58 protein-coding genes and 2 tRNA genes are annotated in these 55,825 nt (G+C 60.2%); 38 read left to right on the plus strand and 22 right to left on the minus strand.

Annotation, left to right across the window (positions count from 1 at the left end; all coding sequences use genetic code 11):
- Window positions 1-188: 188 nt before the first annotated feature.
- Both hemH and BFP93_RS01700 read right to left on the minus strand, forming a co-directional pair.
- Window positions 189-1,214: a ferrochelatase gene (gene hemH / locus BFP93_RS01695; RefSeq protein WP_065891703.1), complete on the minus strand. Its 1,026-nt coding sequence runs from the start codon at window positions 1,212-1,214 to the stop codon at window positions 189-191.
- A 14-nt stretch (window positions 1,215-1,228) separates the two neighbouring features.
- A complete protein-coding gene (locus BFP93_RS01700) occupies window positions 1,229-2,128 on the minus strand; it encodes a TIGR01777 family oxidoreductase (RefSeq protein ID WP_065891704.1) in 900 nt (299 codons plus the stop codon).
- 212 nt (window positions 2,129-2,340) lie between these two features.
- Between BFP93_RS01700 and BFP93_RS01705 the strand changes: the two genes are divergently transcribed.
- The 12 genes from BFP93_RS01705 to BFP93_RS01760 all read left to right on the plus strand — a co-directional run bounded on the left by BFP93_RS01705 (window position 2,341) and on the right by BFP93_RS01760 (window position 12,353).
- Window positions 2,341-3,327: an NAD(P)/FAD-dependent oxidoreductase gene (locus BFP93_RS01705; RefSeq protein ID WP_065891705.1), complete on the plus strand. Its 987-nt coding sequence runs from the start codon at window positions 2,341-2,343 to the stop codon at window positions 3,325-3,327.
- Entirely contained in the window at window positions 3,324-3,539 is a 216-nt protein-coding gene (locus BFP93_RS01710; protein WP_065891706.1) for a TIGR02450 family Trp-rich protein, read from the plus strand. The genes BFP93_RS01705 and BFP93_RS01710 overlap by 4 nt, the downstream gene beginning before the upstream one ends.
- Before the next feature lie 114 nt (window positions 3,540-3,653).
- Entirely contained in the window at window positions 3,654-4,613 is a 960-nt protein-coding gene (locus BFP93_RS01715) for a YbgA family protein (RefSeq protein WP_065891707.1), read from the plus strand.
- 3 nt (window positions 4,614-4,616) lie between these two features.
- Window positions 4,617-5,546, plus strand: a complete 930-nt coding sequence (locus tag BFP93_RS01720) for a MerR family transcriptional regulator (RefSeq protein ID WP_065891708.1) — start codon at window positions 4,617-4,619, stop codon at window positions 5,544-5,546.
- Window positions 5,547-6,989 (plus strand): deoxyribodipyrimidine photo-lyase, encoded by a 1,443-nt coding sequence (gene phrB, locus BFP93_RS01725; RefSeq protein ID WP_065891709.1) that lies wholly within the window; start codon window positions 5,547-5,549, stop codon window positions 6,987-6,989.
- A complete protein-coding gene (locus BFP93_RS01730) occupies window positions 6,982-7,404 on the plus strand; it encodes a nuclear transport factor 2 family protein (RefSeq protein ID WP_065891710.1) in 423 nt (140 codons plus the stop codon). The genes phrB and BFP93_RS01730 overlap by 8 nt, the downstream gene beginning before the upstream one ends.
- Window positions 7,401-8,183 (plus strand): SDR family NAD(P)-dependent oxidoreductase, encoded by a 783-nt coding sequence (locus tag BFP93_RS01735; RefSeq protein ID WP_065891711.1) that lies wholly within the window; start codon window positions 7,401-7,403, stop codon window positions 8,181-8,183. Before BFP93_RS01730 ends, BFP93_RS01735 begins: the two co-directional genes overlap by 4 nt.
- Window positions 8,180-9,427: an NAD(P)/FAD-dependent oxidoreductase gene (locus BFP93_RS01740; RefSeq protein WP_065891712.1), complete on the plus strand. Its 1,248-nt coding sequence runs from the start codon at window positions 8,180-8,182 to the stop codon at window positions 9,425-9,427. The genes BFP93_RS01735 and BFP93_RS01740 overlap by 4 nt, the downstream gene beginning before the upstream one ends.
- Complete coding sequence (locus BFP93_RS01745; RefSeq protein ID WP_065891713.1) at window positions 9,424-10,233, plus strand: DUF1365 domain-containing protein; 810 nt, start codon at window positions 9,424-9,426, stop codon at window positions 10,231-10,233. Before BFP93_RS01740 ends, BFP93_RS01745 begins: the two co-directional genes overlap by 4 nt.
- Entirely contained in the window at window positions 10,220-11,491 is a 1,272-nt protein-coding gene (locus BFP93_RS01750) for an SAM-dependent methyltransferase (RefSeq protein WP_065891714.1), read from the plus strand. The genes BFP93_RS01745 and BFP93_RS01750 overlap by 14 nt, the downstream gene beginning before the upstream one ends.
- Window positions 11,484-11,993: a DUF2878 domain-containing protein gene (locus BFP93_RS01755; protein WP_065891715.1), complete on the plus strand. Its 510-nt coding sequence runs from the start codon at window positions 11,484-11,486 to the stop codon at window positions 11,991-11,993. Before BFP93_RS01750 ends, BFP93_RS01755 begins: the two co-directional genes overlap by 8 nt.
- Window positions 11,994-12,047: 54 nt before the next feature.
- Window positions 12,048-12,353: a YkgJ family cysteine cluster protein gene (locus BFP93_RS01760; RefSeq protein ID WP_065891716.1), complete on the plus strand. Its 306-nt coding sequence runs from the start codon at window positions 12,048-12,050 to the stop codon at window positions 12,351-12,353.
- A gap of 153 nt (window positions 12,354-12,506) precedes the next feature.
- Here BFP93_RS01760 and BFP93_RS01765 read toward each other — a convergent pair whose 3' ends face one another.
- The 6 genes from BFP93_RS01765 to hemA form a co-directional block, all read right to left on the minus strand.
- Complete coding sequence (locus BFP93_RS01765; RefSeq protein WP_065891717.1) at window positions 12,507-13,025, minus strand: acyloxyacyl hydrolase; 519 nt, start codon at window positions 13,023-13,025, stop codon at window positions 12,507-12,509.
- A 99-nt stretch (window positions 13,026-13,124) separates the two neighbouring features.
- Window positions 13,125-13,919, minus strand: coding sequence for a glutamate racemase (murI, locus tag BFP93_RS01770; protein WP_065891718.1), 795 nt, complete (start codon window positions 13,917-13,919; stop codon window positions 13,125-13,127).
- On the minus strand, window positions 13,912-14,667 hold the full coding sequence (locus tag BFP93_RS01775; RefSeq protein ID WP_065891719.1) for a molybdopterin-synthase adenylyltransferase MoeB: 756 nt from the start codon (window positions 14,665-14,667) through the stop codon (window positions 13,912-13,914). The genes murI and BFP93_RS01775 overlap by 8 nt, the downstream gene beginning before the upstream one ends.
- Window positions 14,661-15,491: a peptide chain release factor N(5)-glutamine methyltransferase gene (gene prmC / locus BFP93_RS01780; protein WP_065891720.1), complete on the minus strand. Its 831-nt coding sequence runs from the start codon at window positions 15,489-15,491 to the stop codon at window positions 14,661-14,663. The genes BFP93_RS01775 and prmC overlap by 7 nt, the downstream gene beginning before the upstream one ends.
- Window positions 15,492-16,574, minus strand: coding sequence for a peptide chain release factor 1 (gene prfA, locus BFP93_RS01785; protein WP_065891721.1), 1,083 nt, complete (start codon window positions 16,572-16,574; stop codon window positions 15,492-15,494).
- Window positions 16,571-17,860: a glutamyl-tRNA reductase gene (hemA, locus tag BFP93_RS01790; RefSeq protein WP_065888037.1), complete on the minus strand. Its 1,290-nt coding sequence runs from the start codon at window positions 17,858-17,860 to the stop codon at window positions 16,571-16,573. Before hemA ends, prfA begins: the two co-directional genes overlap by 4 nt.
- Window positions 17,861-18,176: 316 nt before the next feature.
- Here hemA and BFP93_RS01795 point away from each other — a divergent pair, with 316 nt between their 5' ends.
- The 19 genes from BFP93_RS01795 to BFP93_RS01880 all read left to right on the plus strand — a co-directional run bounded on the left by BFP93_RS01795 (window position 18,177) and on the right by BFP93_RS01880 (window position 32,632).
- Window positions 18,177-19,901: a tetratricopeptide repeat protein gene (locus BFP93_RS01795; RefSeq protein ID WP_065891722.1), complete on the plus strand. Its 1,725-nt coding sequence runs from the start codon at window positions 18,177-18,179 to the stop codon at window positions 19,899-19,901.
- A gap of 4 nt (window positions 19,902-19,905) precedes the next feature.
- The gene (lolB, locus tag BFP93_RS01800) at window positions 19,906-20,523 is read left to right on the plus strand and encodes a lipoprotein insertase outer membrane protein LolB (RefSeq protein WP_065891723.1); all 618 of its coding nucleotides are present in this window, start codon (window positions 19,906-19,908) and stop codon (window positions 20,521-20,523) included.
- Window positions 20,524-20,572: 49 nt separating this feature from the next.
- Window positions 20,573-21,376 carry a 4-(cytidine 5'-diphospho)-2-C-methyl-D-erythritol kinase gene (gene ispE / locus BFP93_RS01805; RefSeq protein WP_240997008.1) on the plus strand — a complete coding sequence of 268 codons (804 nt, stop codon included), beginning with the start codon at window positions 20,573-20,575 and terminating at the stop codon, window positions 21,374-21,376.
- A gap of 37 nt (window positions 21,377-21,413) precedes the next feature.
- A tRNA-Gln gene (locus tag BFP93_RS01810) sits at window positions 21,414-21,488 on the plus strand.
- A 46-nt stretch (window positions 21,489-21,534) separates the two neighbouring features.
- Complete coding sequence (locus BFP93_RS01815) at window positions 21,535-22,476, plus strand: ribose-phosphate pyrophosphokinase (protein ID WP_003208392.1); 942 nt, start codon at window positions 21,535-21,537, stop codon at window positions 22,474-22,476.
- Window positions 22,477-22,612: 136 nt separating this feature from the next.
- On the plus strand, window positions 22,613-23,215 hold the full coding sequence (locus tag BFP93_RS01820) for a 50S ribosomal protein L25/general stress protein Ctc (RefSeq protein WP_065888041.1): 603 nt from the start codon (window positions 22,613-22,615) through the stop codon (window positions 23,213-23,215).
- A gap of 167 nt (window positions 23,216-23,382) precedes the next feature.
- Window positions 23,383-23,967 (plus strand): aminoacyl-tRNA hydrolase, encoded by a 585-nt coding sequence (gene pth / locus BFP93_RS01825; RefSeq protein ID WP_003188350.1) that lies wholly within the window; start codon window positions 23,383-23,385, stop codon window positions 23,965-23,967.
- Window positions 23,968-23,988: 21 nt separating this feature from the next.
- Window positions 23,989-25,089 carry a redox-regulated ATPase YchF gene (ychF, locus tag BFP93_RS01830; RefSeq protein WP_065891725.1) on the plus strand — a complete coding sequence of 367 codons (1,101 nt, stop codon included), beginning with the start codon at window positions 23,989-23,991 and terminating at the stop codon, window positions 25,087-25,089.
- 391 nt (window positions 25,090-25,480) lie between these two features.
- Window positions 25,481-26,407 (plus strand): sigma 54-interacting transcriptional regulator, encoded by a 927-nt coding sequence (locus BFP93_RS01835; RefSeq protein ID WP_065891726.1) that lies wholly within the window; start codon window positions 25,481-25,483, stop codon window positions 26,405-26,407.
- A 176-nt stretch (window positions 26,408-26,583) separates the two neighbouring features.
- Window positions 26,584-26,784: a hypothetical protein gene (locus tag BFP93_RS01840; protein WP_065891727.1), complete on the plus strand. Its 201-nt coding sequence runs from the start codon at window positions 26,584-26,586 to the stop codon at window positions 26,782-26,784.
- A gap of 114 nt (window positions 26,785-26,898) precedes the next feature.
- Window positions 26,899-27,252 (plus strand): EscI/YscI/HrpB family type III secretion system inner rod protein, encoded by a 354-nt coding sequence (locus tag BFP93_RS29520; protein ID WP_122462764.1) that lies wholly within the window; start codon window positions 26,899-26,901, stop codon window positions 27,250-27,252.
- Between the two features lie 6 nt (window positions 27,253-27,258).
- Window positions 27,259-28,065 carry a type III secretion system inner membrane ring lipoprotein SctJ gene (gene sctJ / locus BFP93_RS01850; RefSeq protein ID WP_065891728.1) on the plus strand — a complete coding sequence of 269 codons (807 nt, stop codon included), beginning with the start codon at window positions 27,259-27,261 and terminating at the stop codon, window positions 28,063-28,065.
- Window positions 28,034-28,615 carry a type III secretion protein gene (locus tag BFP93_RS01855; protein ID WP_240997007.1) on the plus strand — a complete coding sequence of 194 codons (582 nt, stop codon included), beginning with the start codon at window positions 28,034-28,036 and terminating at the stop codon, window positions 28,613-28,615. The genes sctJ and BFP93_RS01855 overlap by 32 nt, the downstream gene beginning before the upstream one ends.
- A 2-nt stretch (window positions 28,616-28,617) precedes the next feature.
- Complete coding sequence (gene sctL, locus BFP93_RS01860) at window positions 28,618-29,265, plus strand: type III secretion system stator protein SctL (protein ID WP_065891730.1); 648 nt, start codon at window positions 28,618-28,620, stop codon at window positions 29,263-29,265.
- A 38-nt stretch (window positions 29,266-29,303) separates the two neighbouring features.
- Window positions 29,304-29,522: a hypothetical protein gene (locus BFP93_RS01865; RefSeq protein ID WP_065891731.1), complete on the plus strand. Its 219-nt coding sequence runs from the start codon at window positions 29,304-29,306 to the stop codon at window positions 29,520-29,522.
- Window positions 29,523-29,936 (plus strand): hypothetical protein, encoded by a 414-nt coding sequence (locus BFP93_RS26940; protein WP_083205585.1) that lies wholly within the window; start codon window positions 29,523-29,525, stop codon window positions 29,934-29,936.
- Window positions 29,929-32,070 carry a type III secretion system outer membrane ring subunit SctC gene (sctC, locus tag BFP93_RS01870; protein ID WP_065891732.1) on the plus strand — a complete coding sequence of 714 codons (2,142 nt, stop codon included), beginning with the start codon at window positions 29,929-29,931 and terminating at the stop codon, window positions 32,068-32,070. The genes BFP93_RS26940 and sctC overlap by 8 nt, the downstream gene beginning before the upstream one ends.
- Window positions 32,067-32,270 (plus strand): HrpT family type III secretion system protein, encoded by a 204-nt coding sequence (hrpT, locus tag BFP93_RS01875; RefSeq protein ID WP_065888051.1) that lies wholly within the window; start codon window positions 32,067-32,069, stop codon window positions 32,268-32,270. Before sctC ends, hrpT begins: the two co-directional genes overlap by 4 nt.
- A gap of 11 nt (window positions 32,271-32,281) precedes the next feature.
- Window positions 32,282-32,632 carry a transcriptional regulator gene (locus tag BFP93_RS01880; protein WP_065891733.1) on the plus strand — a complete coding sequence of 117 codons (351 nt, stop codon included), beginning with the start codon at window positions 32,282-32,284 and terminating at the stop codon, window positions 32,630-32,632.
- Here the strand turns inward: BFP93_RS01880 and sctU are convergent, their stop codons facing one another.
- Genes sctU through BFP93_RS01935 form a run of 11 tightly spaced genes read right to left on the minus strand, consistent with a single transcriptional unit; the run spans window position 32,633 to window position 42,779 of the window.
- Window positions 32,633-33,730 (minus strand): type III secretion system export apparatus subunit SctU, encoded by a 1,098-nt coding sequence (gene sctU / locus BFP93_RS01885; RefSeq protein ID WP_065891734.1) that lies wholly within the window; start codon window positions 33,728-33,730, stop codon window positions 32,633-32,635.
- Window positions 33,727-34,515 (minus strand): type III secretion system export apparatus subunit SctT, encoded by a 789-nt coding sequence (gene sctT, locus BFP93_RS01890; RefSeq protein WP_065891735.1) that lies wholly within the window; start codon window positions 34,513-34,515, stop codon window positions 33,727-33,729. Before sctT ends, sctU begins: the two co-directional genes overlap by 4 nt.
- A 10-nt stretch (window positions 34,516-34,525) precedes the next feature.
- Complete coding sequence (sctS, locus tag BFP93_RS01895) at window positions 34,526-34,789, minus strand: type III secretion system export apparatus subunit SctS (RefSeq protein WP_065891736.1); 264 nt, start codon at window positions 34,787-34,789, stop codon at window positions 34,526-34,528.
- 7 nt (window positions 34,790-34,796) lie between these two features.
- A complete protein-coding gene (sctR, locus tag BFP93_RS01900) occupies window positions 34,797-35,450 on the minus strand; it encodes a type III secretion system export apparatus subunit SctR (protein ID WP_065891737.1) in 654 nt (217 codons plus the stop codon).
- On the minus strand, window positions 35,447-36,460 hold the full coding sequence (locus BFP93_RS01905) for a FliM/FliN family flagellar motor switch protein (protein ID WP_065891738.1): 1,014 nt from the start codon (window positions 36,458-36,460) through the stop codon (window positions 35,447-35,449). The genes sctR and BFP93_RS01905 overlap by 4 nt, the downstream gene beginning before the upstream one ends.
- Window positions 36,457-36,921, minus strand: a complete 465-nt coding sequence (locus BFP93_RS01910; protein ID WP_065891739.1) for a type III secretion system HrpP C-terminal domain-containing protein — start codon at window positions 36,919-36,921, stop codon at window positions 36,457-36,459. Before BFP93_RS01910 ends, BFP93_RS01905 begins: the two co-directional genes overlap by 4 nt.
- A complete protein-coding gene (locus tag BFP93_RS01915; protein ID WP_065891740.1) occupies window positions 36,918-37,346 on the minus strand; it encodes a type III secretion system stalk subunit SctO in 429 nt (142 codons plus the stop codon). Before BFP93_RS01915 ends, BFP93_RS01910 begins: the two co-directional genes overlap by 4 nt.
- Window positions 37,333-38,691: a FliI/YscN family ATPase gene (locus BFP93_RS01920; RefSeq protein ID WP_065891741.1), complete on the minus strand. Its 1,359-nt coding sequence runs from the start codon at window positions 38,689-38,691 to the stop codon at window positions 37,333-37,335. The genes BFP93_RS01915 and BFP93_RS01920 overlap by 14 nt, the downstream gene beginning before the upstream one ends.
- Window positions 38,688-39,587, minus strand: coding sequence for an FHA domain-containing protein (locus BFP93_RS01925; RefSeq protein ID WP_176717542.1), 900 nt, complete (start codon window positions 39,585-39,587; stop codon window positions 38,688-38,690). The genes BFP93_RS01920 and BFP93_RS01925 overlap by 4 nt, the downstream gene beginning before the upstream one ends.
- Window positions 39,588-39,624: 37 nt before the next feature.
- Window positions 39,625-41,718, minus strand: a complete 2,094-nt coding sequence (gene sctV, locus BFP93_RS01930; RefSeq protein ID WP_065891743.1) for a type III secretion system export apparatus subunit SctV — start codon at window positions 41,716-41,718, stop codon at window positions 39,625-39,627.
- Window positions 41,715-42,779 carry an HrpJ domain-containing protein gene (locus BFP93_RS01935; protein ID WP_065891744.1) on the minus strand — a complete coding sequence of 355 codons (1,065 nt, stop codon included), beginning with the start codon at window positions 42,777-42,779 and terminating at the stop codon, window positions 41,715-41,717. The genes sctV and BFP93_RS01935 overlap by 4 nt, the downstream gene beginning before the upstream one ends.
- A 265-nt stretch (window positions 42,780-43,044) precedes the next feature.
- Here BFP93_RS01935 and BFP93_RS01940 point away from each other — a divergent pair, with 265 nt between their 5' ends.
- The 3 genes from BFP93_RS01940 (at window position 43,045) to BFP93_RS01950 (ending at window position 44,834) form a co-directional block, all read left to right on the plus strand.
- Window positions 43,045-43,596 carry an RNA polymerase sigma factor gene (locus tag BFP93_RS01940; protein ID WP_065891745.1) on the plus strand — a complete coding sequence of 184 codons (552 nt, stop codon included), beginning with the start codon at window positions 43,045-43,047 and terminating at the stop codon, window positions 43,594-43,596.
- A gap of 224 nt (window positions 43,597-43,820) precedes the next feature.
- A tRNA-Met gene (locus BFP93_RS01945) sits at window positions 43,821-43,897 on the plus strand.
- A 157-nt stretch (window positions 43,898-44,054) separates the two neighbouring features.
- Entirely contained in the window at window positions 44,055-44,834 is a 780-nt protein-coding gene (locus BFP93_RS01950; RefSeq protein ID WP_065891746.1) for a PhzF family phenazine biosynthesis protein, read from the plus strand.
- Window positions 44,835-44,879: 45 nt separating this feature from the next.
- Here the strand turns inward: BFP93_RS01950 and BFP93_RS01955 are convergent, their stop codons facing one another.
- A complete protein-coding gene (locus BFP93_RS01955; protein WP_065891747.1) occupies window positions 44,880-49,193 on the minus strand; it encodes an AvrE-family type 3 secretion system effector in 4,314 nt (1,437 codons plus the stop codon).
- 143 nt (window positions 49,194-49,336) lie between these two features.
- Between BFP93_RS01955 and ggt the strand changes: the two genes are divergently transcribed.
- A complete protein-coding gene (gene ggt, locus BFP93_RS01960; protein WP_065891748.1) occupies window positions 49,337-51,166 on the plus strand; it encodes a gamma-glutamyltransferase in 1,830 nt (609 codons plus the stop codon).
- Between the two features lie 62 nt (window positions 51,167-51,228).
- On the opposite strand, the gene BFP93_RS01965 is transcribed toward ggt, so the two are convergent.
- Window positions 51,229-51,867: a LysE family translocator gene (locus tag BFP93_RS01965; protein ID WP_065891749.1), complete on the minus strand. Its 639-nt coding sequence runs from the start codon at window positions 51,865-51,867 to the stop codon at window positions 51,229-51,231.
- A gap of 137 nt (window positions 51,868-52,004) precedes the next feature.
- On the opposite strand from BFP93_RS01965, the gene BFP93_RS01970 reads away from it, so the two are divergent.
- The 3 genes from BFP93_RS01970 (at window position 52,005) to BFP93_RS01980 (ending at window position 54,221) form a co-directional block, all read left to right on the plus strand.
- On the plus strand, window positions 52,005-52,814 hold the full coding sequence (locus BFP93_RS01970) for an AraC family transcriptional regulator (protein ID WP_065891750.1): 810 nt from the start codon (window positions 52,005-52,007) through the stop codon (window positions 52,812-52,814).
- Between the two features lie 483 nt (window positions 52,815-53,297).
- Window positions 53,298-53,534: a hypothetical protein gene (locus BFP93_RS01975; protein ID WP_083205586.1), complete on the plus strand. Its 237-nt coding sequence runs from the start codon at window positions 53,298-53,300 to the stop codon at window positions 53,532-53,534.
- Window positions 53,535-53,984: 450 nt separating this feature from the next.
- Window positions 53,985-54,221: a hypothetical protein gene (locus tag BFP93_RS01980; RefSeq protein ID WP_065888068.1), complete on the plus strand. Its 237-nt coding sequence runs from the start codon at window positions 53,985-53,987 to the stop codon at window positions 54,219-54,221.
- 136 nt (window positions 54,222-54,357) lie between these two features.
- Here BFP93_RS01980 and BFP93_RS01985 read toward each other — a convergent pair whose 3' ends face one another.
- A complete protein-coding gene (locus BFP93_RS01985) occupies window positions 54,358-55,647 on the minus strand; it encodes an MFS transporter (protein ID WP_065891752.1) in 1,290 nt (429 codons plus the stop codon).
- Between the last annotated feature and the right edge of the window lie 178 nt (window positions 55,648-55,825).

The raw sequence follows: 55,825 nt of genomic DNA on the forward strand, positions 1-55,825 counted from the left end.
GCGTTTTGCTTACTTTTGCGCTTTTCAAAAGTGAGCCGCCGTCAGGGCGGAACCCTAAGTGGCCGTTACCGCAGAAACGGATATGTACTCGATCAGATCCAACATCCTGGTCGGCCCAGAGGCCGCCATCGGGGGCAAGTCGAATCGTCGCACCGCCCCTCCCACAATTGGATCACCGCAAGGCGTGATTACAGCGTAACCGGCGCTCTTTCGCAGAGGGTATTGAGCGCCGCCGCCCACTGCGGGTCATCGTTCAAGCACGGCACCAATATCAACTCCTCGCCTCCCGCCTCACGGAACTGTTCCAGCCCGCGATCACCGATTTCTTCCAGGGTCTCGATGCAATCGGCGACAAACGCGGGGCACATCACCAGCAGTTTTTTCACGCCTTGCTGCGCCAATGCCTCAAGACACGCCTCGGTGTAGGGTTCGATCCACTTGGCGCGGCCCAGGCGCGACTGGAACGCCACCGACCACTTGCCATCCGGCAGCCCCAACCGCTCGGCCACATCGCGGGCAACGCTGAAGCATTGCGCGCGATAACAGGTGGCAAGCACCTCAGGCGAGGCATTTTTGCAGCAATCGGCATCCTTGAAACAATGCTGGCCGGTCGGGTCGAGTTTGGTCAGGTGACGCTCGGGCAAGCCGTGGAAACTCAACAGCAGGTGATCGTAAGCCTGTTCCACATGCGGCCGTACACTGGCGGCCAGGGCATCGAGGTACTCAGGCTGGTCGTAGAACGGCTGCAGGATGGAGAATTGCACCTTCAGTTTCTTGTCGCGCACCACGCGCCTGGCTTCTTCTATCACCGTGGTCACGGTGCTGTCGGCAAACTGCGGGTACAGCGGCGCCAACGTCACTTTCTGAATGCCCTGGGCGGCCAGGCGCGTCAGCACCGTTTCAAGGGATGGCTCGCCATAACGCATCGCCAGTTCTACCGGGCCCTGGGTCCATTGCGCGGTCATCTGCTGCTGCAGGCGACGGCTGAGGACCACCAGCGGCGAGCCTTCGTCCCACCAGATGGACGCATAGGCATGCGCCGACTGCTCGGGGCGTTTGATCAGGATCAGCGACACCAGCAAGCGACGCACCGGCCACGGCAGGTCGATGACATAAGGGTCCATCAGGAACTGATTGAGGTAGCTGCGCACATCGGCCACCGAAGTGGACTTTGGCGAGCCCAGGTTGACCAGTAACAACGCGTGATCGGTCATGCAACATCCTATCTTTAGAGGCGGCTGGACAAGTCGTCCAGGGCCGCACGCAATTCAGTGAACTGGAAAGTGAAACCTGCGGCCAGCAGCCGCTCAGGCAGTGCCTTTTGCCCGCCAAGCAGTAAACCCGACAACTCGCCCAACCCGACCTTCAGCGCAAAGGCCGGCATCGGCATGAACGCGGGACGGTGCAGCACCTGGCCCAGCGTCTTGGCAAACTCGCGGTTGCGCACCGGGTGTGGCGCGCAGGCATTATAAGGACCACGGGCGTCAGCCTTGTGCAGAAGAAAATCAATCAGGGCGATTTGATCGCGGATATGCACCCATGGCATCCACTGGCGGCCATTGCCGATCGGCCCGCCCAGCGCCAGTTTGAACGGCAGCAACAGGCGCGACAAAAAGCCGCCCTCGGCCGCCAGCACCAGGCCGGTACGCACCAGCACCACGCGAATGCCCAAGGCCTCGGCACGCGCGGCGGTTTCTTCCCAGGCGATACACAACTGACTGGGAAAATCATCCTGCACCGGGCCGCTGTCTTCAGTCAGTTCGCGCTCGCCGCCGTCGCCATACCAGCCCACGGCGGAACCCGAGATCAGCACCGCCGGTTTCTGCTCCAGGCGTTCCAGCCACGCCAGCAGACTTTCGGTCAGGCTGATGCGACTGCTCCACAGCAATGCCTTGCGCTTGTGAGTCCAGGGACGGTCGGCAATCGGCGCACCGGCCAGGTTGACCACCGCGTCCACCGCGCCGATCACGTCCTGCAGGCGCCCAACGCCCAGCACCTGCGCGCCGCAAATACGCGCCACGGATTCAGGGGTACGGCTCAACACGGTCAAGCGATGGCCCTGGGCAAGCCAGTGCCGGCACAGTTGACGGCCGATCAAGCCGGTACCGCCGGTCAGCAAAATATGCATGGGACTCTCCTCATGTAACGTTCGCCGCCGCTCACTGGTCTATTTTATAAGCAGGGATCGATTTGATATTCGAGCGTGACGATCGTTTAGCCTGTTGGCTTAACCATAGGTCACGCTACACAATCAGGCACGCCAAAACTTATACCAAAAAACAATATTGTACAGCTATTGGTGACGGCGTAGTCTGTACCCAAAGGTAAACGAGGCCTCCCATGACTGTCCCCATCGCGATCATAGGTGCCGGCATTGCCGGTCTCTCCGCCGCCCGAGCGTTACGAGACGCGGGGCACGTTGTACACCTCTTCGATAAAAGCCGCGGCAGCGGCGGCCGTATGTCCAGCAAGCGCAGCGACGCCGGCGCGCTGGACATGGGCGCTCAATATTTCACCGCCCGCGACCGGCGCTTCGTCAACGAGGTGCAGCGCTGGCAAAGCCACGGCTGGGCCGAACAGTGGAAACCCCAGCTGTACAACTTCAAGGCCGGCCAGCTGACGCCCTCCCCCGATGAACAGATCCGCTGGGTGGGTACCCCGCGCATGAGCGCCATTACCCGCGCCCTGCTCGATGACCTGCCGGTGGAGTTCGGTTGCCGCATTACCGAAGTATTCCAGGGTACCCAGCACTGGAACCTGCTCGATGCCGATGGCGGCAGTCACGGCCCGTTCAGCCATGTGATCATCGCCACGCCGGCGCCCCAGGCCACCACCCTGCTGGCCGCCGCACCGAAGCTGGCGAGCGCCGTGGCCGGGGTGAAAATGGAGCCGACCTGGGCCATCGCCCTGGCCTTCGACACGCCTCTGGATACGCCGATGGAAGGCTGCTTCGTGCAAGACAGCGCCCTCGACTGGCTGGCGCGCAACCGCAGCAAACCCGGGCGTGACGTCAGCCTCGACACCTGGGTGCTGCATGCCACCAGCACCTGGAGCAAGGCGCACCTGGACCTGCCCAGGGAAGCCGTGATCGAACACCTGCACGGCGCCTTCGCCGAATTGCTGCACTGCGCCATGCCCGCGCCGTCATTCAGCCTGGCCCACCGCTGGCTCTACGCCAGGCCGTCCAGCAGTCATGAGTTCGGGGTGCTGGCCGATGCCGACCTGGGCCTGTTCGTCTGCGGCGACTGGTGCCTGTCCGGGCGCGTCGAAGGCGCCTGGCTCAGCGGCCAGGAGGCGGCGCGACGGTTGATCGAGCACCTGCAATGAACCGCTTGAATCCGGCCAAACTGCTGCTGTCGAAATGGACCGCGACCGCCCCGAAAAACAAGGAAAAACACTTCCTCGTCACCGAGCTGTTCCGTGACGAGGAAGGCACCGTGCTGGAAATCGAACTGCAAGCGGTGATGACCCGGCGCAGCGAACGCCTCCCATGGCAGGCCCTGCAGAACCCTGAACGCTGGAAAATGGGCTGGACGTAAATCCGGGCGAAAAATACCTATACAAAATTATTGACTTGTACAAGATCAAATCTATGATGAGATTTAGTTGTACAGGGATAAAAAACTGTACAGGAATTTCGCAGAGGTTTACCCATGCCCCATTCCGTGAAACCCAAAATCGGCATCAGCGCCTGCCTGCTGGGCGAAAACGTGCGTTTCAACGGCGGGCATAAGCAATCCCTCCTGTGCACCCAGACCCTGGCCGACTACTTCGACTACGTGCCGCTGTGCCCCGAAGTCGCCATCGGCCTGGGCATTCCCCGTGAAACCATTCGCCTGGTCGGCGACCCGGCCAACCCCCAGGCGGTCGGCACCGTGCACCGCGAACTCAACGTGACCCAGCCGCTGGATGAATACGGCCAGCAGATGGCGGCCGAGCACACCGACCTGTGCGGCTACATCTTTATGCAGAAGTCGCCCTCCTGTGGCCTGGAGCGGGTCAAGGTGTACCGTGAGAACGGCGCACCGGTGGATGGCGGCGGGCGCGGTATCTACGCCCAGGCGTTCTGCGCGCGCCACCCCAACCTGCCGGTGGAAGAGGACGGTCGCCTGAATGATCCGGTATTGCGTGAAAACTTCCTCACCCGCGTATTCGTCTACGCCAGCTGGCAACAATTGCTCGCCGAAGGCCTGACGCGTCACCGCCTGCTGGCCTTCCATTCGCGCTACAAATACTTGTTGATGGCCCACAGCCCGGCGCATTACAAAAGCCTCGGCCACCTGCTGGGCAGCATGACCAAGGACACCCACCTGGACGAATTGGCCAGTTGCTACTTCAGCGAACTGATGACCGGCCTGACCAAGTGCGCTACCCGTGGCACCCACACCAATGTGCTGCAACACATCAGCGGCTACCTCAAGCAGGCGATCAGCGCCGATGACAAACAGGAAATGCAAACCGTCATCAGCCAGTACCGCCAAGGCATCGTGCCGCTGGTGGTGCCGCTCACGCTGCTCAAGCATCACTTTCGTCAACACCCGGACCGCTACATTGCGCAGCAGGCCTACCTGCAACCGCACCCGGAAAACCTCAGCCTGCGCAATGCGATCTAGACCATGACAGTTGCCCTGCAAGACGAACCCGGCGAAGACATCGCCCAAGCCCTGCAAAATGGCTGGCTGCCGATCCGCGAGGTGGCGCGCCAGACCGGCGTCAATGCCGTGACCCTGCGCGCATGGGAGCGCCGTTACGGCCTGATCGTGCCCCAGCGCACGCCCAAGGGGCATCGCTTGTTCAGCGCCGACCACGTGCAACGCATCCATGCCATCCTCACCTGGCTCAATCGCGGCGTGCCGGTCAGCCAGGTAAAAGGCTTGATCGACTCCGCCCAAGCCTCCCCCGAACCGATGGAAAACGAATGGCACACCTTGCGCCAAACCTTACTGACGGCCATCGCTGAGCTGGCCGAACGTCGGGTCGACGATGCCTTCAACCAGGCCATGGCGCTCTATCCGCCACGCACCTTGTGCGAGCAATTGATGCTGCCACTGCTCAGCGAACTCGAACAGAAGTGGCAGGGTCAGTTCGGCGCACAGATGGAGCGGGTATTTTTCCTGTCCTGGTTGCGCAGCAAGTTCGGCGCGCGCATTTACCACAACAACCGGCAACTCCACGGCGCCCCGCTGCTGCTGGTCAACCACTCCGACTTGCTCCTGGAGCCGCACCTGTGGCTCAGCGCCTGGCTGGCCAGCAGCGCCGACTGCCCGGTGGAGGTGTTCGACTGGCCGCTGCCCCCCGGCGAACTGGCGCTGGCGGTGGAACACCTGCAACCGCGCGCCGTATTGCTGTATTCCAGCAAGGCGCTGCAGGTCGCGGCACTCACGAAACTGCTGGCGGGCATTGGTTGCCCGATATTGATTGCCGGACCGGCGGTCTGCATCCACCACGCCGAGTTGGCCGTACTAACCCGTGACATCCCCGAGTTGTTCGTCGCCGAAGACCCGTTGGCGGCCCACCAGATATTGATCCAGCGTGGAATCGTCTAAATGCACTTGATCTGGCTGCGCACCGACCTGCGCCTTCACGACAACACCGCCCTGACTGCCGCCAGCCAGCGAGGCCCGGTCGCGGCCATTTACCTGATCACCCCGCAACAATGGCTGGCCCACGATGATGCGCCGTGCAAGGTGGATTTCTGGCTGCGCAACCTGCAAGCGTTAGAGCAAGCGCTCGCAGACGTGAACATCCCGCTGCTGATCCGCCACGCCGACACCTGGGAGCAGGCGCCAGGCGTATTGAGCCAGCTATGCCGGGAGCTCAAGGTCGAGTCGGTGCACGTCAACGAGGAATACGGGATCCACGAGAGCCGTCGCGACAGCGCCGTGGCCCGGGCCCTGGAAGCAGACGGCGTGACCTTCCACAGCTACCTCGACCAGCTGTTCTTCCAGCCGGGCAGTGTGTTGACCAAGTCCGGCACCTACTTTCAAGTGTTCAGCCAGTTCCGCAAGGTCTGCTACACCCGTCTGCACAGCGCCTTGCCGCCTTTGGTGGCAAGCCCCAAGGCCCAGGCCGTGCTGGACCTGCAAAGCGATGCCATCCCCACCCGCGTTGAAGGTTTCGCGCCCCCCAGTGAAAGCTTGCGCGCCCTCTGGCCGGCCGGTGAAAACGAAGCACGCCGGCGCCTCGACGCCTTCGCCGATGAGCAGATCAGTTACTACAAGGACGAGCGCGACTTTCCCGCCAAGCCCGGCACCAGCCAGTTGTCCGCCTACCTTGCCGCCGGGGTCGTGTCGCCGCGCCAGTGTCTGCACGCCGCGCTGCAGTCCAATCAGGGCGAGTTCGAAAGCGGCGACATCGGCACGATCACGTGGATCAACGAACTGCTGTGGCGCGAATTCTACAAACACATCCTCGTGGGCTACCCGCGCGTCTCCCGTCACCGTGCGTTCCGCCCCGAAACCGAGGCGGTGGCCTGGCGCGACGCCCCCGAGGACCTGGCCGCCTGGCAACAGGCGCGCACCGGCTTGCCGATCATCGATGCGGCCATGAGCCAACTGCTGGAAACCGGCTGGATGCACAACCGCCTGCGCATGGTGGTGGCGATGTTCCTGACCAAGAACCTGCTGATCGACTGGCGCGAAGGCGAGCGCTTCTTCATGCGACACCTGATCGACGGCGACCTGGCGGCCAACAATGGCGGCTGGCAGTGGAGTTCCTCGACGGGTACCGACTCGGCTCCGTATTTCCGGATTTTCAGCCCGCTGAGCCAGTCGGAAAAATTCGACAGCGAAGGGTTGTTCATCAAGCACTGGCTGCCGGAACTGGCCGCGCTGAATAAAAAAGAAGTGCACAACCCCGAAGCGGCCGGCGGGCTGTTCGGTGTGGCCGACTACCCGCGCGCCATCGTCGACCTGAAGAAATCCCGCGAGCGCGCCCTCGCCGCCTTTCGCAGCCTGCCTTCGCGTCAGGAGATAGCCGAGCATGAGTGACTTCCTGCGCCATTTCGGCCACACCTTTGCCACGCTGAACAAGCACAACCTGCACCTGCTCGACAGCCTGTACAGCGACGACATCGTGTTTGCCGACCCGCTGCATGAAGTCCACGGCCTGCCCGAGCTGCATCGCTACTTCGCGCAGCTGTACAGCAACGTCAACCAGTTGGACTTTGATTTCCACGGCTTCGACCAAACGGCCGAAGGCGAAGGCTACCTGCGCTGGACCATGAACTTTCGTCACCCGCGCCTGGACGGCGGCGAGCTGATCAGTGTGCAAGGTTGTTCCCACCTGATGTGGCGCGACAAGGTTTACCGACACCGCGATTATTTCGATGCCGGCGCTCTGCTTTATGAACACCTGCCGGTCCTCGGCGGCGTCATCAGTTGGCTGAAAAGGAGAATCGGATGAGCCTGACACCGCCCCGTCGTTATTGGTTGACCGGCGCCAGCAGTGGCATCGGTGCCGCGCTCGCCGTGGAGTTGCTCAACAGCGGCGCCCATGTGGCGCTCAGCTCGCGCACCAAGGGCCCGCTGGAGGCGCTCGCCCAGCGTTATCCGGGGCAAGTGCTGGTGGTGGCCGGCGACTTGACCAACAGCCAGACCGTACGCGAAATCGGTAAACGGATCAGCGAAGTCTGGGGCTCGCTGGATACGGTGATTCTCAACGCCGGCACCTGTGAATATGTCGACGCCCGGCAGTTCGATGCGTCGATCATCGAACACGTGGTGCGCACCAACCTGCTGGCCAGCAGTTATTGCATCGAAGCGGCACTGCCGTTGTTGCGTGCCGGGCGTACGCCGCACCTGGTGGGCGTGGCCAGCGCCGTGACCTACCTGCCCATGCCCCGCGCTGAAGCCTATGGCGCCTCCAAGGCGGGGCTGCGCTATTTGTTCGAGTCCCTGCGCATCGGCCTGTCGCCGGAGAATATCGACGTTACGGTGATCAGTCCGGGGTTTGTCGACACGCCACTGACCGAACGCAATGATTTCCCCATGCCCCTGAGCTGGCCCGCCGACAAGGCCGCCAGGCATATCTTCGCCAAGCTGGAAAAGCGCCCCCTGGAGATCGCCTTTCCGGCCTTGTTCATCGCTACCCTGTGGCCGTTGTCGAAGCTGCCTAACCGCGCACAGCTGATCATCGGCAAACGCATGTTGCGCAGCCCACCGCCGCAAAAGGACGACCTGTGAAGATCGCCATTATCGGCAGCGGCATCGCCGGGCTGACCAGCGCCTACCTGCTCAGCCGTCGTCACGACATCACGCTGTTCGAAGCCGGTGACTGCCTTGGCGGGCATACCCATACCGCCAACGTGACGGTCGACGGCAAAAGCTATGCGGTGGACACCGGTTTCATCGTGTTCAACGACTGGACCTACCCGAACTTTATCCGCCTGCTGGGGCAGATCGGGGTCACGTTCAAACCCACCGAAATGAGTTTTTCGGTGTGCGATGAAAGTACCGGATTCGAATACAACGGCAATAACCTCAACAGCCTGTTTGCCCAGCGCCGCAATATTTTGTCGCCGGGGTTCTGGGGCATGCTGCGCGATATTCTGCGCTTCAACCGCCAGGCGCCGCTGGATCTGCAAGAGCAGCGCATCAACGCCGACATGACCCTTGGCGAGTATCTCGAAGCCGGCGGCTACGGCCCGCGGTTTATCCGCCACTACATCGTGCCGATGGGCGCGGCGATCTGGTCGATGTCCCTGGCCGATATGCTCAAGTTCCCGCTGCAGTTCTTCGTGCGTTTCTTCAAGAACCACGGCCTGCTGTCGGTGAGCAACCGTCCGCAATGGTGCGTGATCGAAGGAGGCTCCAGCCGCTATATAGAGCCCTTGACCCGCAGCTTTCGCGAACAGGTACGCCTCAATTGTCCTGTGCATAAGGTGCAACGCACCGACGACGGCGTGGTTATCCACAGCCCGCTCGGCAGCGAGACATTCGACCGCGTGGTGTTCGCCTGCCACAGCGACCAGGCCCTGGCATTGCTCGCCGACCCGAGCGAGGCCGAACGACAGATCCTCGGCGCCCTGCCCTATGCCGACAACGACGTGGTGCTGCACACCGACACACGACTGCTGCCCGACCGCAAGCTGGCCTGGGCCAGTTGGAATTACCGGCTGGGCGGCAATCAACAGCAGCAGGCCGCCGTCACCTATGACATGAACATCCTGCAAGGCATCGACAGCGCCACCACCTTTTGCGTGAGCCTCAACCAGACATCGGTGATCAACCCGCTGAAGATCCTGGCGCGCTACACCTACGCCCATCCGCAATACAGCCTGGCGGCGGTGGCCGCACAGGCGCGTTGGGAAGAATTGCACGGCGCGCGCAACACGTTCTACTGCGGCGCCTATTGGGCCAATGGTTTCCATGAAGACGGCGTGGTCAGCGCCCTGCGCGTGGCCCAGGCGTTTGGGGAAACCCTGTGAACAGCGCCCTGTACAGCGGCTGGATCGCCCATCGCCGGTTTACGCCCAAGGCCCATGCCTTTCGCTACCGCATCGGCCTGCTGTACCTGGACCTCAGCGAACAGGACGCCGTGCTCGGGCTCTCGCCCCTGGCAGGCAGCAGCCGCCTGGCGCCCTTCGGCTTTCGCCAGCAGGACTACCTGCGCGCGTTCACTCGCCACGGCATGTCCTTGAGCGATGCGGTGCGCCATGCAGTCGGCAAGGCCCTGGGACGCACGCCACAGGGTGCTATCTGTCTGCTGACCCAGGCGCGCAGCTGGGGCCTGGCATTCAATCCGGTGAGCTTCTTCTATTGCTTCGAAGCCGACGGGCAACTGGCGGCGATCCTGTGCGAAGTCACCAACACCCCGTGGCGCGAGCGCTATCACTACGTGCTGCCGGCCCAGGCACTGGGCGCCGATGAGCACCAGCACTTCGCCGTGGCCAAGGCGTTCCATGTGTCGCCGTTTCTGCCGCGCGACCTGGAATACCGCATGAGCTTCAGCCCGCCCGGCGCCAGGCTCGGCGTGCACATGGCCGATTGGCAGGGCGCGGATAAAGTCTTCGACGCCACCTTGAGCCTGCAAAAAGAAGCCCTGAACCGCGCCAGTCTGCATCGTTATCTATGGCGCTTTCCGTGGATGACCGCCAAGACCTGCCTGGCGATTTACTGGCAGGCCATGCGCCTGTTGCTCAAACGCACACCGATTTTTTCCCACCGGGCCGCCGATGGCGCCTCCAGCACCGCCGTCGGGTATACCAAGGATCGCCGCCATGAAATCCCCTAGCTTATCGGTCAAGACCCATCGCCTGAACGTCAATGGCATGACCGCTGCGCTGCTGCGCAAGGGCGTGTTGCGCCAACTCGGCCAATTGCGCCACGGCCAATTGGTGATCGTCGAGGACGGCGAGCGACACGTTTTCGGCGCACGGGAAGCGCATCTTTTGGGGGAAATCCAGATCCTCGACTCGGCGGTGTGGGGCCTGGTGGCCGCCAACGGTTCGATCGGCGCCGGCGAAGCGTTTATCCACGGCTACTGGAGCAGCCCGGACCTGACCGCCGTGGTGCGTGTGATGGTCAGCAACCTGGACGTGCTCGATGCCATGGAGGGCGGCCTGGCTCGCCTGGCGCGGCCGTTCACCCAGGGCCTGCACTGGCTCAACCGCAACACACGCAAAGGCTCGCGAAAGAACATCGAAGCCCATTACGACCTGGGCAACGACCTGTTCCAGGAGTTTCTCGACCCGACCATGATGTATTCGGCGGCGCAATTTCTCAGCGCCGACGACACCCTGGAACAGGCGCAACTGAACAAGCTGGAACGCATCTGCCAGAAACTGTCGCTCAAGCCTACCGACCATCTGCTGGAAATCGGCACCGGGTGGGGCAGCATGGCGCTGTACGCGGCGCAGCATTACGGTTGCAAGGTCACCTCCACGACCCTGTCCAGGGAACAGTTCGCCTACACCGCGCAGCGCATCGAAGCGGCGGGCCTGCAAGAGCAGGTGACATTGTTGCTGCAGGACTACCGCGACCTGACCGGTAAGTACGACAAGCTGGTGTCCATCGAAATGATCGAAGCGGTGGGCCATCGCTTCCTGCCCACGTATTTCAAACAGTGCGCGCACTTGCTCAAACCCGACGGCCTGATGCTGCTGCAAGCCATCACCATCCGCGAACAACGTTATGAGCAGGCCAGGAACAGCGTCGACTTTATCCAGCGCTACATCTTTCCCGGTGGCGCCCTGCCCAGCGTGCAGAACATGCTGCAGATCGTCTGCCGCGACACCGACATGAACCTGCTGCACATGGAGGATTTCGGGCTGCACTACGCGCGCACCCTGCGCCTGTGGCATGACAACTTTCGCGGGGCCCATGGGCGCCTGGCGGAGCTTGGCTACGACGAGTACTTCCTGCGTTTGTGGGAGTTCTACCTGTGCTACTGCGAAGGCGGCTTCATGGAGCGTACGATCGGCACCGCGCAGTTGCTGCTGGCCAAGCCCGCAGCCATCAACCCGCCGTTGCTCGGGCGCTTTAATGCTTAAATCCCTGGCCAACGCCGCGCTGTTTCAATGCGGCTGGTTTGCCTGTGTGCTCGGCGGCGACAGCCCGTGGTTGCTGGCAGGGTTGGCGGTACTGCTCATCCATCTGCTGTGGATCAGCTCATTGACCGATGAAGGCGCGCTGATCATCGGCGTGACACTCGCCGGCACGTTGCTCGACACGCTGTTGCGCACCCTCGGGGTTTTCCACTTCAGCGAGCCGGGGCCGCTGATTCCCTTCTGGCTGATGTTGCTGTGGGCCTTGCTGGGCACCACCTTGCGCCATTGCCTGGCCTGGAGCGCCCGCCCCTGGTGGCGCGCCGCGCTGTTGGGCGCAGTGGGCGGACCGCTGTCGTATTACGCCGGCAGCCAACTGGCCGGCGTGCAGTTCGGCTATGGCCTGGGGCCGACAATGGCCGGGCTGGCGGTACTCTGGGCCGTGGTTTTCCCGCTGCTGGCAGCCGCAGCCACAAGCGGCGAACTTCCAACAACGCTTAAAAGATGAAGCCGGTCGGCTTCTGCTTGCAGCTTGCCGCTTAAAGCTTGAAGCTGCCGGCCTATGACCAACATCCCTCACACCCAAATCACTGAACCCGCCGTCACCTGCTCGACGTGCGCAGCCTGCTGCTGCCAGCTGGAAGTGATGCTGATCACCGACACCGGTGTGCCGCCGCGCTATATCGACACCGATGACTGGGGCGGCGAAGTGATGCTGCGCCTGGATGATGGCTGGTGTGCGGCGTTGGACCGGGACACGATGATGTGCACGATCTATGAGCTTCGGCCGTTGATATGCAGGGAATTCGAGATGGGGGCACCGGAGTGCCTTGAAGAGCGTGCAGGCATTGCCACGGTGTATCGCTGATACTCAAATGAGTACAGTAGCTGGCTGGCCAGCTCCAGATCCAAATGTGGGAGGGGGCTTGCCCCCGATAGCGGCAGGTCAGTCAAATTATAGGTGACTGACACAACGCCATCGGGGGCCAGCCCCCTCCCACATTGGTTTTGCAGTGTGCTTTTACAACGGCATGGTGTAGTGCAGCGCGTAGCTCTCTACCCCATCGTTATTGCTGCTGATACCGGCGTTGGAATAGTGCGTGGCACGAATACCCACTTCATGCCCGCCGGCAAACCGCAGGCCGAAACCCAGGCGGTCTTCGAACTGGAAGGACTGGCCGATGTTGTTGTCTTCCAGTTGGGTGCGCGAGAACAACGCCACCCCGATCCCGGCCTCGATGTAAGGTTTGACCGATTCCCCGGCAAACTCATACACAAACACCGGCGAGAACGACAGGCTGCTGGCGCCTGCGCGGTCATCACCTTCCCAATACGTATAAGCGCCGCTCCAGTAGCCTGTCAGGCGACCGACATTGCTCTGCATCCAGCTTTTGTCCCAATCGGAGGTCAGGCCCAGACGGTACGTCAGCGTTGAATCGCTGGTGCTGCCCAGGCCGAACTCCAGGCCGGCGGCCTGGGTGGTAATAGAGTGTCCCACCATCACAGCCGCAATAGCAGCCATACAGAACAAGCGCTTCATAGAAACTACCTTTGCGAACGAAGTTATTGATTATTTACAGGCCATCTCGCAATAGAAGCCAGCGTAGAGCCAGAAGTTCAGCGAGATTTCACGAAATTTTCACGAGGCGAAGCTTCGCACAACTCCAGGATATTTCCAAAGTGTCGGTAGGATATTTCTGAGGTGAATGACATCACCGCTGGTCCAGAACTGCGCAGGGCGAGGTGCACAGCCGGCCAGCAAGTCCCGCTCACCCAGTAGACGCTTGAGCTGGCGCGCGACGGCGGCGCCGGTGTCGATCAGGATGATGCTTGCGGGCAGCATCTGCGCCAGCAGCGGCTTGAGGAAGGGATAGTGGGTGCAGCCGAGGATGATGGTGTCACAACCGGCGCTGAGCAGCGGTTCGATGTAGCCCTGCAATAACTGGCGCAGGGCCGGGCTGTTCAGGTCACCGGTTTCAATCAGCTCCACCAGGCCCGGACATGGCTGGGTAATCACCCGCACGTCAGTGGCGAAGCGGTCGAGCAAGGCGGCGAACTTGGCGCTTTGCAGGGTGCCGGTGGTGGCCAGCACGCCGACCACGCCACTGCGCGTCGCGGCAGCCGCCGGTTTTACCGCAGGCTCCATGCCGACCAAGGGCCAATCGGGGTAGTCCTGGCGCAAATCGGCAACGGCGGCAACCGTGGCAGTGTTACAGGCAATCACGAACGCTTTGGCGCCCTGCTCGCGAAAAAACTCGGCAACCCGCCGCGAGCGCTCGCGAATGAAGGCCGGGGTTTTCTCGCCATAGGGGATATGCCCGCAATCGGCCACGTACAACAGTGACTCATGGGGCAATAACTGTTGGATTTCGTCCAGTACCGACAGGCCGCCGACCCCGGAATCGAACACACCGACGGGCGCGTCCTTAAGCATGGTGCGTCCCGCACACGCTGCAAGCCGGGTCGCGTTTGACCCGCAACTCACGAAACCGCGTGGTCAGCGCATCGATCAGCAACAAGCGCCCTACCAGCGGCTCACCAAAGCCGGCCAGCAGCTTCAAGGCTTCCAACGCTTGCAGGCTGCCGACCAGCCCCACCAGCGGGCCGACGACGCCGGCTTCGCTGCAGGTCAGTTCGGTGTCGCTGCCGTGCCCGTACAAGCAGTGGTAGCAGGGGCTTTCGGGGCGCCGTGGGTCGAAGACCGACAACTGCCCTTCAAGGCGAATCGCCGCGCCACTGACCAACGGTTTGCCGGCAATAACACAGGCAGCGTTGACCGCTTCGCGGGTGGAAAAATTGTCGCTGCAATCGAGTACCACATCCACCGCTGCAACGGCCCCGGCCAATGAGTCGGCATCCAGCGCGGCGCGATGGGCGACCAGTGTGACTTCGGGGTTGATGGCGCTCAGCCGACGCAGGGCCGAATCGACCTTGGTCTGCCCGACGCTGTCGGTGTCATGGATGATCTGGCGTTGCAGGTTGGTCAGGTCGACCGTGTCGAAATCCGCCAGATGCAGCTCGCCGACCCCGGCGGCGGCCAGGTACAGCGCGACCGGCGCACCCAGCCCTCCCAGGCCGACGATCAACGCGCGGCTGTTTTTCAGGCGCAACTGGCCGTCGATGTCGACCTGCTGCAACAGAATCTGCCGACTGTAGCGCAACAGCTCGTGGTCGCTCAGCACGGGCGGCGTCCCAGGGTGATACGTTCATGGCCGCCGAGGTCGATACGGCTGTGCACCTGTTCAAAGCCTTCACTGAGCAACAGGTCACGCACGGCAGCGGCCTGGTCGTAGCCATGTTCCAGCAACAGACGGCCGCCGGCATTCAAGTGGGCCGGGGCCTGCTGGATGATCAGGCGCAGGTCGTCCAGCCCGTCATGGCCGGCCACCAGTGCGCTGGCCGGCTCGAAGCGCACGTCGCCTGCGGCCAGGTGCGGGTCGTTGGCGGCGATATACGGCGGGTTGCTGATGATCAGGTCATAGGTATGGCCTTGCAGCGCGTCGAACCAATGGCTGTTGAGCACCACCGCATTATTGAGGTGCAGCCGCTGGCGGTTGCGCTCGGCCAGGGCCACGGCTTCCAGCACGCGGTCGACCGCCGTGACCTGCCACATTGCACGCTCACTGGCCAGGGCCAGGGCGATGGCACCGCTGCCGGTGCCCAGGTCCAGGACCTTGGCGGGCAGGACCGGCAACAATTCCAGGGCGGTTTCCACCAGCAGCTCGGTGTCCGGACGCGGGATCAGCGTGTGGGGCGCGACCTCCAGGTCCAGCTTCCAGAAGCCTTGCTGGCCGAGGATATAGGCCACCGGCTCACCGCCGCGACGGCGTTGCAGATAGTCGGCAAACGTCAGGGCGTGCTCGCTGCTGACGATCTTTTCCGGCCAGGTGTGCAAGTAGCTGCGGGACTTGCCCAGGGCAGCGGCCAGCAGCAGCTCGGCATCCAGGCGCGCGGAGGGCGAGTCGGGCAGGTCGGCGGCGCGCAACAGGCTGGCAATGATGGTCATTTATTCACCTATCGCCGCCAATTGATCGGCCTGGTATTCGGCGAGCAGCGGCTCGATCACCGCATCCACGCCACCGGCCAGGATTTCATCCAGGGAATACAGGGTGAGGTTGACCCGATGGTCGGTGACCCGGCCCTGGGCAAAGTTGTAGGTGCGGATGCGTTCGGAGCGATCGCCCGAGCCCACCAGCAACTTGCGCTCGCTGGCAATCGCGTTGGCGGCGGCGCTGGTCTGCTGGTCATTCAACTTGGCCGACAGCCAGGACATCGCCCGCGCACGGTTCTTGTGCTGGGAACGTTCCTCCTGGCACTCCACCACGATGCCCGACGGCAAGTGGGTGATACGGATCGCCGAGTCGGTCTTGTTGACGTGCTGGCCGCCCGCGCCCGACGAGCGGTAGGTGTCGACGCGCAAGTCCGCCGGGTTGATCTCGATCGCTTCCTGCTCGTCCGGCTCGGGCAACACCGCCACGGTACAGGCCGACGTGTGGATACGGCCCTGGGACTCCGTCGCCGGGACGCGTTGCACACGGTGCGCGCCGGACTCGAACTTGAGCTTGCCGTAGACGTTATCGCCTTCAACCCGTGCGATGACTTCTTTATAGCCGCCGTGCTCACCTTCGTTCTCGGACAGGATTTCCACACGCCAGCCGCGACGCTCGGCGTAACGCGAGTACATGCGAAACAGGTCGCCGGAGAAAATCGCCGCCTCGTCGCCGCCGGTGCCGGCGCGGATTTCGAGGTACACGTTGCGTCCATCGTTAGGGTCTTTGGGCAGCAACATCCGTTGCAGGTCGCCTTCCAGTTCGGCGAGTTTTTCCTTGGCCTCGCGCACTTCTTCCACGGCCATTTCGCGCATGTCCGGGTCGTTGTCCTTGAGCAGCGCCTGGGCGCCCTCGAGGTCGGCCTGCACTTTCAGCAGGTCTTTGTAGGTGGTCACGACCGGTTCAACTTCGGCGTATTCCTTGGAATAGGCGCGGAATTTGCTTTGATCGGAGATGACCTCGCCATCGCCGAGCAAGGCGGTCAGTTCTTCGAAACGGTCCTGGAGCACATCCAGTTTATTGAGCAGTGACGCTTTCATTGCGGTTTTTTATCCGAAGAGCTATCTGACGCGCCCTCACCGAGGGCAAAGAGTTCCTGGGCCATGGCCAGCGCATCGAGGCGGCCTTCGGCGGTAAGCTTTTTCAACTGTACGCTGGGCGCGTGGAGCAGCTTGTTGGTCAGGCCACGGGCCAGCTGCATCAGCACCTCCTCGGCGCTGCTGCCATTGGCCAACAGCCGCTGGGCCTTGATCAGTTCCTCATCGCGCAGGCGTTCGCCCTGCTGACGATACGCCTTGAGCACATCCACCGCCGCCAGCTCGCGCAGGCGCACCATGAAATCATCAGCGCCGATGCTGACCATTTCCTCGGCGGCCTGGGCAGCACCCTGGCGACTCTTGAGATTTTCGGCGACCACTTCGTGCAAATCATCGACGCTATAGAGGTAAACGTCGTCCAACTCGCCGACTTCAGGCTCGATATCCCGGGGAACGGCAATATCCACCATAAAGATCGGCTTGTGCTTGCGCAGCTTCAACGCGCTCTCGACCGCGCCTTTGCCCAGGATCGGCAACTGACTGGCGGTGGAACTGATGACGATGTCGCTGCGCACCAGTTCGGCCGGGATGTCCGACAGCAACACGGCATGGGCGCCGAACTGCTCGGCGAGGATGCTCGCGCGCTCAAGCGTGCGGTTGGCCACCACAATACGCTTCACGCCCAGCTCATGCAGGTGGCGGGCGACCAGGGTAATGGTTTCGCCGGCACCAATCAGCAGCGCCTGGCTGCGCTGCAAGTCGCTGAAAATCTGTTTGGCCAGGCTGACGGCGGCAAACGCCACGGACACCGGGTTCTCGCCGATGGCCGTGTCGGTGCGCACTTGCTTGGCGGAATTGAAGGTGGCCTGGAACAGACGCCCCAGCAGCGGGCCGACGGTGCCGGCCTCGCGGGCCACGGCATAGGCTGACTTCATCTGGCCCAGAATCTGCGGCTCACCCAACACCAGCGAGTCGAGACCGGCCGCCACGCGCATCATGTGACGAACGGCCGCATCCTCTTCATGCACATAAGCGCTGGCGCGCAGGTCGTCGAGGTCCAAATGGTGATAATCGGCCAGCCAGCGCAGCACGACATCCGCCGAGAGATGCTCCTGCTCTATATAAAGCTCGCTGCGATTGCAGGTCGAAAGGATCGCAGCTTCGCGACTGTCGGTGAGCCGGCAGAGCTGCTGCAAGGCCTCAACCAACTGCTCCGGCGTAAACGCCACGCGCTCGCGCACGTCTACTGAGGCAGTCTTGTGGTTAATACCGAGTGCGAGGAAGGCCATTCAATATCGCTGATGATGTCGGGAAGCCGACAATTGTCCTACTTCGAAAGATCCAGAACAACCACCGTCGTCTATTGTCCCTATACCTTATGCCTATCAATGCCACTTTGTAGGAGCGAGCTTGCTCGCGAAAATCGTCAACGATAACGCGGGAAGCCTGGAGCTCAGCGGCGCTCTCAGGTTTTTCGCGAGCAAGCTCGCTCCTACAAAGGAAAGGCAAAAGGCAGCAATAGTCGTATTCCGAGTGCCCCGGTTATGTTTGGCCGAAGGCTTGTGTCATGATGATCCGACCGCAGGTTAGTCGTCCTCTTCCTATATGAATAGATCTTCCGCGTTGCTCCTTGCTTTTGTCTTCCTCAGCGGCTGCCAGGCCATGGCACCCGTGCCGCCGGACGCTGCACAGCCGGTGGAAGACAGCACCCCCGTCCCTGAAAAGCCCAAGGTTTATTCCTCGTTCAGCGAAGAAACGGTCTACAGCCTGCTGACCGCAGAACTGGCCGGCCAGCGTAATCGCTTCGATATTGCGCTGGACAACTACGTCACCCAGGCCATCAATACTCAGGACCCCGGTATCTCGGAGCGCGCGTTTCGCATCGCCGAGTACCTGGGGGCCGACCAGGCCGCGCTGGACGCCTCGTTGATCTGGGCGAAAAACGCCCCGGACGACTTGGAGGCTCAACGTGCAGCCGCCGTGCAGTTGGCACGCGCCGGGCGCTATGACGACTCCATGGTCTACATGGAAAAAGTCTTGCAGGGCAAGGGCGACACGCATTTCGACTTCCTGGCACTGTCGGCTGCCGATACCGACCCGGATACGCGCAATGGCCTGATGAAGAGTTTCGACCGCCTGCTGCAAAAGCATCCGAAGAACAGCCAGCTGATTTTCGGCAAAGCCCTGTTGCTGCAACAGGACGATGAAGCCGACGCCGCCCTCAAGCTGCTCGAGCAGAACCCGCCGGAAGACGGTGAAATCGCACCGATCCTGCTGCGTGCGCGCCTGCTGCAGAACCTCAACCGCGGCAAGGAAGCGATTCCGCTGCTGGAAAAAAGTATCAAGAAGTACCCGGACGACAAGCGCCTGCGCCTGACTTATGCGCGGATGCTGGTAGAGCAGGACCGCATGGAAGACGCCAAAGTGCAGTTCGCCAACCTGGTCCAGCAGTACCCGGACGACGACGAACTGCGCTACTCCCTCGCACTGGTGTGCCTGGAAGCCAAGGCCTGGGACGAGGCCAAGGGCTACCTGGAAGAGCTGGTCGCACGCGAAAGCCATGTGGATTCGGCGCACCTGAACCTGGGCCGCATCGCTGAAGAGCGCAACGACCCACAAGCGGCTCTGCTTGAGTACGCCCAGGTCGGCCCGGGCAATGACTACCTGCCGGCCCAGTTGCGCCAGGCCGATATCCTGATCAGCAACGGTCGTACGGATGAAGCGGAGAAACGCCTGGCCGCCGCCCGCGATGCCGAACCGGACTACGCGATCCAGCTGTACCTGATCCAGGCCGAAACCTTGTCGGCCAACAAACAGGGCGAACGCGCCTGGAAATTGCTGCAACAGGCGTTGCTGCAATACCCCGACGACCTGAACCTGCTCTACACCCGCGCCATGCAGGCGGAAAAACGCAATGACCTGGCGCAGATGGAAAAAGACCTGCGCCTGATCATCAAGCGCGACCCGGACAACGCCATGGCCCTCAACGCCCTGGGGTACACCTTGTCCGACCGCACCACGCGCTACGCTGAAGCCAAGGTGCTGATCGAACAGGCCCACAAGCTCAACCCGGAAGACCCGGCCGTGCTCGACAGCCTGGGCTGGGTCAATTATCGCCTGGGCAACCTCGACGAGGCCGAGCGCTTGCTGCGCCAGGCCCTGGAGCGCTTCCCCGACCATGAAGTCGCCGCTCACCTGGGCGAAGTGTTGTGGGCCAACGGCAAGCAACGCGAAGCGCGACAGATCTGGGCAAAATTCCTCAAGGAACAACCCGAAAGCCCTATCCTGCGCAGCACCATCAAGCGCCTGACCGGATCCGAGACCCTATAAGCTTATGTTTTTGCGCCACGTTATCGTTTTCAGTTTCATCGCCCTGCTCGCCGGTTGCGCGGGTTTTGGTTCCCGCGAATCCGTTGAAGGCCAGGGCAACCCGGCACAATGGCAACAGCACAAGGACCAGCTCAGCAGCATCGACGGCTGGCAGATCGAAGGCAAGGTCGGGGTGCGCGCGCCAAAGGATTCCGGCAGCGGCACCTTGTTCTGGCTGCAGCGCCAGGATTACTACGATATTCGCCTCTCCGGCCCGCTGGGTCGCGGTGCGGCCCGCTTGACCGGGCGCCCCGGGCAAGTGAGCCTTGAAGTGGCCAACCAGGGCCGCTACGAAGCGACCTCCCCGGAAGAACTGCTGGAGCAGCAGATCGGCTGGAAACTGCCGGTCTCGCACCTGGTGTGGTGGGTGCGCGGACTCCCGGCGCCGGACAGCAAAAGCCGCTTGAGCCTCAATGGCGACAGTCGCCTGGCCTCCCTGGAACAGGATGGCTGGCAGGTCGAGTACCTGAGCTACGTGCAACAGAACGGTTACTGGCTGCCCGAGCGCATCAAACTGCACGGCACCGACCTTGACGTCACGCTGGTGATCAAGGACTGGCAACCGCGCAAGCTGGGGCAATAACGTGACAGTCGCAAAACTCACGCTGCCCTCCCCCGCCAAACTCAATCTGATGCTGCACATCCTTGGTCGCCGTGAAGACGGCTACCACGAGTTGCAGACGCTGTTTCAATTTCTCGACTACGGCGATGAACTGACGTTCGCCGTGCGTGACGATGGCGTGATCAAGCTGCACACCGAATTTGCAGGCGTGCCCCACGACAGCAACCTGATCGTGAAAGCGGCGAAAAATCTTCAGCAGCAATCGGGCTGCCCACTCGGCATTGATATCTGGATCGATAAAATCCTGCCCATGGGCGGCGGCATCGGCGGCGGCAGCTCAAATGCCGCCACGACATTGCTCGGGCTCAACCACGTGTGGCAGCTGGGCTGGGACCAGGATCGCCTGGCCGCGCTGGGCCTGACGCTCGGTGCCGACGTCCCGGTTTTCGTGCGTGGGCATGCCGCATTTGCCGAGGGTGTGGGGGAGAAACTGACCCCTGTAGACCCCGAAGAGCCGTGGTATCTCGTGCTTGTGCCGCAAGTATCTGTAAGTACAGCAGAAATTTTTTCAGATCCGTTGTTGACACGTAACTCTTCTCCCATTAAAGTGCGCCCCGTTCCCAAGGGAAACAGTCGAAATGACTGCTTACCGGTTGTAGCAAGGCGTTATCCAGAGGTACGTAACGCTTTGAATTTGTTAGGTAAATTTACCGAAGCAAAATTAACCGGAACTGGAAGTTGTGTGTTTGGGGGCTTCCCAAGCAAAGCTGAAGCTGATAAAGTCTCGGCCCTTCTTACAGAGACCCTTACAGGGTTTGTAGCAAAGGGAAGCAACGTTTCGATGTTGCATCGCAAGCTGCAAAATCTGCTCTAAAAGGAATCGAGTGTTAGGCACTCGTTGCAACAGATACAGGGGCGTCGCCAAGCGGTAAGGCAGCAGGTTTTGATCCTGCCATGCGTTGGTTCGAATCCAGCCGCCCCTGCCATTTTCTAATACTCATCCAGGTTACCCTCAGCCTCTAGGTACTGCGCGTGTCCAAGATGATGGTCTTTACGGGGAATGCCAACCCCGATCTGGCTCGACGTGTCGTACGTCAGCTGCATATCCCTCTCGGTGACATCTCTGTCGGTAAATTCTCCGACGGCGAAATTACAGCCGAGATCAATGAAAATGTCCGCGGTAAAGACGTCTTCATTATCCAGCCGACCTGCGCTCCGACCAACGATAACCTGATGGAACTCGTCGTGATGGCTGATGCCTTCCGCCGCTCCTCAGCGACTCGAATCACAGCTGTAATCCCTTACTTTGGTTATGCCCGTCAGGATCGCCGTCCGCGTTCCGCACGTGTGGCCATCAGCGCGAAAGTCGTTGCTGACATGCTGACCGTGGTAGGTATCGACCGTGTGCTCACGGTTGACCTGCACGCTGACCAGATCCAGGGATTCTTCGATATTCCAGTAGATAACATCTACGGCTCCCCCGTTCTGGTGGATGACATCGAAGACCAGCGCTTTGAAAACCTGATGATCGTGTCCCCGGACATTGGCGGCGTCGTGCGTGCACGAGCGGTTGCCAAATCCCTGGGCGTGGACCTCGGTATCATCGACAAACGCCGTGAGAAAGCCAATCACTCTGAAGTGATGCATATCATCGGTGATGTCGAAGGGCGTACCTGTATTCTGGTTGATGACATGGTCGACACCGCCGGCACCCTGTGCCACGCGGCGAAAGCCTTGAAAGAGCACGGTGCCGCAAAAGTCTTCGCCTACTGCACACACCCTGTGCTGTCGGGCCGAGCGATCGAAAACATCGAGAACTCCATGCTGGACGAACTGGTGGTGACTAACACCATCCCGTTGTCCGCTGCAGCTCAAGCCTGTTCGCGTATCCGTCAACTGGATATCGCACCGGTAGTTGCCGAAGCGGTTCGCCGCATCAGTAACGAAGAATCGATCAGCGCGATGTTCCGCTAAGGGTCAGACCTGCGGACCATCCACTGACGAAAAGCGCCCCGCCCCAGCATTCCGCTGGGGCGGGGCTTTTTTGCCCATATCGAGTTCGGCGCTGGTCGCAAACGCCCCTCGATGATGGCTATTTTGGAGATACAACATGAACGATTTTACTCTGAACGCCCAAGCGCGTACTGACCTGGGGAAAGGTGCGAGCCGCCGCCTGCGTCACGCCGCCAACATCCCAGCCGTTGTCTACGGTGGTAACAAGCCTGCTGAATCCGTGACCATTCTGGCCAAGGAAATCGCCAAGCTGTTCGAAAACGAAGCGGCCTACAGCCACGTTATCGAACTGAACGTCGATGGCGCCAAGCAGAACGTGATCGTTAAAGCGATGCAGCGTCACCCTTCCAAGCAGTTCATCATGCACGCTGACTTCGTTCGCGTTGTAGCTGGCCAGAAACTGACCGCTATCGTGCCTGTGCACTTTGTGGGTGAAGAAGCTCCGGTCAAGAAAGGCGGTGTTGTTTCCCACACCACCACCGAGATCGAAGTCAGCTGCCTGCCGAAAGACCTGCCTGAGTTCATCGAAGTCGACCTGTCGAACGCTGAAATCGGCACCATCATTCACCTCTCCGACCTCAAGGCGCCTAAAGGCGTTGAGTTCGTTGCACTGGCTCACAACGACGACAAGGCTGTTGCCAACGTCCACGCGCCACGTGTTGTAGCTGAAGATGAAGCTGAAGAACCCGCTGCAGAGTAATACGCTCTGTAACGAAGGAGCTTGAGGAAACATCGCGGACCGAAACGTAGCGAGAAAGCGGGCGATAACGCGGCGTTTACTCTTGAGTAAATGATGTAATGTTGTCCACTTTCGCCGCACGCTGGTCTGGCGATGTTATCCACAACTCCAAAGGAAGGGCCCCTGTCGTGACTGCCATTAAACTGATCGTTGGCCTGGGAAATCCAGGCGCCGAATACGAACAGACCCGGCATAACGCGGGGGCCCTTTTTGTTGAGCGTATCGCCCACGCCCAAGGCATCAATCTTGTGGCCGATCGCAAATATTTTGGCCTGACCGGGCGCTTTTCGCACCAGGGTCAGGATGTTCGTCTGCTGATTCCCACCACGTACATGAACCGCAGCGGCCAGGCCGTCGCGGCACTTGCGGGATTTTTCCGGATCAAGCCTGAGGAAATCCTGGTGGCCCATGACGAACTGGACCTGCCACCCGGCGTTGCCAAGCTCAAGTTGGGCGGCGGGCATGGCGGGCACAATGGTCTGCGCGACATCATCGCGCAGCTGGGTAATCAGAATAATTTCTACCGTCTGCGGCTCGGCATCGGCCACCCAGGCGTTGCCAGTATGGTTTCAAATTTCGTCCTGGGTCGTGCGCCACGCGCCGAACAGGAAAAACTCGATGCCAGCATCGATTTTGCCCTCGGCGTGCTGCCGGATATCTTCGCCGGTGAATGGAACCGTGCGATGAAAAACCTGCACAGCCAGAAGGCCTGACTTTTACCGAGGGGAAACACCATGGGATTCAATTGCGGCATCGTCGGCCTGCCCAACGTCGGCAAATCCACCCTGTTCAACGCCCTGACCAAGTCCGGTATTGCGGCGGAAAACTTTCCCTTCTGCACCATCGAGCCCAACAGCGGTATCGTGCCGATGCCGGACCCACGCCTGGACGCGCTGGCAGCGATCGTCAACCCAAAGCGCATCCTGCCGACCACCATGGAATTCGTCGACATCGCCGGCCTGGTCGCCGGCGCGTCGAAAGGTGAAGGCCTGGGCAACAAGTTTTTGGCCAACATTCGCGAAACCGATGCCATCGCCCATGTGGTCCGCTGCTTTGAAGACGAGAACGTGATTCACGTTTCCAACAGCGTCGACCCGAAACGCGACATCGAAATCATCGACCTGGAACTGATCTTCGCCGACCTCGACAGCTGCGAGAAGCAACTGCAGAAAGTTGCGCGCAACGCCAAGGGCGGCGACAAGGATGCCGTGGTTCAGAAAGGCCTGCTGGAACAGCTGATCGCTCACTTCACCGAAGGCAAGCCTGCGCGCAGCCTGATGAAGAGCATGGGCACCGACGAGAAGGCCGTGATCAAGGGTTTCCACCTGCTGACCACCAAACCTGTGATGTACATCGCCAACGTCGCTGAAGACGGCTTCGAGAACAACCCGCTGCTCGACGTGGTCAAGGCCATCGCCGACGAAGAAGGTGCCATCGTGGTCCCGGTGTGCAACAAGATCGAAGCGGAAATCGCCGAACTCGATGACGGCGAAGAAAAGGACATGTTCCTTGAGGCCCTGGGCCTGGAAGAGCCTGGCCTGAACCGCGTGATCCGTGCCGGCTACGAGATGCTCAATCTGCAGACCTACTTCACTGCCGGTGTTGAAGAAGTCCGCGCCTGGACCGTCAAGGTCGGTGCCACGGCGCCACAGGCCGCCGGCGTGATTCACACCGACTTTGAGAAAGGCTTTATCCGTGCTGAAGTGATCGCTTACAACGACTTCATCCAGTACAAGGGCGAAGCAGGCGCCAAGGAAGCGGGTAAGTGGCGCTTGGAAGGCAAGGAATACATCGTTAAAGATGGCGATGTGATGCATTTCCGCTTCAACGTGTAAATGTTACCTGCGGTTTATACCGCACCTACAGCCGATGCATTGCATCGGCTTTTTTGTGGGCGACTGAATTTCGCTAACGATAAGATTAAAAATTCCATGAATGAGAAATTTGCTCATAAATTTTAAAAATCCAATTGAAACTATCCGATCACAAATCTTAGTGCAAAAACGCTTCTTTAAAATAATTCCCTGCAACGTTAAGCCTCGCCCTACACTTAAAGCGGCCAAACTCGCCCAGTAAGACTTGAACTTTTTTTTATTACCTGCAACGTAGATCCCGCGCGCTATTCAACGTCCTAACTAGCTCATGACACTCCAAAAAAATCCTGTTTAACTGAGTTCATATGGAAAGAGCCCTCATTCTGCGGCCACCGCGTTGGAGAAAATCAATATGTCGACGCTCAATCAGAATAGTCTTATAGCAGACATCAACTTCTCTGATTACCCGAGCATCGAAACGACTGTAAGCAACACAGCCGCTCTCGATATAGATATTCTGCTGCTGGGAGAAACAGGGACTGGTAAAGATACGCTGGCGCAACATATTCATCACTTGTCCCATCGTAAGGGGAACTTCATTGCCGTTAACTGCGCCGCCATTCCGGAAAGCCTTGCCGAAAGCCAGTTGTTCGGCGTAAACAGCGGCGCTTATACGGGGGCCATGCAATCCCGGGCTGGATTCGTTGAAGCGGCCCATCTGGGCACCTTGTATCTCGATGAAATCGACAGCATGCCGCTGACGCTGCAAGCCAAGCTGTTACGCGTGTTGGAATCTCGTGGAGTCGAGCGTTTGGGCTCGACCCGGTTCATCCCAGTGGATATGCGCGTCATAGCATCTGCCCAACGCGCCCTGCATGAGATGGTCGAGCAAGGCACCTTTAGGCGCGACCTCTACTTTCGCTTGAATGTCGTCAGCATCCACCTCCCGTCCTTACGGGATCGGCGAGAGAGAATCATCCCTATGTTCCTCGACATGATTGAGCAAGAAGCTGATCACTTCAAACTCGTCTACCCTCCCTCTCCCAGCAGCCACTTGTTACAACAGTTGCTGTGTCACCCCTGGAACGGCAATGTCCGCGAGCTGCGATCTACGGCGAAGCGTTTTGTATTGGGCCTGCCGCCACTCTCAACGAACGTGACCAGCCGGCAGACAATAGAAATGAGCCTGAAAGCCCGCCTGCACCAGATGGAGAAGTCGCTGATCGAGCAGTCCCTTCGTCAAAACAGCCATTGTGTCGACAGTGTGGCGACAGAGTTGGGGGTGGCGAAAAGAACGCTCTATCACCGGATGAAACATTTGGGTGTATCGCTGAGCTGAGAGCACCCGTCGTGCGCCCGGTATAAAAAAGTTACATATTAAAAATCCACCGCTAAATGTGCATGGAACGTATAAATTTTTTGAACCACATAAATTATGGAACGGCTTTGGCGGGGTTCCGGACTACCCAGGCATCGCCGAGTTCAGTGAAACTAACGTTATGTACGGAGAAAAATATGACTTCCCCAATTAACCCCTATGGTTCCTCCTCGTTCGGCGGCTACGGCGGCGGACTATCTGACGCGGACGCACAAGCGGCCTTTAAGCAAATTGACGCTAAAAAGCGGAGGGATGGCATAGAAACCGTGATGGAAAAAGCAGAAGCGGAAAAGACCAACGGTAAAAAAGGCGTCACCGATACTATCCGACTGTCATAAAGTAATGCCTATACACTGTCCCGGCGCCCAGCATCGGGACAGTCACTTCAAACGCAATAACGTCATTGCCAACGACGAATAAGTTTACTCATAGCTTGGAGTAAGGGGAGTTGTATGATCGTAGAAAGCATACGCGACAAGGGTCTCGGTACACTTCAAACGACGCATGACACGCCCGACTTAAGCTCGGATGTAGATTTTTTTAACTCAATGATGCTCCCCTCACCAGTGGCGAGTACTCCCAGCCCTGCACATTCACAGAACCTGTTATCCGAGGCAACAGACACGCTGAACTCCTTGACCCATCGCATGAGCAGGAGCCTGCGCGCATTGGCTAGCAAAGATAAATCTATAGAGGCTCGAAAATACCCGCACCAACTTTCCAATGCAGTGCTGCTTCAGCATATGTTGACGAAGTGCGTTGGTAAAACCGCTCAGAGCATCGATAAAATCAGTAACCTCCAGTAGGTAAACATGAATCGCACGTTGCTTACTGTCTTAACACTGTCTTTCGCACTTCTACTGAGCGCCTGCAGCGACCGTGTCGAGCTTCACCGCCAATTAACGGAACAAGAGGCCAATGAAGTTATAGCGGAGCTGGCCGACAAACATATTCGTGCCACGAAGGTTCCCGCAAAAGATGGCGTTATCGTGGTCGTCAATGTCACCGATATTGCGCGCGCCGTACGAACGCTGGAGGCCGTGGGGCTCCCTCGAACAGCACGCGCTACGTTGGGCGACACCTTTCGTAAAGAAGGCGTGATCTCCACGCCGCTGGAAGAAAGAGCACGCTATATCTATGCCTTGTCCCAAGAACTGGAAACCACTTTATCGAACATTGATGGCGTTATCGTGGCCCGAGTACATGTAGTTCTACCCGAACGCGTTGCTCCAGGAGAACCTGTGCAACCCGCCTCCGCGTCGGTGTTCATCAAACATGATCCGCGGCTCGACCCCGACAACATCAGGGCACGTGTTCGCAGGATGGTTGCCAGTAGCATTCCGGGTATGGCCACGGCGGTCGATAACCCGCAAAAAATAACAGTTGTGTTCGTACCTGCGACAGCCTACCTGGAGCAACAACGTTTGGTTTACTTCGGGCCGTTTCTGGTTCCGGGGGATGACCTGGGTTTTTGGCAAACCAGTGTGACTGTCTCGTTGCTCGCTCTGGTATTCATAGTGTCGGCAGGCATGTTCTGGCAGAGGCGAAAGCAACGTATGACGCCGGCTCGTACACATGGGCCATCCCTTGACGCGTCTGTTCACTCAAGCAATGAGTAATCTCGCATGGACCCAGTGGTGGGCGGCCCCTTGGTTATATGCACATGACGACTGGAAAAGCACAGATATATATACAACGCTTGTAGAACTTCATCGCAGCGGGCTGGTAGTCACAGGCACGCATTACGGTGTCGCTCCCTGCCTGCCCCCCATGCCCGACCCAGCCTTACTTCAACTCGTAATTGCTCCAGCAGCCCAGCTGGACCTGGGGCTGGCACTGGTTGATGGGATCTGCCGTCCTGCCAGTGCAACGGCGTTGGATGAGCACCATCTCCTGTGGTGTAAAAGCCTGTCCAAGGCTCTGCCCCTGGATATCATGCAGGCTGATAATGACCCACTGCGGTTGCTACGCGCATGGATAACCGCTGCTACCTGGCAACGGATCAGACTGCGTTTCCCTCGCCAGCGTGTGCTTTTTTTGGAAGAAAAGCCCCTGATGCTCAATGGCTCGCGTAGCCGTCTCGATACCCTCTGGCATGCAGTGGTCTGGCGAATAGGTGCGCCAAGCCACAGCGACGGCGCTTACGAATCATGGACGCAAGGAGATTAACAATGTTATGTCGGCGCACAATCAACTCACCTGGCGGAGCGCCCCCCTTGGCGGGAAGCCTGATCTCCCGCGAAGCCCTGGCAAGTTATACCCAGGCCGGCGACGTGATAGAGCAGGCAAAGGCTGGGGCCAAACAATTGCTGAGAGAGGCACACGAACAACGCAAAAACCTGCTTGAAAAGGCGGGGCTTGAAATATGGCAGCGTGCCGATGCCCAGCTCAAGCGCTGGGAAGCCGAGCGCCAGGCCTTGTGTGACAACCTCGAACACTACGCCACTTCAATTGCCAACCAGACTATTCAGCTCTTGCTTGAAGAAACGCCCCACATACAACGGATTGGAGCCCTGATCAAGCAACTGCTGGCCTGCCATATTCCTGCGATTAAGGCGACACTGGTTTGTCATCCACATGAACTTGAGACAGTGAGGCAATACCTCGACAGCGGCGGTAATGTTCACTGGACGCTACGCGCGGATAATACGATCAAGCCTCAAACGCTGATATTGAATACCGACGAGGGGGATTTTCGTATTGACTGGATATCCATGGTCAACGCCGTCATGAAAAACGATGAAAGCCTCCCGGTAGAAAGCGGCAGGGACACATTTCATGACATATATATAGCTACAAATGGAACCATTTCGAAATAAAAGCCATAAAGGAGTACACACCCACAAAGGCATTTCACATGAACTTTTTCGATGGCCTTAAAGACAAGCTTGTTAGAGACGCAAAATTCGTTGACAGGGAAGTAAACTATGCAGCCGAAAACTTTTCAGGTTCAGAAGAAGACACCGCTTTTTTTTACGAACTTATCGCAAAACAGCGTAAAGCCGAATATCTCGTCAATGAGCAAACCCGCGTAAATTTCATGTTACTTAAGTCCGGCCTGGACAGCGCACAGTAAGTGAAAAAATCACTTGCCGAGTATTTGAAGAGTGGCTCCGGGGAACTCAGTTTATTCGAGAGCGATGACGAAATTATCTTACGTCACTGTTCCGACGCCATACTGCTAAGTGCTCAACTGACCCATCAAGCGCCGAATAAATCAACGCTGGCAACTTGGATGCGACAGGGAGCGATCAGCCTGGCTCACTATCAGGGTGCGCTCGCTCAATGCCCAGCCAGTGGTGAACTCTGGTTGATTCATTGCTTGTATAAGCCCTGCGACGAACAGGATTTGCAGCGCAGTATCGAATCTCTGCTCAACCAACGCGATACCTGGCGTGCCACCTTCGCACGCCTGAACAAGCCGGCCCAGCCACTCAGACCTACTTCGCTACGTTCGTTGTTTCGTAATCAGGGAAACACCTATGTATAACAACATTTACAAGCACAACAGCTTGGGCCCCAACCTGTCTGAAACGTCACCCAGACGTCCCCAACTGGCATGCCTGCTCGCGCTCGCCTGCTTGCTCGCCCCGGTGCAAAGTGCCCTTGCGGCCATCCCCGCCGAATGGAAAAACACCGCCTACGCCTATGAGGCCGAACACAAACCTCTGCGCGAGGTACTCGAAGACTTCGCCCAGACCTTTGGCACGCAACTGCAGATCGAGGGCCTGCTGGAGGGGGACGTCAACGGCAAGATCCGCGCTAACACCCCGCAATCCATGCTGGACAGGCTGGGCGTCGAGCACCGTTTTCAATGGTACCTCTACAACAACACCCTTTACATCAGCACCCTGGATCAACAGGAGTCCGCACGCCTGGAGGTCTCGTCAGAGACGATTTCAGATCTCAAGCAGGCGCTGACCGATATCGGCCTGCTCGATAGCCGTTTCGGCTGGGGAGAGCTGCCGGAGGACGGAGTGGTGCTGGTTTCCGGCCCCAAACGCTATATCGAACAGATCAAGCAGTTCAGCAGCCAACGCCGCTCGCCGGATGAAAAGCAGAGCGTGCTGAATTATCCGTTGAAGTTTGCCAATGCGGCGGACCGTCATGTGGATTACCGCGGCGAGAAGCTCATCGTCCCCGGGGTTGCCACGATTTTGCGGCAGCTATTGGAACCCCGGTCCACCTCGTCGCTCTCTGGACCGAGCCAACGCCCTACGTCCCAACCAACCCCTCTCACACCCAACGTACCTCGGTTGGCCAATCCGCTGCTGGGGCAAATGTTCGGCGCCAATGGCAATCCAGGGCAGTTGGACCCGGGGCCGACGTTGACCCCGCGCGCCCCGGTGTCCAACAGCCGTATACGCGTCGAAGCCGATGTACGTAATAACGCCGTGTTGATCTATGACTCGCCGGAACGCCAGGGCATGTACCGTGAGCTGATCACTCAGCTTGACGTTGCGCGCAAGCTGATCGAGATCGATGCAATCATTCTCGATATCGAGCGCACGCAGTTGCGCGAATTCGGCGTGAACTGGGGCTTCCAGAACAGCCGCTTTCGGGGCGGCGTGAACATGGCGCCGGGCAGCTCGTCGCAGCTGTCGATCGGAAACCGTGACCGTTTCTACGCTGATATCCGCGCACTGGAAGCCAAGGGGCTGGCGACCATGGTTTCGAACCCTTCGGTGCTGACGCTGGAAAACCAACCGGCGGTGATCGACTTCAACCGCACCCAATACCTCACCCCCGGCAGAGATTACGTAACCATCTTGCCCGTTACCGTGGGCACCAGTCTTCAGGTCGTGCCCAGGGTCACCACCAGCCGCGGCGTCAACCAGCTCCATCTGGCGGTGGATATAGAAGACGGTAATTTCGACGAGAGCAACCCTGACCGCAACCCTGACCACCTTGACGTACGCCGAGGCAAGGTCAGCACCCAGGCCGTGATACAGGAAAAGCGTTCGCTGGTTGTCGGCGGTTTCCATGTCACCGAGAGTGCCGACAAACAAAACAAGATCCCTGTGCTGGGGGATATTCCGCTGTTGGGCAAGGCGCTGTTTTCGTCGACCGAACGCAAGAACAACCGGCGTGAACGCTTGTTTATCCTCACACCGCGGGTCATCGGCGACCAGGACGACCCGTCGCGCTATCTGCCGCAGGCCGACCAGGCCGAATTGCAAGCCGCACTCACGCCACTGGCTAGGCGCTATTCCCCCCATGAGCCGGTGATCAAGCGCAGTGACATCATCAGTACCCTGGCACGCCTGGTCAGCGGGGAAGTGCCCAAGGCCTTCAAAGCAGCGCCGATGCCGCTGGGGCTCAACACCTTGTGCAGCACCCGTGACCTGCTGGCACTCAATACCGAACGCAGCCAGTGGTTCGCCGGCCCGGAGTACAACGTGGCGGTCGTGGTGCTGCGCAATCAGTTCAAACGCAATGTACGTATCGACGAAAAGGAATGCAGCAACTCGCAGACCCTGGCGGTCACCGTGTGGCCGCACGCCTGGCTCAAGCCGGGTGAAGAGGCCGAAGTCTTTATCGCCATGCGTCCCGTGGTGAAGGACGAACACCTCAGTGTGCCGCGCCCTTCCTTGATTACTCCTGCCCAGAAGGCTACGCCATGAAACTCAGACTCTTGTACATGACCCTGATCGGCGCAGCGATGCTCATCACCGGCTGCGTTCCCACCTGCAAAGGTGATTCATGCTCGCGCCCGCAATCGACCAAGGACAAGATGGTGATCTGGTGGCCACCGCAGATGCGTGTCGAGCCCGGCCCCGCCGGCGAGCGGTCGGATTACCAGACGGTATCGCTGGAACGCTGAGGCCTCAACCCATGCCCGACGATCAACGCCAGGTATTCCTGGACTCTCTGGTGAGCGGCAATGCCGCTCACTTGCCACTGGCGCCCGGGATCAAGGTCTGCGCGCTGCAGGTAGGAACGCGGCCGGGGCTGGCCCTGCAGGTGGCTTGCGAAGCCGTGCAGGCCGGGCAACTGCAGCGTGTGTTGGAGCGGCGTTTTGAGCAGGCACTGGCGTTCAATGGCTGTTTTGTCTACCTCGACGCTCAGGACGCCCTGGTAATCTGGCACGCGCTGCCCGCAACAAACAGCGCGCTCGACAGTATCCTCAGCCGGATGCTGTCACTGGCCAATCTGCAAGCCCTGGACAGGGTCTCAAACCGCTGATCAACGCCGCTCAAGCTCCGGCAACTCAAGGGTTTCACGCTTGGCGTCATCATCCAGCTCGCGCAGAGTACGGTAGATGAGTGCCACCGCCTGCAAGGTTTCGCGGGGGATGCTGGCCCCCAGCTTTTTCGTGTAAAGCGTGCGGGCCAGCCATACGCACTGGATCACCGGAACGTCGGCTGCCTTGGCGCGCAGGATCAGCTTGCGGGCTTCGGTATCCGTGCCCTTGCTGACCAGCAAGGGCAGCGGGGTTTTACCCGGGCGGTAATACAGGGCGACAGCGAAGTGTGTCGGGTTGACCACCAGCATGTCGGACTCCTCCAGCTTGGGCAGCTTGACCTTCGGCTCCTCCTGCGCCAGTTGATAAGCCAGCGAACGCCGCTGGCCCTTGACGTGAGGGTCGCCCTCCATGTCCTTGTACTCTTTTACGACCTCCACCTGGGTCATACGCATACGCTTGGCAAAAAAGTGCTTCACCAGCACCAGGTCGATGAGCGCCAGCACCAGCAACATGCCGAGGCACACATGCAGCAGGTGGCGGAATAACGCAATCAACGCCAGGATGTAACTCTGCAGATCACTGTTGGCCAGGTTGATCAACGTACCCAATGAAGGGCGGATCACCACATACAGGATCAGCGAAATGAAGCAGGCCTTGGCGACACTCATCAACAGGTTCATCAACTGCTGGGCAGAGAACATCTGCTTGACCTGGCTGAGCGGATTGAGTCGATTGAAATCCAACTTCAAGGCCTCGGGCGCAAACAGCATGCCGAACTGCATCCAACTGCTGACCAGCTTCGTGGTAATCGCAACGCCGATCATCAACAGGGCGAATGAGAAAAACACCACCAGGCCTTCGAACAGGACTTCTTCCAACGTTCGCGTAAAGGGCTGAGACAGGCGCGACATCGGCAGCAGGATCAATTGCTGGAAACGTTGCAGGCTGGTCTCGGCGGTGAATAGAGCAATCTCGCTGATGGCCGTCAGCACCAGCAGCTTTGCAATATCCTGACTTTGCGCGACCTGGCCTTTCTTGCGTTGGTCGCGCAGCTTCTTGGCTGACGCCGGGTGTTTTTTTTCGCCCGAGTCGCTCATGACAACGGCACCTTGAACAAAAATCCGAGCGAGTGTTTAAGGTCGCCCAGCAGGCCCATGCGTCCGACGATCAGGTCCTGCAGCAGCGCAAAGTAGAGCAGCAGAACACCGACGCCTGCCAGGCATTTGACCGGTGGCGCCAACGTACTGACTTGTAACTGCTGACTGTAGACCCCCAAAAGCGCGATGCCGAATTCCAGCAACAGCAACACCGCGATAAAGGGGGCGGCATAGAGCATCATGTGCGTGAAGGTGTCGCCCAGCAGGTCGACAAACAGGCTCATGCCATTCGCCGCTGGCAGCGGGAACCACACGGTGGGAGGCCAGATAAGGTAGCTGTCCCAGATCAACTGGGTCAACGCGCCCAACCCCAGGGTAGTCATCAGCAGGAAGATCGCCAGTTGCTTGAATAAATGCCCCATCGGCGTGGCATCCGGCCCCAGCGAAGGGTTGAGTTGACCACCGGCCAAAGCGCCACGCTGGTTGTCCAGCAACGCTCCCACCGCCTCGAACAACCAGAACGGCATGGACAGCAGCACCCCCAGCAACAATCCCAGGGCAACTTCCTTGAGCACCAGCGCGCCCAATACCAACGCCGAGTAATCCCGCCCTTCCAACGCCGCATGGATACCCGGCGCCGGCAGCAGCGCCATGACCATCACAATGGTGGCCCGAAGCCTGCCGCGTATATGTTGAAAACAGAACGCGGCCACAAAGAGGGCGCAGGGATAAATACGCGCCATCCCGATGAGCAGGCTGGGCAGGTACTCAAGATACAACAGCACTGGCGATACCTCAGTTCAGGGCCGAGCGGCCGATCATGTCGAAGGTCAGATTAATCAGCTGGATCAGCTCCACGCCAATCCAGCGCCCGGTCATGATCAGCGTGATTCCCACCGCCACCAGCTTGATACCAAAAGGCAACGTCTGGTCCTGGATCTGCATCAGCGCCTGTACGAGCGACGTCATGACACCCACCACCACCGCCACAATCAATGGCGGCGCCGACAACACCACGACCAGCAACATGCCTTGCTTGAACAGTACGATTGGTTCCATAAGCCGCTCAGAGATAGGAAAGAAACAGGCTGTCCAGCAGGCGCGACCAACCGGACACCATGACGAACAACAGCAGTTTGAGCGGCAGTGAGATGGTCATCGGCGAGACCATTTGCATGCCAAGCGCGAGCAGCAGGTTGGAGACAATCAGGTCGATGACGATGAAGGGAATATAGATCAGGAAGCCGATCTCGAACCCCGCCTGCAGTTGCGACAGCACAAATGCCGGGATCACCAGGATCAGGTCTTCGCGCTGTACCTCTTGCGCCATTTTTGGAGGCCACAGGCGCGCCGTATTTTCCAGCAGATGCGTCAGCACGTCAGGGTCCACGTTACGCAGCATGAATGCGCGCAACGGCTGGATGGCCTCATGCCCTGTCTGTAGAAACATCGTCAGGCTGCTCGTGTCCAGAGGGGCGATCTTGACGGTCTCGGCGATGTCGAAACCGACCGGCGCCATGATGAACAGCGTGGCCGCCAGCGCGATGCCGTTGACGGCCATGCTCGGCGGCACCTGCTGAACGCCGATGGCATTGCGGGTGATCATCAACACAATGACGATCTTCAAGAACGATGTGCAGATGATCAACAGCATGGGCATCAGCGACAACGCGGCGACGAATACAGCCAGGACGAGGGGATCTATCCCCTGAAATGTCATCGCCCGAACATCACACGGGACAGCTGCAAACCCAGGCGCCCGTCGACTTCCACCAACTGGCCCTGGCCAATCGGCCGATCACCGTAATAGAGACCCGCCATCCCCGGCGCATAACCGGCAATGCCCAGCACCGCACCGGGCGCGAGGTTGCGCAACTCGCCCAGGGTCAGGTTCAGCGTGCCGCAGCGCACGTTCAGTGCCATGCTCAGCTCATCGAACGGTTCGTGGCCGAATACATCCACCACGGGCTCGCCCTCCTCGTCCCCAGGATAGTGGGGGGTTATGAATTCTTCGTCCACAGACGCGTCCTCGATTGAAGTAAGGGTCAGGCACAACGGCCCGCTGTTATCGTCGATGCATCCATGCAAACGCTGAGTACCCACCTGTAGGTAGCCATCTCCCTGGGCACGAAAAAACGTCTGCTCAAGCAGCACCACATCGCCGGCCCCCAGGCTGCGGGCTTGCTCAATGGGCAACTGCAAACGCCCGAGGGTCACCGCAATGACCAATGGAAACGCCGGCGGCAGCGGCCCGGCCGTGGTACGCCATGGCCCGGCGTCGCACAGCGCCAGGAAGCTTTCGGGGAGCAGCCACACATAGCCCTCGACCCGGGCCGCCCCCAGCGCCACAGTGAGTCGGCAGCCAAATGCCTTGGGCCGCGGGGCCTCCAGCAACCGCACATAGCCCAGCAGCGCTCTTATCTGAGGGCTCAGGTGATGCTGGAACAGCGCCCAGAACCAGGAGTCCGGATCATTGCCGGACGGGGCCAATGTCACCGGGCATTCACCCAACAGGCTGAGCAACGGCGCCGCTTCAGCGAGCGCCAGCACACCACACGAGGTTTCAAAGCACATGACCTCACCCGTCGCGGGAGCACGGCCCGGTTCGAGTCTTAATTGCCCCCGTTGTCCGCCCACCTGAAACGGCAGGCAAAGGCCACGGCCCAGTTGATGACGCGCCGCCACCGTGTCGCTCTTGACCGAACGCAAACTCAGCGGCCGCATTATCATGCGCAGCCGACAGAGGACAGGTGCAGGCTGACCGGTTGCCCCAGCGCCGCTACGAGCTGATCTTCACAGGGTTTGCGCACGCCGCTGAGCCAACGCGCCGTCGCATCCTCCTGCGCCTCCAGGTCGATACTCCAGGCGCCCTGTTCGCGGCGCACGCGGGCGTTGATTCGTCCCAGACGAGGCAAATACAACGTGGCTTGAAGCGGCCACTGCGAGACGGCTTGCATACGAGGCACCAGTTGTTCGGTGAGCGCCTCGATCATGGCCGCACTGCCTGAACTCTGCGGCGCCGACAGTGAGGCCTTCGCACCAGAACCCTCACCGTCACCTGCATCAGTCCACAGCTGAGCAAACAACCGCGTCAACTCCGCAGGCGCCACGCCTACGGTTCCCGACTCACGATCCTCTCGTGTTTCACGCAGGCGTGGACGTTCAGCGGGTTTATCAGAAACCTGGGTCATGTCGGCTCCTGCGCCAGTAAAAGGGATAATTCCTGGAGCTTTTCAACCTGCCGCAGGCATTCAGTGACCTGTTTCTGGGCACTGCCGACGCTGGCTTGCTTTTCTTCGCGCTGCCCCCTCAATGCCTCTAGCTGCCCCATTTCGCGCTGGGTATTGGCAGACAATGAACGCTCCTGTCTTCCCCAGGATTTCAGGGCCTGCAAGGTAATAACCTGCCCCTGGTGCTGGTTGAGCAATTGAGCACTCTGCTGCGCCTCCTCCTGCCGGGTTCGCTCAAGCGCATCCTGAGCCTGCTGGATATGCGCAAGTAGAGCCTGCTGGGCCCGCTTCGCTTCACGCAGCGCACGCTCGGCCCGGTCAGCCCGGTGTCGGCGCAGGCGACGCAGCGTCTCGACTTCACCGAGCAGCACGTCAGAATGGGACATCGGCTGTCAGCTCCTTGAGGTGTCTCAGCGTGGTTTCCATCGGTGCGGGCTCACGCAAGTCCTGGCGCAAAAAACCATCGACAGCCTGGCGACTGTCCACGGCGAGGTCAGTCAGCGCATCGCTGCCAGGCTGGTATTCGCCCAGCTTGAGCATCAGTTCGATCTGCTGATAGGCCGACAGCAACCGTCGCAACGCCGTACCCGCCTGGATATCCGCAGGCTCGGCGACGTTGCTCAGGATTCGCGAAAGGCTGGCCAGTACATCCACCGCCGGATAGTGCCCACGCTCGGCCAACTTACGGGACAGTACGATATGCCCGTCGAGGAGCGAGCGAACTTCGTCGGCTACCGGATCGTTCATGGAGTCCTGCTCGATCAGTACGGTATAGATCGCAGTGATCACACCCTCGCGGGTCAACCCGGCGCGCTCTACAAGGCGCGGCAACAGGCTGTACACCGAGGGCGGCAGGCCGCCGCGCCCGAGGGGTTCGCCGGCGGCCAGGCCGATTTCACGCTGGGCCCGGGCGAAACGGGTCAGGGAGTCAATCAGCAGTAATACCCGTTTGCCCTTGCGCCGAAAGCCTTCAGCCAACGCGGTGGCCGTAAAGGCTGCACGTGCCCGCTCCATGCTGGAACGATCGGACGTTGCACACACCAGTACCGCTTTGGCGCGCAGTTGCTCGTCGAGTTCATGATCGAGGAATTCACGCAGCTCCCGGCCACGCTCGCCAATCAGGCCGAACACGATGACATCGCAATCAACGTTACGGGCGATCTCGGCCAATAGTGTGGTCTTGCCGCAGCCTGCCCCGGCGAACAGGCCTACACGCTGGCCTTCGCCCAGCGTCAGCAAGCCGTCGATCGAACGCACCCCGGTGGCGAGCGCGCGGTTGATGCGTGGCCGTTCGGTGGGCAATGGTGCCTCGCACAACACTGCGCTTGAGTCAGACACGTGCGTCTGGACAAACGCACTGACACCTTCTCCCGTGATCGGCCGGCCGAAACCATCCAGCACCTGTCCCAGCAATGCCGCGCTGACCTGCACCCGATGCGAGACCCCAAGACGCTCCACGCCGGCCCCCACCTGCACGCCTTCAAGGTTGCCCAAGGCACTGAGCACGGCGTCCTGTTGATCGAACCCGATGATCTCCGCCAGCATGTAGTCGCCTGGGTTCTTTTCCACCTGACACAAATCACCGATGCGCGCCTGAGGCAGCCGGCATTGCAGCAACATGCCGTTTACGCGCTGGATTCGGCCCCGCATTGTTACAGGCGAGAAACCGGCCAACGAGCGCGCCTGGCGTTCCTGCCAGGCGTCGAGGCGCGCTTGCAACTGCGCGTTCACCAGCGCACCTCATAACGCTGTACGCCATCGAAGACCACCTTGCTGTTGTCGATCAGCACCAGGCGCAAGCCGTCCACTTCATCACCGACAAAAAGTCGGCTGCCCTCCTCCAGAACCACGTGACCATTGGGCCCGCCCACGATCTGCACGATTTTGAAGGGCAGGGCTCCATCCCGCACGCGCACACGACTGATCACCGGTACTGCGCTATCGAACTGCTCGCCAAAACGGCTGAGCATGCGCGCGACCAGATCCACATCGTCCTGTGAAACGTCCCCACTGAGCGCAACTTGCCCATTGATCACTTGCAAAGTGATCCGCTGGCTTAATTCCCGATCGTTGAGCATCTTCAACAACTGCTGGCGCACCTCGAACGGCGAGGCCAGTTCAGGCTTTTGAATCACTGGCGGCATCAGCGATGCCTGAGCATTGCGCTCTCCACTGAAAATAATGCCGACCGCCGCCATGAGCACGGCAAACGCGAGGGCCAGGCTGAGCAAACGCTTTTGTTGGGACGATGGAATCGATGACAGTTTCAACGCCAGCGGGGCCTGCCCCCCAGGCTCGGAAGACGGCGGTACAGCCACGGACGCCGGAGGCCAGGGCTGATCGGCAAGGCTGACACACAAGCGAACGGAGCCGATCAAGAAGACCGTGTTCAGCGCCAGCTCGCCGATCTGCGCCAACACCTGCCCATCGCTGTCTTTGATGAGTCCGGCTTCGGCCTGCACCGACCAACGATCATTGGCCAAGCGCAAACGTGCGTGATGCTCGACGACCTCGGGATCGCTCAACAACAGATCAGCGTCCGGGTTGGCGCCCAGGCTCCACTGCTCGCCAAATAACGGCAGCGCGGCGCCCTGGTGCAAGCCATCCAGCACTCGCAGCTCGAACATCATGGGGCGACCCTCGGCGGGCATATCAATAAAGGGTTCATGCCACGGCCCCGCGCAGCAGCTCGTCCTGACCCAGGTCGAATCGGCCCAGGACCTTTACCTTGGAATTGCTCCCCAGCTCGGCGAATGACATCACCGGCACATGGTTGAATTCATCCAACAACAGCGCGCGCAAGGGACTGCGCAGGTCCTGGGCCACGAGCAGCACACTTTTGGTTTTCGGCCGCAGTGCAAACGCCTGGTTGAGCAGGCCGACCAGGGCAGCACTGCTGTCGTTATCGAGGGCGAAAAACACGCCGCTCTGGGTTTGACGCAAGGCTTCGCGCAGGATGTTCTCGGTGTGCGGCGACAGCAGCCACGCGTGCAGGCCATCGGCTTCGCTGTACTGGTGAAAGATCTGCGACTTGAGCGCGATACGGGCGTAATCGGCCAGGGCATCCGGTTCGCGCTCATGCTGGCCGTACTCGATCAGCGATTCGACGATCAACCGTACGGCACGCAATGGCACGCCCTCGGCCGCCAGGCGCTGCAGCACTGAAGAAAAACGTGAAAGCGGCATGATGCGTTGCAGTTCCTGCACCAGTTCCGGCTGGTTGTGTTCAAGCCAGCTGAGGATCGACTTGCTTTCCTGGATGCCAAGAAACCGCGGCCCGCTGAGCAACATCGCCCGCTTCATGCGTTCGATGACCAGGCTGTGGGCACGGAAACGCTCGACCTGCGGATCGTCGAGCAACGGATCATCAGGGCTGAGCCACAGCCAATCGGCTTCATCCCGTTCAGGCAGCCCTCTTTCGCCCCGGTCCGGAGGCTGCGCGAGGGTGGCGTACTCGACCGCAACACGGTCACTGAAAGTGGCCGTCACGACCGGAACTTCATGCACGCAAAAGCGCATCTCATCGACAGCCAGTGAGTCACTGAACTCGGCTTCGAACGGCGGCAGGGTCAAGCCGATATTGGCAACCAGCGCATTTCGGGCCTGACGAATTTTTTGCACGATGTCGATGACCTCCGGGGCCCCGAACATCTGACTGTTGAATTGCAGCAGATACGGCCGTGACGGGTCGAAGCCACGCAAGTCTTCACTGCCGTTCTCTTCCGGACGCACCGCTTTCTCGTCCGCCGCCGCAGGGGCCTCCTCGCGCTGACGTTGGCGCATGAGGTAGTAACCCAGGGCACCGGTCATCATCGAAATCAGAATGAACACCACGGTGGGCATGCCGGGGAGCGTGGCAAAGGCCAGCATGCCCACCGACGCGATCATCCAGCTCTTGGGCTCGCTGGTCATTTGCCGGGCAATTTCGGCGCCCATGTTGCTGACGCCCTTGCGCCCATCCGGCGCCACGCGGGTGATGATCATGCCGGCCGTGAGGGAGATCAGCAGTGCGGGAATCTGCGCGATCAGGCCGTCACCGATGGTCAGCACCGAATACAGCGCGATCGACTCGCCTGCGCTCATGCCGTGCTGGAACATCCCGGTCGAGAAGCCCCCGAGCAGGTTGATGACCACGATGATCAAACCGGCAATGGCGTCGCCCTTGACGAACTTCATGGCGCCGTCCATGGCCCCGAACAACTGGCTTTCGCGCGATAGCTGCTCACGTTTGTCCCGCGCCTGTGCACCGTCGATCAGCCCGGCGCGCAGGTCACTGTCGATCGACATCTGCTTGCCCGGCATCGCATCCAGACTGAAGCGGGCGGCCACTTCAGCGACCCGCTCCGACCCCTTGGTGATCACCAGGAAGTTGACGATGGTCAGGATCATGAAGATCACCAGGCCCACCGCCAGATTGCCGCCCACCACGAAATTACCGAACGCTTCCACAATGTCACCCGCGTCCTGCTCCAGCAGGATCAAACGCGTGGTGGCAATCGACAACGCCAGGCGAAACATGGTGGTCAGCAGCAGGATCGATGGGAACGACGAGAACGCCAACGGCCCCGGCAGGTAGAGCGCCAGTACGATCAACAGGCAGGAAATACAGATATTCAACGCGATCAGGATGTCCACCAGCCAGGTGGGCAACGGCACAATGAAGATAAACACGATGGCCATGACCACCACCGCGCCGAGCACTTCGGCACGCCGCGCCACCTTGAGCAGCACGCCATTGATCGATGACAGCAGTGTCACCCGTACGTCCTCGTCTCGCCGGGGAATTTCAGGTGGCCACGTTCTTCGCGCGCCCACTCAAGCATCACATCCTTGAACGCCTTCACGGCACTGGCCTGGGATTGAGCATCAAGCCACCAGGCCGAGGGCAGGGCCTTTATCTCCCTGGACAATTCGTTGAGCGAACGCAGCCGGGCGTCAAGCAGCGTGCCGCCAAATTCACTGGCCAGCCTTTGCACCTCAGCCGAATCGATGCCGGTGCTGGCGTAACCCAGAAAGCGCTGCAACAGATCCACCGCATGCTGTTCAACGTTAAGGCGCTGGATCAACGCCTCGCAGTTGCCCAGCACCGAGCGCAACTCGCGACACTCGCCCAACCCTTTGAGCAAGAGGCGCAACTTTTCCGTGGGCACAGACTGTGTGTGGGCTGCGATATCACCGTTCAGCGCCTGAGTCATCAGCCCGACACCCCTGGACAAATCCGTCGGGCCGTACATTTTCAACAGCGTTTGCAGCATCAACGCCAAGGATTGGCGCACGACCACAGAGGCGTAATAGAGCGCACGCACGTCCTGACGCTCCTGCGGGTCGGCGCTGGCTTGTTTCAACGCCAGGGCGATATTCAGACCTGCCTGGATCGGGCCGCCGAAATCACGCTTGAGCTCTCTGAGCGCGCCGCGTGCCAGGTCCTCTTCGATCCTCAATCCATTGGTCTTCGCTTCGCTGGTGATAAGCCCAAGCACCACGAAGGCACGAGCGGGATCACTGCCGGCAAGGCTGACCAGTTTTTCGACAGTGGGCTTGCGCAGCAACTCGAACCGAAGCCGGCGGACAATGGTTTCCAGCGTGGTTTGGCCAGGGTGACCCAGTTGCTCATACAGATGCACGAACTCCGCCACAGGCGAAACTTTCGCGCCAATGGATCGCTGGCCCAGGGCTTGCGCATTAAGTGTCACTTCTTCGGCGAAAATCTGCGCGATGTCATCCAGGGCCAGCGAACGGCTTGGCGCTTCGACAGTGCTGATACCGGGCTTGTCCAGGGGTTGGATCTGCTGCACATCGTTGAAGGATTCGACTTTCATGGGCGGGCCAGAATGGGAAGTTTGTGTCCCTATGTGGCAAGCCGCTGCGGTCCAGTTCCATCAAAACGTTTCAAGCCGATGGGCATGAAAATACTTGCACATCCACATCGAACTTTTTGCAAGTTACGGCACAAACAGGTGTACGAGAAAGAATATATATTTATATAAATCAACAAGTTATGTGTTTTCCCCGTTTGGCACAGCGAGTGCAAAAGGGGTCTCTATCGAAACTATTTCGATAGAGCCTTCCCGGAGGAAAACCAACATGAATATACCTATTGGTGATCTTGCTCACCTCGTCGGCAGTTCGCCTCAGTTCATGGTTCAACTGACGGACGACCAGCAAAAGAAACTGCGACGCTTCATTCATAAACGCGTGCTCAACCCCGAAGACGCGGACGACCTGCTGCAACTGACCTACCTTGAAGCATGGCGCAACCGAGAACGTTTCAGCGGCCAGGCCACGCTCAGTACCTGGATGTGCGGGATAGCTCAGAATTTGATCCGCAACCACTTCAGGCGCATGTATGCCAAACCCGTGCATTGCGAGTTCGATGAATCGTTGTGGCATGGTCAGGAGGAACGCAACAGCCTGGATTGGGAATTTGAAGTCAACCGACGCCTGGAAAAAACCCTGAACGCCATCGACCACCTGCCGGTGGAAATGCGCAAGACGCTATACGCCTCGCTTGAGACCGATGGCAGCTATCAGGACACCGCCGATGCGCTGGACATTCCCATCGGCACCGTACGCTCACGCTTGTCACGGGCGCGCGAACAACTTAAACGCGTGACCCACAACCCGACGCAGCCGTAAGCTCCCGCTACAAAAAATCGTTGGGCGAAAAGGATATCTGCCCAACTCGACCGACGCTTTACGTAAGCGGCGGCCAAAGACCGCAGCCTGAAAAGCCCCCCGCCATTCACCCCGCCACTCGTCGCCATTTAGCCTGTTTTTCGTTAAACAGTTGAAAGCGTAGAAAAAAACTTAACAAAAGCCCTTGACGCATTCCCGTTCTACGCGAATAATGCGCGCCACTTGGCTACATAGCTCAGTTGGTTAGAGCATAGCATTCATAATGCTGGGGTCCGGGGTTCAAGTCCCTGTGTAGCCACCAAGTACTAAAAACGGCTTACCGAAAGGTAGGCCGTTTTTTTATGCCCGCAGGAAAGTCTCGCCAAGGTGCTTACACTCAAAAATACTTCCCATCTGTATTTTGACGCCCCCAGGAGCCGCTGTTAGTGTCCAGCCTCCCCCACCACGGAGCGCTCCCGATGCAACTGGACATCTACCAAGTCGACGCCTTCAGCCAGCACGCCTTCGGCGGTAACCCTGCGGCGGTATGCCCGCTCACCGAGTGGCTGACGGACAAGCAACTGCAACACATCGCCGCTGAAAACAATCTGTCGGAAACCGCGTTCTTCGTGCCCCGTGGCGATCTTTATGAACTGCGCTGGTTTACCCCGGAAGTCGAAGTGGACCTGTGTGGTCACGCCACCCTGGCAGCGGCGTGGGTGCTGATTCACAAGTTGCCGGACGCGCCCGCCGTGTTGCGCTTCGCCACGCGCAGCGGCGAGCTGCGGGTGACGCGCAACGGCGATGAACTGGCCATGGACTTCCCGGCCAGGCAACCCGAGCGCTGCGAGCCGCCAAGCGGAATGCTAAGTGCATTGGGGATCGAAAACGCCGAGGTGTTCGGCACCGATGACTATATCGTGCTGGTGGAAGATGAAGCACAAGTGGCGGCACTCGCGCCGGATTTCGCAAGGCTCAGGGGCCTGCCCAAACGCGGGATTGCCGTCACTGCCAGGAGCACGCGCTTTGACTTTGTTTCGCGCTGGTTCGGCCCGAATGTGGGGGTCAATGAAGACCCGGTCACAGGCTCCGCGCATACGTCGCTGGCACCGTTCTGGGCCGAGCGCCTGGGCAAATCGCAATTGACCGCCGAGCAAGGCGGCACGCGCAAAGGTCAATTGCGCTGCGAGCTGCAGGGTGACCGGGTCATCATCTCCGGTAAAGCCGTGCTGTATATGCACGGTGTGATTTATCTGTAAACGAGGCGGCTTGCCTTACGTCAAGCCGCTTTCATCCTGGCTGCCTCAGGCCACCGCATTCGGCGTTCTTATACGCTGGTCCGCCAAGTCAATGGTCAGGTCGTGGCGTGGCAGGGGGCTCAACGTATCGTTCAGGTTCATGCGCAACGGTTTGTCCGCATTCGCTCCGTATTCGAAGTCGACGTTGACGTGCTTTTGCGTGTGACTGAGCGACGCGCTGCTGAAAAAACTGAGCGTGGTCAGGGCCGGCAATGACATGCCATGGGTCTGGGTCGCGGTGTAGTTCATGCTCATGCTTTTCACACGCAGGTTGTTGGGATCTTTCAGCGCTCGCTTGATCAACGGCTCGGTGCTTTCGCCCGCCAGGTGGCGACGCTCGATCGTGCGCAGAACCTGCGGTTTGAGTTCCATGCCGAGCGTCAAAGAGGTGCCTTCACCCCGCTGCAGTTGTTGGATGATCCGCGCGAATTGCGGGTCCTCCCCGAGCCACTGCACGATGGCGGCCTTGTTGCCCGGCGCGACATCGTCCAGCCAGGCAAATCGCCCGTTGTCCTGTAGCCCCACCCTTGTCACGCTGGATTCGACCGACGCCAGCTGACGCAAACCGGCTTTCATCAGGGTGTGCTGGGTCATGCATTTTTCCAGCGACTGGCCGATGGCGTGGTAGTCATCCAGCTTTGTCGCTGAAGGAGGATGCGCCGCCATGAAACGCTGCAACATTGCCAACTGCTCCTGCGGGTCAGCCGACGGTGCCATGACGGCCAGGTCCTGCCTGAACTGCGGTGAGTACTGCGACAGACGCTTGTGGATATCCTCGATCTGAGCCTGCGTTACCGGTTGCGCAGGCTTGAAGGAGAAATCGACGGCTCGGGATTGCCCACGGTCGAATTTCACCCTGGCCGATACTTCCGGCAAGGCAAAGGCGATAGCCGTCGGCCCGCCCGCTTCACCTCTGCCCAGCGCCAGCGCGTTGACCGGTGCGAAGTTGGCCCCTGCTTCAGCCTCCCTCAGCCATTGCGCGTTGCGCCCTTCGTGACGGTGGGTGTCCGTCGCTGAACGTACGCCGGACCGGCTCGCATCCGCGTGTACCAGGTTGAGGTGGCCCACCCCGCCGATACCGGCGCGTATCACCGAGTCGAACTCGGCGATATTTTCCTGGGGGCTGTACATCAGTCGCAGTTGGGCGAGCCCATCCAGACTCACATCAGCGCTGACCTTGGAACCTTCTCCAGACGCGTGTTCCTTGCCCAACGCCAACAAGTCCTGGAACCCTCCGGACTGCCCCGTCAGGATCGACATCATCTTGCCGAAGTCAGCCTCCCTCACGTCAAAACCAATGCTCGCCTCCCTGCTTTTCTCAACGCTCGCCAACAACTCACCCGCCACCCTCAGACCAGGCACCACGGCGCCACCGCCCTGGCCTAACGTCACCCCCAGACCCACGGAGCCGGTCATGCGCCGCATATCGTCGGTGCTGATCTCAACGTGTGCACCCTGGTCGGTACGACTGATGCTCACACCATGGGTATGGGACTTCGAGGCCTCCAGGAAAAACTCCAACGGCGCCACCGGTTTTACGCCGGTCACTATCACACCCAGCGCCTGGCCCTGGGTTCGACTGGGGCTGAGGGTCTGACCACTTTGCAGTTGCCGCACTTGCTGCGTCATGGCGTCCTGTATGGACGCATCGGCGGGCAATCCCAGCAGCCCCGACAGGTGCCAATGCAAGGCAGACCCTGGAGTGCCAAGATCCTTGGCCAGCAGTTTGAAGTTGTCATACAGCGATTCGGCCTGGTCGTAGCTGACAATCTGCTGGCTGGACAATTTGTGCACCGGGCCCTCTTCAAAGCCTTTAATCACCGCCTGAAGCGACGCCTCGATTCTTTTCAAGGCGCTCGGGCTATGGCCGGACGTGCTGCTCAGTGCCTCAACCATCCCGGCCAACTGTTCAAGTGTGCGGGCATGGTGAATCAAATCACCCTCGACGAGCGCCGAAGGATGACTGAGATCTCGCTGACGCTCCGGCTTCCACTCGGGCAACCTCAAGCCCTGCCCTTCGAAGTTGGCCAGCAGCGCGGCGGTGGGCTTTTGTGATGAAGGTTCGACCCGCTTGAACGCTTCAAACAAGCGGTGCAGCGTCGACTCGGCGCTCACCACCGTGCGGCTGAGCCTGGGCTGTGAGTCAACTGTCAGCCCATGCAGGTCGCCTAACAGGCGGGCGCACGCCTGGCTGCTTTTTTCGACCTTGAGCAGCGCCTGGCTGAGCTGCCCGGCCAGTGCCTGTCGCGGCCCGGGCTCGCTCAGGGCCGCAAGGCGAGTGCTCAGGCCGGCGCCAACCGGCTTGCTCCTGGAGAGCGACTCGAGCTGTTGGTGCAGGCGCTTGTCGTCGGCGTATACGCTCTCCAATCCCCGGCGACCCTGCATGTGATGCGCAATGGACCGGCCTTTCTCACCCAGCGCCTGCAAAGGATGGAAGTGCGCCTTGATCCCCTGGAAAAAATGGCGCTTGGTGGGTATCCCTTCGCGTGTTTGCCCAAGCACATTACTGCTGGCCGTCAGCGCGCCCCCTGACACAGGCGTGCGCATCTGGCCGGCCGCTAACGTATCGGCCAATGAAGCCTCCGGCACCGCCGCTTGCACTGGCCCCCATGTCATTGCGCCTAGGTCTGCGTTATCCAGTCGATGAAACTGCTTGTCCCAACCGCCAATCAAGTGTTTGTCAGCCCCCATCCGCAGGGACTCCAAAGACTGACCCTGCGGCAGTTCAACCTTGCTCCAGCGCGGCGCGGCCCCCTCGCGGCTTTGCCAGGCGTGGCGATCGAGCTTGAATAATTCGCCCCCCTGAGTGTGTGCATAAAGATTCGCTTCATGATCCAGCGCCAGTGTTTTGATGGCGAGCGCCGGTGAAGGCCGCAACGGGCCGACCGCCCCGTCCACACAGGCCTGGAGCTGATGATCTTTATCGACGCTTACAAAGTTGCGGCCGTCGGCTACCGCGAAGCCTGTGAGCGGACGCTGAATATCCCCCGCAAGCACGTCCTCAAGTGACACCTGGGGACGAGGCTTGGGCAGTGCGCTCAATTCATGACTGGCGCCCTCGAAGACCGGGTCACGCACCTTTGTGACATTCACCGCTTTGAGTTGCCCTGCTTGCAGCACATAGGCGCGTCCATCCAGGCCCCGCTCCAGATGGGCCACGCCCTCTTGTGCGCATTTGTCCCAACGTTGCGCTGCCGCATCCCAGCTCAGCAATGTGCCTGAATCAAACGCCACCTTGCCGCGCAGCCCGAGATCAACGGCTGTGGTCAGTGCCTGCTGGCTGGGCAACGGCAGGCCTTTCTCGATGCCCTTGACCAACACGTCGCTGAGGTTCCACGCCGGGCGCAGTCCGCCAGCCCTCTCCAATGGCACGCTGTGCAATTGCTGCCGGGCATCACGGGCCTGGGCATTGAGCTGCCCGGCGTCATCATGGAAGAACCCCTCGATACGCACCGCGCCCTTCAGCGCTTGCTCCAGCGGTACGAGCGATTGCGCAACCATCGGCAACGTGCCGTCCCGCGCCAGCCGCAGGTCCGCGCGCAGCAGTTCACCGTCAGCCGTGGCGCCGTACAGCGTACTGCCAGACAAACCGATTCGGCTGAGTTGCACAGGCGCGCCGCGCTCATCGAGCGGACGTACAACCGCCGCGTCGGCACCTTGAGTCTGCACCACCGATACGCCCTGAGCCTGGCTCAACACCGCCGAAGTCCGCCCCTGCGCGCTGCTGTCCAGTGCCTCCCGAGGGGTCTTCAACAGTTGCCCCTCACGGGTCAGCCCGATACGGCTGTAGGTCCGGTTGTCGGCGTCGGGCAACCAGGACAGGGCAAGGGGTTCGAAGCGATACAGGCGTCCCTGGTCCAGCCGAAATTGCTTGCCGTCGGCGGTCGTCTGTACACCGCTGACGCTTCCCAAGTGCCCGCGACCGGCGCTCAATGGCGATACGCAACCTGCGCCGCCATCCGTCTCGGGCAGGCTGCTTCTGAAGACCGCCGCAACAGCGGGGGTGGGCTGAATATGAAACAGGTAATCTCGCTCATCCCTGAAACGCAAGGTGCCGGCAACCGAGGCGCCATCGGCCACATAATGCTTGTCTGGCGCATTGAGATGGCGGGCGATATCACGTCCCGCGAGGGTCGTATCAGGCTCCAGCCGCCCGCCTTTGAGGCGGATATCGAACAGCATTGAAGCGGCGTTCAACGATTGATAAGAGGGCAGCGGCGGGACAGGCGCGGTGGCCGGGCTGGAAGATGCATTATCGGCGCGAGCATGCTCGATACCGTCATGTTTTGCGTGAGGCAGACCATCTAATCTTCTGTGCATAGCAGGCTCCAGAAATAGATAAATACCAATTACCGAGTGAGCATTTGCCTCGTTTTGGTTCCAGCGTGGCGCCATAAACCCAGCCCGGTCCCCGTCTCTTCTGCGCTAAAGTCTGCTGACAGGAAGACCAGATCATTCTCAAAATGAACGGAGTTCAACGCGTGCTTTTTATTTCCCGCCGTCAACTATCAACCGTTGCCATCACGCTCGCCCTGGCCGGCTGCCACACCACGATCAATGAACCCCCCCCCGCACCGGAGCTGGGTTCGGGCTATCGCACCGATCTCGTCACGCGTCACGCCGCGCGTCATATGGCTGCCGCCGCCAACCCGCTCGCCGCCGAAGCCGGACGCGACATGTTGCGCCAGGGCGGTTCGGCCATTGACGCCGCGATCGCCATGCAAGCGGTGCTGACGCTGGTGGAACCGCAATCGTCAGGCATCGGCGGCGGCGCATTCATCATGCTGTGGGATGGCGAAAAAGTGCACGCCTATGACGGCCGTGAAACCGCCCCGGCCGGCGCGACGGAACGGTTGTTTCTGAACGCCGACGGTACGCCCATGGCGTTCACCGATGCGCAGATTGGCGGGCGTTCGGTGGGCACGCCGGGGGTGTTGCGGGCACTGGAAATGGCGCATAAAAAGAGCGGCCACCTGCCGTGGGACCAGCTGTTCGAGCCGGCAATTCGGTTGTCCGAACAGGGTTTCGCGATCTCCCCACGCCTGCACAGTTTGATTGCCGCCGACCGCTTTATCGCGCAATCGCCGGACATGGCCGCGTACTTTCTGAATGCCGACGGGTCGCCAAAAGCCACCGGTACATTGTTGAAGAACCCGGCGTTGGCGAAGGTGTTCAAACGTATCGCCAAGGAGGGCCCCGACGCGCTGTATCACGGCCCGATTGCCGATGAAATCGCCCGCAAGGTGCAGGGCAATCGCAATGCCGGCAGCTTGACCCAGGCGGACCTTCAAGGCTACGCCGCCAAGGAGCGCACGCCGTTGTGCACCGACTACAAACAATGGAAGGTGTGCGGCATGCCGCCGCCTTCGTCGGGCGGGATCGCTGTTGCGCAAATCCTCGGCACATTGCAGGCGCTGCAAACGCGCGATCCGCGCCTGGCCATCGCGCCGATGATGCCGCTCAAGAGCCCCTCGCCCGCCGGGCTTGAACCTACGCCCGAGGCCGTGCATCTGATCGCCGAAGCCGGGCGCCTGGCGTTCGCCGACCGGGCGCTGTACGTGGCTGATGCGGACTTCACGCCGGTGCCGGTTGCCGGCCTCGTTGCGCCAGACTACCTGGCCCGGCGCGCCGCACTGATCGGTGAACGCAGCATGGGCATCGCCACGCCGGGTCAACCGGCAGGCCTGCAGGTGGCCTACGCGCCGGACCGTTCGCCCCTGCGCATTTCCACCTCGCAAGTGGTGGCTGTGGATGACCAGGGCGGCGCCGTATCGATGACCACCACGGTCGAGGCGGCGTTCGGCTCCCATGTCATGGTCCAGGGCTTTTTGCTCAATAATCAGATGACCGACTTCTCGTTCATTCCCGAAGAAAACGGCCAGCCCGTCGCCAACCGCGTGCAACCCGGCAAACGCCCGCGCTCGGCCATGGCGCCGACCCTGGTATTCGACCGTCAGAGCGGTGAGTTGCTGGCCACCGTCGGTTCGCCGGGGGGCTCGCAGATCATCGAGTACGTGAGCAAAACACTGGTCGCGATGCTGGACTGGAAACTCGACCCACAGGCCGCTATCAGCCTGCCGAACTTCGGCAGCCGCAATGGCGCAACCGAGCTGGAGGCCGGGCTGTTCAGCCCGGGCGTGCAGCAGGCCCTGAAGAGCAAAGGTCATGAGCTGAGCGAAATTGACATGACCAGCGGCGTCCAGGCGATCGTTCGCACGCGTGATGCCCAGGGTCAGGTGTCATTGAGCGGTGGTGCAGACCCGCGCCGTGAAGGCGAAGCGCTGGGCGACTGATTCAACCTGGGTGGCGAGGGCGCTTGCTCCCTCACCCCCCATTTAAGCCCCGTAACGGACGGTCAGCGATTCGCGATCAGATGTGAACCGAACAGGACGTAGCATCCCCCGGCAAAACGATCGAGCCATTTACGCGAACGGCTGTAAAGAGTGGCCATGCGCTCGCTGGAAAACAGCAGTGCCACACTGGAGTACCAACTGAACGACAAGGTCGCCATGACGATCACCGCAAACGTCAGCAACACCGGCGACGGCGACGGCGGCATGGTGGATGCGAAGATAGTGGCGACGAACAGCGCCGCCTTGGGGTTGGACAGGTTACCCAACAGCCCCAGACGCCAGGCGGAAAACAGCGAGCGCCGCGCCGCGTCCGGCAACGGGCTCTGGCCCATGCTGGTTGCCGAGCGCTTGAACAGTTTCAGCCCCAGATAAATCAAATAGCAGCCACCGATGATCTTGAACGCCAGGTACAACATAGGCGCGGCCGTAAACAGCGACTTGATCCCCAGCCCACCCGCCAACCCCCACAGGATCGTACCGGTGGCCACGCCCGCCGAAGCCACTACACCATGTCGGCGCGAACAGCTGGCGGCCAATTGGGCGGTGTTGAAGAAGTTGGGCCCGGGCGTGACCACGGCCACCGTCCACAGCAGGGCCAACGAGACCAGCGGCGCCACATACGCGGGGTTGAACAGTTCCATCGCGGCCAGCTCCTTCAAGGCAATACGCAGCCTGGATCATAGGCCTGGCCGAACAACTGCACAATCGTACAAGACCCCGGCAGACAAGGGGCGCAGACTCGGCTAACGTGTTTCCACCTCCTTTTGTGACAGTCACCATGGGCAACCCTACCCACACGCTGGACTGGCTGCACCGCGCGCCGCACGCCAGTGGCCTGGACCGTATCGAAGCCTACTTTGCCGGCTTCGCGTTCGACCCTCATCGCCATGACACCTACGCCATCGGGCGTACGCTGTTCGGTGTGCAGAGTTTCCACTATCGCGGCGGCATGACCCACAGTTTGCCCGGCACCACCATGGTGATTCACCCCGATGAAGTCCATGACGGCCGCGCGGGCAGCGATGAGGGTTTCAAGTACCGGATGATCTACGTGGAACCGGCGCTGATCCAGCAGATCCTCGGCGGCAAGCCGCTGCCCTTCATACCCGGCGGCGTGTCCACCGACCCGCGGCTGCACCGCGCCAGCGAGGTATTGCTGCAAAGCCTGGATTGCCCGATCGACCCGATGCAGGAGCAGGACGCCATGTTCGACCTGGCCCATACGCTCAGCGCTGCGTCCGGCGTCATCACCCACCGCAAATCCTTTGATTACATCGCCGCCGAGCGCGCCCGGGAATTTATCCACAGCGCCCTGGGCCGCAGCATCACCCTGGATGAAATCGCTGATCACGCCGGGCGCGACCGCTGGGCGTTGTCGCGGGATTTTCGCTTGCTGTTCGGCACCAGCCCCTACCGCTACCTGACCATGCGCCGGCTGGACCTGGTGCGCCAATTGCTGGCCCAGGGCGTGTCCTTGGTAGATGCCGCGATGAGCGCCGGCTTCACCGACCAGAGCCACATGACCCGGCAATTTCGCAGCACCTACGGCATGCCACCGTCGCGCTGGGTAAAGATGCTCGGACGCTGACTCAAGACCTGATGCTTTTTGTAGGAGCGAGCTTGCTCGCGAAAAACGCCAACGATAACGCGTGCTTCCTGAATGAACGCGGTGCCTGTGAGTTTTTCGCGAGCAAGTTCGCTCCTACAGACGGCATCAGGGCCTGCCCCTCCCACAGCTCAGATAAGGCGGCGTTGCTGGCATTTGGTCATGGTTTGTAAAGGGCCAGCAAGCCGTGTCCCTTTAAATTGCAGGACGTTTCCGAGACAATCCCCGCCGCCTTGTGCCTGTTGGAATCGATGGCTAGTCTTCGGTCCGTCACTGAAATTCAGTGATCGGGTTTAGCAGCCTGAGTTCAATAGGCACACGTTGTCACCGCATTATGGCGGCTGTACGTGGGGCACCTTCGGGTGCGCTGGTTTTCCTATTGACCGGTCTGCTAACCCGCGTACAGCTGCCACCTCACGTTTAGCAGCGTTGGTGGTCGCTCCCTTGTTCAATAGGAGTTACACCATGACCAAAGCACTCCCCGATCCACCCATGGATTGCCTCGTCGTCAATGAAGAACTCAGCTTCGAAGACGCCCAACTCTATATTTCCCATCTGATCCACAGCGCATCGGCCACGGTGTGGGACTGTTGCGATCACCTGCAACCCCACGACCGCGCAAGAATCCATGCCGCCTGGCATCTGCTGGAAATAGCCAAAACGGTAATAAACCGCACCATCGAATGCATGCCACGCACCTGAAAACACTACAAAACCAATATGGGAGGGGCTTGCCCCCGATAGCGGTGTATCAGCGACAGACAGGCTGGCTGACACACCACGATCGGGGGCAAGCCCCCTCCCACATTCCAGTTAAGGCGGCGTTGCTGACATTTGGTCATCGTTTGTAAAGGGCCAGCAAGCCGTGTCCCTTTAAATTGCAGGACGTTTCCGAGACAATCCCCGCCGCCTTGTGCCTGTTGGAATCGATGGCTAGTCTTCGGTCCGTCACTGAATTTCAGTGATCGGGTTTAGTCGCCCGGACTCTAAATCAGGCGCATGGTCCTCCATGATGTTTTATGGTGGCTGTGCGCAGGGCACCCTCGGGTGCGCCGGATTTTCCTGATTAGCCGGTCGACTAACCTGCGTACAGCCGCCACCCTTCGTTTAGTCGCGACTGGGCCGGCTTCTGACTTAATCAGGAGTTACACCATGACCAAAGCTCTCCCCGATCCGCCCATGGATTGCCTCGTCGTCAATGAAGAACTCAGCTTCGAAGACGCCCAACTTTATATTTCCCATCTGATCCACAGCGCATCGGCCACGGTGTGGGACTGTTGCGATCACCTGCAACCCCACGACCGCGCAAGAATCCATGCCGCATGGCATCTGCTGGAAATGGCCAAAACGGTGGTAAACCGCACCATCGAATGCATGCCACGCACCTGAAAACACTACAAAACCAATGTGGGAGGGGGCTTGCCCCCGATAGCGGTGTATCAGCGACAGACAGGCTGGCTGACACACCGCTATCGGGGGCAAGCCCCCTCCCACATGAATCACGATCATCGTCCTGACCTGAGTCTCAGCCAACCAGGGTATGTCGCTTGCCGAACACCGCCACACTCGCCACGCCCACCGCCCCCATCACCACGCAATACCCCACGCAAATCCACGGACTGGTGGGCATTAACGCAATCAGCAGCAGCGGTGTGGTACTCGCCCACAGCGCGTAGGCAATGTTGTAGGTGAAGGAAATCCCCGACACCCGCACCTGCGCCGGAAACAGCCCGACCATCACCGACGGCACCGCGCCCACCACCCCGCAGCTCAAGCCGGCCACGGCATAGGCGGCGCCCAGCCAGACCCCGCCGCTGATCAGGCTGGCATACAGGATAAACACCCCCACCGGCAGCAGCAGGCTGTAGACCAGCACCGCGCGCCAGGCGCCGATGCGGTCCACCAGCAGGCCGGCCAATACGCAGCCGATGTTGAGAAACACAATCCCCAACGCGCTCAAGGCGAAGGTGTGGCTGGGGCTCATGCCGAAGGTTTTCTGCATCATGGTCGGAGTGATGACCACCAGCACCACCACCGCCGACGTCAGCACGCACGTGAGGATCATCGCCGGCAGCAACACGGCGCGGTGGTCGCGCAACACGGTGCGCAGTGGCAGTTCGGCGGCAGCCTGGCGGCGGGCCTGCATTTCGAGGAATACCGGCGTTTCATTGAGCCAGCGGCGCAGCCATACGCCGATCACGCCAAACACGCCGCCGAGCAGGAAGGGGAAACGCCAGGCATAGTCGAGAATCTCGGCCGGGGTGAAGACCTGTGCAAGCAACGTGGCCGTGAGCGCGCCGAGCAAGTAACCGAACGTCAGCCCGGCCTGCAGGAACCCCAAGGCATACCCACGATGACTGCGCGGGGCATGTTCAGCGACGAAGGTCCAGGCGCTGGGCACTTCACCGCCCACGGCGGCGCCCTGCAAAACGCGCAGCACCAGCAGGATCAGCGGTGCGAAATAGCCGATTTGCACGTAGGTCGGCATGACTCCGATCAGCAGGCAGGGCAAGGCCATCATCAGGATGCTCAAGCTGAACACGCGCTTGCGTCCCAGGTGGTCGGCAAAGTGCGCCATCAGGATGCCGCCCAGCGGGCGCGCGAGGTAGCCGGTGACGAAGATGCCAAAACTTTGCAACAGGCGCAGCCACTCGGGCATTTGCGGGGGGAAAAACAATTGGCTGAGGGTCAGCGCGAAGAACACAAAGATAATGAAGTCATAGATCTCCAGGGCGCCACCGAGGGCGGCCAGGCCCAGGGTTTTGTAGTCGGAGCGGGAGAAACGCTGCGCCTGTGAAGAAGCGGTGGCAGTCATGTGCATGCTCGGCAGACAAACAAAATGGCGTGCAGATTATGAGCTGAACCGGATGATGGCAATCGCGGTGGATATATTTGTTTTACTCATTGATCGATGAAGATAACTACATTCCCAAATCAATGAACGTAGCGGAACATGCCGCAAAACTGCCCACCCCATAATAAATACAAGAGGA

Source organism: Pseudomonas sp. 44 R 15, from assembly GCF_900004965.1.
In the GTDB taxonomy this organism is placed as follows: domain Bacteria; phylum Pseudomonadota; class Gammaproteobacteria; order Pseudomonadales; family Pseudomonadaceae; genus Aquipseudomonas; species Aquipseudomonas orientalis_A.

What these genes read in the sequence shown, in the direction of transcription:
- hemH (WP_065891703.1), bottom strand. Translation starts at nt 1,214, where the DNA reads ATGACCGATCACGCGTTGTTACTGGTCAACCTGGGCTCGCCAAAGTCC.
- BFP93_RS01700 (WP_065891704.1), bottom strand. Translation starts at nt 2,128, where the DNA reads ATGCATATTTTGCTGACCGGCGGTACCGGCTTGATCGGCCGTCAACTG.
- BFP93_RS01705 (WP_065891705.1), top strand. Translation starts at nt 2,341, where the DNA reads ATGACTGTCCCCATCGCGATCATAGGTGCCGGCATTGCCGGTCTCTCC.
- BFP93_RS01710 (WP_065891706.1), top strand. Translation starts at nt 3,324, where the DNA reads ATGAACCGCTTGAATCCGGCCAAACTGCTGCTGTCGAAATGGACCGCG.
- BFP93_RS01715 (WP_065891707.1), top strand. Translation starts at nt 3,654, where the DNA reads ATGCCCCATTCCGTGAAACCCAAAATCGGCATCAGCGCCTGCCTGCTG.
- BFP93_RS01720 (WP_065891708.1), top strand. Translation starts at nt 4,617, where the DNA reads ATGACAGTTGCCCTGCAAGACGAACCCGGCGAAGACATCGCCCAAGCC.
- phrB (WP_065891709.1), top strand. Translation starts at nt 5,547, where the DNA reads ATGCACTTGATCTGGCTGCGCACCGACCTGCGCCTTCACGACAACACC.
- BFP93_RS01730 (WP_065891710.1), top strand. Translation starts at nt 6,982, where the DNA reads ATGAGTGACTTCCTGCGCCATTTCGGCCACACCTTTGCCACGCTGAAC.
- BFP93_RS01735 (WP_065891711.1), top strand. Translation starts at nt 7,401, where the DNA reads ATGAGCCTGACACCGCCCCGTCGTTATTGGTTGACCGGCGCCAGCAGT.
- BFP93_RS01750 (WP_065891714.1), top strand. Translation starts at nt 10,220, where the DNA reads ATGAAATCCCCTAGCTTATCGGTCAAGACCCATCGCCTGAACGTCAAT.
- BFP93_RS01755 (WP_065891715.1), top strand. Translation starts at nt 11,484, where the DNA reads ATGCTTAAATCCCTGGCCAACGCCGCGCTGTTTCAATGCGGCTGGTTT.
- BFP93_RS01760 (WP_065891716.1), top strand. Translation starts at nt 12,048, where the DNA reads ATGACCAACATCCCTCACACCCAAATCACTGAACCCGCCGTCACCTGC.
- BFP93_RS01765 (WP_065891717.1), bottom strand. Translation starts at nt 13,025, where the DNA reads ATGAAGCGCTTGTTCTGTATGGCTGCTATTGCGGCTGTGATGGTGGGA.
- murI (WP_065891718.1), bottom strand. Translation starts at nt 13,919, where the DNA reads ATGCTTAAGGACGCGCCCGTCGGTGTGTTCGATTCCGGGGTCGGCGGC.
- prmC (WP_065891720.1), bottom strand. Translation starts at nt 15,491, where the DNA reads ATGACCATCATTGCCAGCCTGTTGCGCGCCGCCGACCTGCCCGACTCG.
- prfA (WP_065891721.1), bottom strand. Translation starts at nt 16,574, where the DNA reads ATGAAAGCGTCACTGCTCAATAAACTGGATGTGCTCCAGGACCGTTTC.
- hemA (WP_065888037.1), bottom strand. Translation starts at nt 17,860, where the DNA reads ATGGCCTTCCTCGCACTCGGTATTAACCACAAGACTGCCTCAGTAGAC.
- BFP93_RS01795 (WP_065891722.1), top strand. Translation starts at nt 18,177, where the DNA reads ATGAATAGATCTTCCGCGTTGCTCCTTGCTTTTGTCTTCCTCAGCGGC.
- lolB (WP_065891723.1), top strand. Translation starts at nt 19,906, where the DNA reads ATGTTTTTGCGCCACGTTATCGTTTTCAGTTTCATCGCCCTGCTCGCC.
- ispE (WP_240997008.1), top strand. Translation starts at nt 20,573, where the DNA reads ATGCTGCACATCCTTGGTCGCCGTGAAGACGGCTACCACGAGTTGCAG.
- BFP93_RS01820 (WP_065888041.1), top strand. Translation starts at nt 22,613, where the DNA reads ATGAACGATTTTACTCTGAACGCCCAAGCGCGTACTGACCTGGGGAAA.
- ychF (WP_065891725.1), top strand. Translation starts at nt 23,989, where the DNA reads ATGGGATTCAATTGCGGCATCGTCGGCCTGCCCAACGTCGGCAAATCC.
- BFP93_RS01835 (WP_065891726.1), top strand. Translation starts at nt 25,481, where the DNA reads ATGTCGACGCTCAATCAGAATAGTCTTATAGCAGACATCAACTTCTCT.
- BFP93_RS01840 (WP_065891727.1), top strand. Translation starts at nt 26,584, where the DNA reads ATGACTTCCCCAATTAACCCCTATGGTTCCTCCTCGTTCGGCGGCTAC.
- BFP93_RS29520 (WP_122462764.1), top strand. Translation starts at nt 26,899, where the DNA reads ATGATCGTAGAAAGCATACGCGACAAGGGTCTCGGTACACTTCAAACG.
- sctJ (WP_065891728.1), top strand. Translation starts at nt 27,259, where the DNA reads ATGAATCGCACGTTGCTTACTGTCTTAACACTGTCTTTCGCACTTCTA.
- sctL (WP_065891730.1), top strand. Translation starts at nt 28,618, where the DNA reads ATGTTATGTCGGCGCACAATCAACTCACCTGGCGGAGCGCCCCCCTTG.
- BFP93_RS01865 (WP_065891731.1), top strand. Translation starts at nt 29,304, where the DNA reads ATGAACTTTTTCGATGGCCTTAAAGACAAGCTTGTTAGAGACGCAAAA.
- sctC (WP_065891732.1), top strand. Translation starts at nt 29,929, where the DNA reads ATGTATAACAACATTTACAAGCACAACAGCTTGGGCCCCAACCTGTCT.
- hrpT (WP_065888051.1), top strand. Translation starts at nt 32,067, where the DNA reads ATGAAACTCAGACTCTTGTACATGACCCTGATCGGCGCAGCGATGCTC.
- BFP93_RS01880 (WP_065891733.1), top strand. Translation starts at nt 32,282, where the DNA reads ATGCCCGACGATCAACGCCAGGTATTCCTGGACTCTCTGGTGAGCGGC.
- sctU (WP_065891734.1), bottom strand. Translation starts at nt 33,730, where the DNA reads ATGAGCGACTCGGGCGAAAAAAAACACCCGGCGTCAGCCAAGAAGCTG.
- sctS (WP_065891736.1), bottom strand. Translation starts at nt 34,789, where the DNA reads ATGGAACCAATCGTACTGTTCAAGCAAGGCATGTTGCTGGTCGTGGTG.
- sctR (WP_065891737.1), bottom strand. Translation starts at nt 35,450, where the DNA reads ATGACATTTCAGGGGATAGATCCCCTCGTCCTGGCTGTATTCGTCGCC.
- BFP93_RS01905 (WP_065891738.1), bottom strand. Translation starts at nt 36,460, where the DNA reads ATGATAATGCGGCCGCTGAGTTTGCGTTCGGTCAAGAGCGACACGGTG.
- BFP93_RS01910 (WP_065891739.1), bottom strand. Translation starts at nt 36,921, where the DNA reads ATGACCCAGGTTTCTGATAAACCCGCTGAACGTCCACGCCTGCGTGAA.
- BFP93_RS01915 (WP_065891740.1), bottom strand. Translation starts at nt 37,346, where the DNA reads ATGTCCCATTCTGACGTGCTGCTCGGTGAAGTCGAGACGCTGCGTCGC.
- BFP93_RS01925 (WP_176717542.1), bottom strand. Translation starts at nt 39,587, where the DNA reads ATGTTCGAGCTGCGAGTGCTGGATGGCTTGCACCAGGGCGCCGCGCTG.
- BFP93_RS01935 (WP_065891744.1), bottom strand. Translation starts at nt 42,779, where the DNA reads ATGAAAGTCGAATCCTTCAACGATGTGCAGCAGATCCAACCCCTGGAC.
- BFP93_RS01940 (WP_065891745.1), top strand. Translation starts at nt 43,045, where the DNA reads ATGAATATACCTATTGGTGATCTTGCTCACCTCGTCGGCAGTTCGCCT.
- BFP93_RS01950 (WP_065891746.1), top strand. Translation starts at nt 44,055, where the DNA reads ATGCAACTGGACATCTACCAAGTCGACGCCTTCAGCCAGCACGCCTTC.
- BFP93_RS01955 (WP_065891747.1), bottom strand. Translation starts at nt 49,193, where the DNA reads ATGCACAGAAGATTAGATGGTCTGCCTCACGCAAAACATGACGGTATC.
- ggt (WP_065891748.1), top strand. Translation starts at nt 49,337, where the DNA reads ATGAACGGAGTTCAACGCGTGCTTTTTATTTCCCGCCGTCAACTATCA.
- BFP93_RS01965 (WP_065891749.1), bottom strand. Translation starts at nt 51,867, where the DNA reads ATGGAACTGTTCAACCCCGCGTATGTGGCGCCGCTGGTCTCGTTGGCC.
- BFP93_RS01970 (WP_065891750.1), top strand. Translation starts at nt 52,005, where the DNA reads ATGGGCAACCCTACCCACACGCTGGACTGGCTGCACCGCGCGCCGCAC.
- BFP93_RS01975 (WP_083205586.1), top strand. Translation starts at nt 53,298, where the DNA reads ATGACCAAAGCACTCCCCGATCCACCCATGGATTGCCTCGTCGTCAAT.
- BFP93_RS01980 (WP_065888068.1), top strand. Translation starts at nt 53,985, where the DNA reads ATGACCAAAGCTCTCCCCGATCCGCCCATGGATTGCCTCGTCGTCAAT.
- BFP93_RS01985 (WP_065891752.1), bottom strand. Translation starts at nt 55,647, where the DNA reads ATGACTGCCACCGCTTCTTCACAGGCGCAGCGTTTCTCCCGCTCCGAC.